Genomic DNA, 56,696 nt, shown 5'->3' with positions numbered 1-56,696 from the left:
CTAAGCGCTGGAACGATGCGCACGAGTCGTTTTTCGCGTTGCACGGGCGGCGCCAGCGGGTATTCTGCGCGTCTCTGGCCGACGTGTTCGATAACGCGGTGGATCCGACATGGCGCGTTGACCTGTTGCAGTTGATCGCCGACACACCGAATCTCGATTGGCTGCTTCTGACCAAGAGAATCGGTAACGCGCACGCGATGCTTGATGATGCACTCGGCACGCTGTCCCACGGGCTCACGCGTTGGGCTGACGTGCCATGGCCGAACGTCTGGATCGGCGCAACGATCACCAGTCAGGAAGAAGCGGACCGCGACATCGGAAAGCTGCTGATGACACCCGCCCGGCGGCGATTCCTGTCAATGGAGCCACTGCTTGGCCCGGTCGATCTCCAGCCGTGGCTCGACCCCATCGGCATGTGCTGCGGTCAGGAGATGGAATCGTGCCCTGACTGCCCGGCCAGCGCTGAGTGGATCCATGGACCGACTACTGAATATGCCGAGGATGGCAGTGGCTTCAGCTCAGCGGAAATCGATTGGGTGATCGTCGGTGGCGAGAGTGGGCATGGCGCACGGCCGACGATGTTGGGATGGGAAGAAGATATCGTGCGGCAATGTCAGACAGCTGGCGTGCCCTTGTTCGTGAAGCAGCTCGGCGCGCGCCCGATGAACCATGAGGGCAAGCCGCACGCGATCAGCGACAGGAAAGGCGCGATCCAGACGGAATGGCCAGAGACCTTGCGCTTCAGGGAGTTCCCGAGGTAGTCGGCGAAAAAGCCGCAAGGCAAGGCACCCACTGGACGGTTGCCCACACAACGGATTCCGCGATTGGTAGCCATCCATCTGCGAGAAACAGGGTCGTCATAAACCTTGCTGCCCCGTGCGGCGCTTCGCGTCGCGCGAGCGTTCGCATGGCAGATATGCGAATCGTATGACGATTTCGTCGCCGGAATTGACACCGCAGCCGGGCGATGTTCGGGGTATCCGAAAGTCCCGGGAGCGGCAATAATGCGACTCCCTGCCTCACCCGCTCCGCTCCAACCCATGATTGAACAGCTTTACCCTTGCCCGCACTGCGGCGGCCGGCCGAAGATCGGCCGCTCACAACGTGTTGTCGCACGCTTCGGCGACGCGGAATACGACTACAGCGAGTTCGGCAAGGACGCGGGCCCGCCGCGGCTCGGCGATACGCTGCCGCGCCCGCTTACCGCGCCGCAAACCGAAAAGCTCGTGTCGATCTTTTGCACCGAGTGCAGCGTTACCACCGACTGGGAGCCGGTCGGCGACAACGAAAAAGCGGCAATGGACCGCTGCGCGGCGATATGGAACCGGCGGCTTGACCGCCCGGCAACCACCAGCGAGACCCTTCAGGAGCTGATCGAAAAGGAACTCGGCGCCTGCGACGTCCAGTATGTCCTGAACCTGCTGGCACGCAATGATGGAGACTGGGCCGAACGCGGGCCGATCTTCGCGCAGCTCGCGCAGCGCCTCGTTGATGCGACGGTGGTTACGATCGACTCGTGGCCCATCGACCCGGTCCTGCACGACGCAGCGCGTTACCGCAAGCTCATGCAACTTGCAAAGTGGGTCGATATCGATGGAGAACGACATATCCAGTTTCCAAAGATCCCGACACCGCGCGAACACAGCGACATGCTGTTCGAGGACCGCATCGCTGCCGCGATCGATGGCATGCCCGATCGCGATCGCTGGTAAAAAAAAGCCGGCGCGAAGCCGGCTTCAAGTGGTTCTAGCCAATTTCCGAGGGCCAACTAGAACCTGAGAGACAGGATCATTGTGACCGGCGGCGGTTGCGGACGTTCAACGCTATGAAGGTCGATTTTCACGGTCGTTTGGTCACGCCTCGCTGAGGGCCCGATACAACGCCTGCCGAGAGATGCCCAACGCCGCGGCCGCATGCGTCTTATTGCCGTTGGCCCGCTCGAGCGCTTCGCGAACCTGACCGGCCGTCACCGCCTCGCGCTTCTTTCTGTCCTGCATTGCGAATGTCGACAGATAGGCATTCGCCTTCGTCCGGCGGCTGTGCCCCGCCGCTTCCACTACCTGACGCATCGCTTCCAGATGCCGCTCGGTGTCGGGACGCTCGTCGGAGCCTTTGACCGGCGCCGGTACACCACTCACCCGCTCGTAGAGCGTCTGGAGGTATGCGTGCCTCAGCCCGTGGCTGGTAATGCCAAGTCCCGCCCTGGTGACGCCATGCTTTTCCAGCACGTAGTAGTACCAGTCGCGCCACTGCCGCAGTGTCCGGTCGGCCGGCACCGTTGAACCCGTCAAACCGTTTGTGAGCCGCGCGGCTTCCTGCAGTATTCCGATCTTCGCCTCGACCGGCACGTCGCGCGCCCGGCCACCCTTCGTGCCGCGCGTCACCGACAGCGTCCGCGGATCTCGCGCCGCTTCTGCTGGCCGCAGCATGAAACTCTCTTCGACACGCAGACCAAACGCCGCCTGCAGTTTCAATTGCACCGCGGTGTACGGACACGTCCGGGCGATTTCTTCGATCTTCGCCGCCGCGTCGACGCCGTGAGCCTCCCACGACCTGTCCTCCGTTGCGACGTACGAGCGGACCAGCCCGCTTTTCTCCCTGTCCACGTAGTCGGCGAGCGTGCCGACCAGATTGCGCTTGCCGATCCAGTCCGCCAGCGCCCGCAGATACGTGAGCTTGTTCTCGATGCGACCACCGCTCTGCCCTTTGCCGACCCACAGCTTCACCAGAAACTCGATGTGCTTCTGTTTCAGCGACCACGGCGTCTGCAGCGCGTAACCGTGCTCGCGCAATTCCACAAACGCCTTGCACAGGGCGCTTGCGCGCTGCTCCTGCGTCTTGATCGACAGCACCTTGCGGCTCACGCGGCTCCTGCTATGGATGTCCGCCACGTGTGTATCGAACAGCTTGATCAGCTCATCGGCGAACGCCGCCGGCAGCCGGTATGCGCGCACGGTTGCGCGCACATTCAGGATTGCAGCCATGCATTGCTCCATTATTCGTTGTCCGTCACGCTCCGCGAGGACCGGCATCCCTACCTGATGCCGCATTCGCCCTCGCCGTGCGTATCTCCGTTGCCGCATTTGCCTGCGGCTGCGCCGGTTTTCCCCCGGCGTAGTGTCCTGCGCTTCCTGAACCTTTAGCGATTCCATCCGATCAGCCAGCGACACGGGAAGTGCGTGCGCTTGGACTGTCCAACCTGCTGCCTCCATCACCACACCCGCGCTTCGCGCCTGGTGTTGCCAATGAATTTGCGCGGACCTGTGTCCGGCGCTGCGCGCAAACCGCTGCGCGCGTACAGCTTCGTGGCTACCCTGCCAGCCTGACGCTTTGCGCGTCCCGGCGCGTCATCCGCGTGGCGGTGACCGCACCGGGCTATGTGCCGGGCAATTCCTGTTGCGTGTTCGGGTACGGTACGCCCACCGTTATCTCTTCCGTCCAGGGAGTCGCGTTCGCCGGCGTTGCCGGCCCGCATGATCTCCCCCGCCCCCAAGCACACTCATGTCAGCCGCGGTGTATCGGGCTTCCTGAGTGCACCCAGCATCGTTCGCTGAAAGGGCGCGCTTAGACACACAGGGAGCGGCGCGAACTGTCCAACTGTCCGCCCCCACATTCCCTCATGCGTGTACACGGCGCAAAACAGCCGCCGATCGTATGGATATCGCAGGGTTCAGCCATCCTCACCTTGGATCGCTGTGTACTTGATGTGATTGAAAAAAAAGCCGCGTCACTGTGCGGCCGTGGTCACTTTGATGATTCAGGCGAATGAGAGCCTGATTGAAGACGAGCAGAGGCCTTGGCACTCCGTTTCGATGCGTCGATGACGCGGTAGGTGAACCCAGCATAGGGCATCGCTGGCGGCGTGAACCGACTGAAAGCGGGACTGATGCAGCACGCTTTGGCTGACTTGACTTCGTGCCGTGCTCGCTAGACTGGATCGAGGCCAAACTGACACTTAAGTGTCAGTTTGCGGGGCGATCCGCACACGCCGCGCACGAAGTGACACTTAAGTGTCAGTTATCTGTCACTTCGAGGCTCCGATAACCCGTCACCTAGGAGCGCTCTTGAAAACCCCCGTCTTCGCCATCGACGTCGGCTACGGCAACACCAAATACGCGTACCGCGCAGCCAGCGGCACCATCGCAACCGGCATGTTTCCTTCGCTCGCGCCGCTCGCCGCGAGCCGTATGCTGTCCAGCTACGGTGAGAATGTCCTCGCCTCGCGCAAGGTCGCCATCATCTGCGTCGAGGGCATTGAATACGAGGTCGGCCCGGACGTGTCGCTCACCGCGGCCTACGGCAATACCGGCCGTGCACTGTCGAACGACTTCGTGTTGTCCGATAACTATGCTGCGTTGCTTGCAGGCGCCATGCATTTCTCCGGCGTCACGCAGATCGAGCGACTGGTGCTCGGCCTGCCGGTGCACAACATGCAGCGGTTCTCCACGACGCTCAAGGAACGCTTCGCGGGCGAGATCGATGCCGGCGCACACCGAGTAAGCGTCGAAAAGGTCGTCGTGATTCCACAGCCGCTCGGCTCGCTCGTGTCCGCATCCAGCAACCGGCAGAACGAGTTTGGCCGCGACAGTGCGCACCTGGTGGTCGACGTCGGTTACTTCACCACCGACTGGGTGTACGCGAACGGTTTCACGATGGATGACAAGCGAAGCGGCGGTATCCCGGGTGGCGCGTCGCAGATCTACCAGCGTATCGCCGGCCTTGTTGCACGCGACGAAGGGGAAGCTGTCGAAGATCTCGAGCGGATCGACAAGGCACTGCGCGAGCGCACGCCTTTCTTCTTCTACGGCAAGGACATCGACCTCGACCCGTACCTCGAGAAGTCGCAGCCGCTCATTGCCGGCGTCGTCAAGGAAATGCAGAACAACGTCGGGCAGCTCACGAACGTGCGCTCGATCGTCCTGTCCGGCGGCGGCGCGGCGCTGTACTCGCACGCGATCCGGCGGGCGTTCCCGCGCGTGACGATCGAGGTCATCGATGCACCGTGTCTGGCGAACGCCAAGGGCTTCCTGATTGTGGGCGAGGCTGGCCTCGCGCGCGAACGTACGCGCGATACCACGAAGGCGTGATGGACAAGTTTCCGATGAAGCTGGTCATCGATGCGGTGACCACGCCATTGCTGCACGCGAAACTGAGCGAAGCGCGAACACCGCGCGAGCGTGCCGCCCTGCTGCGCTCGATCGCGGAGTCGGCACTGCGGTTCCACCACGCGGAGCCGTTCACGCCCGCTCCACAGAATGCCGGCGTGGCCACAGTCGTCACAGGCACGAAATCAGACACCGCCTTGCCGCTGCATCTGACCGCATCCGACGAGATGAGAACGAATCCGACCAACGAAGGCGACGCTGCGCGCTACGATTCCGCGGGTATCGCGGACCAGTTTTCTGCGTTCTTCTAGGTGAGCTTGACTTTGCGCCCAGCCTGCGAAGATGAGTTATCGCATTGGTGTACACGGCGCGTGGCGTCGTGCACCGGTGCAAGAGGAGATCGTATGGACATGCTGCACCAACTCATTCACGCGCTCGGCGAGCCGCGCACGTGGCTCTTCGTGGCAACCGCCGTCGCGTGCGGCGTTGCCGGCTGGTATTGCGCCGACTTTCTGTTCGACGCCCTTCATGGCAAGGAGAACGACTGATGGAACCGCTGCTGCGTTACTACCAGGCATTCGCCCGCCTGCCATTCGTTGCGCGCCGCGCGCTGCTGACCGTACTGTTCCTGGCAGTGCTGGTCTTCGGTGTGAAGATCCAGCCGGTGAGCGACGACCTTGCGGGCCTGGCATTGCTCATCGGCTGGATCGGCTTCGCCTGGGCGAGTGGCCTGTGGGTCGTCCTGCTCGGCGCGCTCGTCGTCCTCAAGTGGTTCCTGCGTTTGCGTTACTGGTAGGCGCGGATGCAACGGACGAAAAAAAAAGCGGCTCCCACGTGTGTGTGGGAGCCGCTTTTGTTTCAGGGGTGTCGTTCAGTGCGGTTTAGAAGCCGCCACAAGCGCAAGACGCCGCGTGCAGAAATCCCACGCATCGAAAAAGGACTGGTCGCGACAGGCGTACTGCGTGTTGCCGCTCGCCGTCCGATCCACGACGTCAAACGCCACAGCGTCGGACTTGCCCACAGGCTGGCGTCCGCCGGCGACGCCGTTGGTTGCGATGATTGCAAAGCCGCCTACAAGAACACGGAAAGCGCTCAATTCCGACTCCAGAAAAAAGCCCGTGGTTTTCTCCCGATGGGAGTTCCCATCGGGTGATTGAAAAGGTGGCCAGCGTTACCGGCCTCTATAGATCTCTCAGGCCGCAATTGCCGACAGTGGTCTCAAGTCCGTTGCCGGCGCATTCGGTACCGCCGGCACGTCGTTGCCAGCCTGCGCAAACCACTCGTCGGCGAAATCAGTGCCACGCGCCTTCGGTCGATGAATGATCGCGGTGTACCCGTCGGCACGAAGGCGTTTCGCCAGTTCGACACCGTCAGACACACCCGGTGACTTCAATGTCTTCGGGTCCACGTTGTCGAAGTCAACGAAGATGTGCACCACGCGAATACCGAGACCTTCAGGCACGACAAACTGCCGTAACAGCACGCGATTCAGGCAATACCAGACCGGCACGCCGAACTTCATGAACGCCGCGTACGCCGTTTCAAGACCCTCCGCGACGCCAATTTCTCCGTTAACCGGGTCCATCAGTCGCACCGCGCCGCCCGCGAGCGGGTTAAGCGTCATATCGTTCAGCTTCGGTTCAAGGATTTCGCCCTCGTGCGACACAATCGCTGCCTTGGCAGGCTTGATCCGGTCAAGGAACGTGCGATGCAGTGTGCCGAGCCGTCCGTCAGGCAGTTCGTAACGGGCGATGATGCCCGGCCAGCTGCCGATGATCTTCTTTTCGTGCCGGTATTCGAGCATGCCAAGCCGCAACGCCGGTGAAGGCGCCACGCACAATCGCGGGACACGTGTGCCGAGGTAGCGCATTGCCAGGTCGCCGCTCGCCAAAGGCTTCGCGGCCTCCCACATCGAGTTCAGACGCTTCGCAATGAATTCCGGACTTGCCTTGCGCTTCGGTTTCGGCACTTCAGCAGACCCAGCGGTGCGCATGGGTCGCGGCCCGGGTCCACCGTCGAGTTCGCGCATCAGCCGGTACAGACCGATCCGGTTCACCCGCGTGATCAGCTGAAGCCCATCACCTGCCATGACGTCGCCGTTGTTGCAGTGACGGCAAACCCAGTCGCCACGCCCACGCTTGTTGTCGTACGTGAAGCGATCGGTCCCGCCACAAACCGGACACTCGCATGCCTTGCCATTAAGACGGTCTGCAGGCACACCATAGCTCACGAGGAGCGCAATCCACTGCTCCGGGGAGAGCGTGAATTCCTTCAGCTTGCGCTGCAGCCATTCATACTTTTCGGGCGCGAGCCCTCCTCCATTCAAACTCATGGTCACTCTCCTTCAGGAAGTGGGTTGGTCGATGCCTGAGACAGGCGTGAAAACGCGTGCTCAAACAAGCGGCCTTAACCGGGCGGCTTGTTTCAGCAAACGTGGATCGGGGATGGATGAAATGCGTCTGACGACCCGCCGTGAAGGCGGTCGTCAGAACGGTGAGACAGTTCGGGAGGTGAAGAAGCGGAAGGTGAGAAGGTTCGGGATCAGCAGGCAGACCATGCGGCCCGCGCAATTCTGCGGTTAGACAATGAGCAGCTTACCGAACCGCCTCAGAACGGAATGTCGTCGTCCATCTCATCGAAGCCGCCGCCGGCCGGAGCGCGTGTCCCGCCGCCACCGCCGTGTGACGGCTGCGGCGGCTGAGCGCGTGTGCCAATGTCCGGTGCAGCAGCAGATCTCGCCGGCTGTCGCGTCGGTGCACGCCTGCCCTGCTCGAAATCGTCGTCGCCGCCGTTATCGATGCGGCGGCCGCCGAGCATCTGCATCTGGTCGGCGATGATTTCCGTCGAGTAACGGTCGGTACCGTCCTGCGCCTGCCACTTGCGCGTGCGGATACGGCCTTCGATATAGACCGACGAACCCTTCTTCAGATACTCGCTGACAATTTCAGCGAGGCGCCCGAAGAACGACACGCGGTGCCACTCGGTCATTTCCTTCATTTCGCCCGACGCCTTGTCCTTGTAGCGGTCGGTTGTCGCAAGGCGGATGTTGGCCACAGCGTCGCCGCTGGGCATGTAACGCACTTCGGGATCCGCGCCGAGGTTGCCGACGAGAATCACCTTGTTCACAGAGGCCATTCAGAAAACTCCCTTCATTTGGTGATTGACCATAACCACTTGTCCCAGAGAACCGGCTTGCCGTCGCGCATGCGTGGCTTGCCAGTCGCTTCATCAAACGCCTGCACCTTGATCTTTTCGAGACGACGGACTGACACAACGTCGCCCACCTCACAGCGGGCCGTCGCGATCGCATCCTTCAGGCCTTCGCCCTGCAGGACACGCTCGCCAGTCACGGTGTCGAGATGCATTGCAAATGACGTATAGAATCGCGGGCCCGTGCCCTTGCGGCGCGGAAACTTTTCTTCGCCCCACGATGTAATGCGCCCCACCACAACCGCCGAGTCGAACGTACCGCCCGTCTTGTGGCGTGGTGCCCGCGGCGTGCTCGGGGCGGAAGGCGCAGCAGCATCATCGTCTTCAGGTTCAGCGACGGGCTGCGGTACAGCCCGCCCATCACGTCGCGCCTCGGACGGGCCGGGAACAGGCTGGGCAGTTCCGCGGATCGCAGCGGCGATCGCATCCTTGATGATGCAGCGGTGGATGCGTGCCTGCGCCCAATGAGGAATGAGATCCGGCAGGATCTTCAGGCCGAATGCAGTTTCTTCGGTGTGTTCGTCAAACGCCGGCACGAACTGCACAATGTAGGCACCTTCGTCGACGAAGAGGTTCGGAACGCCAGCGATCATGACGTGCGTTTCGTTCGCAGCGCCCTGCCCGATTACCTTGGGCTGTTGCGTCGGCGCTGGCGTCGGTGACGGCTTTGCAGCTTGAGGTTGCTGCGCAGCAGGTGCCGGTTTGCCCGGGAAAATGTCCGCAAGGACACGCGTGAATATGCCTCGATTTGCCATCGCGTGGTCTCCTAAAGCAACGTGCCGAAGCACCGTGACCGAAGCGCGCGAAGGTCCTGCGCGAGCAGCGGTGTGGTGAGGATCACGTCCTGCATCGTCTCGGGGTCGATGCCGTTGACGCGGCACACGTACACGTACGGCAGCGCGCCGTACCAGTAACCCATGATCCAGCCGAGCGTTGCGTTGTAGTCGCCAACGTCGATCTTCGCGTTGCGCAGACGCTCGGAGAGCAGCGTTGCGCAGTCCATCAGCGACTCGGGCATGCGGTCGCCGCGGCGGCTGTCGCTCGCGAGCGAGATCAGCGCATCGATCATTTTTTCGCGAACGGCGGTGCTCCACAGATGTGGATCGGGGAGCGGGTCGGGCTTGTGAGTTTGAACCAGGACCGGCGATGCGTCGCCGAAGATATCCAGCTGCCAGGCAGCCACATGTGCTTCCATGGGATTGCTCCGGATGTTGCCGGCAATCCCATCGCCCGTGACCGGGAAAGGATTCCCGGCAAGGGTTGAGGCGTCACCAGCGCGCACGGATGCGCACCGGTGACGAAGAAAAAGGGCTGGCCCGTTATCAGGTGCCCGTTCTGAACGGAATGATCACAGCGGACTTCGCATATTGCGGGGCCGGTGTGGGTTCAACAGCTGCTTCGGGAGTCGCGGTCACTGCAGGTGAAACGGGCATGACCGGTATGGCGGCTTCTGCGCGTGCAGCATCAGCAGCTTCCGTTGCGATCGCCTTGGCCTTCTCCTTCATAAACTTCACGACGAAGCGGACCGCGAGAACCGCAACAAACAAACCAACGAAGAAGGATGTCGCCGCGAGGTAAACCGCCATGCACAAGGCAAGCAGCCTGAACGGTGACTTGATCGCGTCTTTCAACAGAAGCTTCAGCATTTTTCTCTCCAGAAAAATTGGCGCACAAGGGAATGTCCGGACAACCGTCCGGCTTTTTCGATGCTCGAATGAGCAGGGAAACCCGCGCGCGAAGCGCTTGCGTATTCGCCATTGGTGAACGACGAACACGCAAATGCTTGACGGGGGATGAGCTAAGGATGCGGTGCAGTTATCGCATGACTGGACAGCCGACTGCCGCTGTGCCATTTCGATGCGTCGCATGACGCGGGAGATGAACAGAGATTACTGCGTGCGCGTGACCGTGACGGGTCGAATGCTCGCGAAAGCGATGCGGCTTTCGGAATTGTACTTTTCTTTCCGTCCGCTTTCACACTACCCCGGAAAGCTCCACTTTTTGTGGAGCTTTTCAGCTTAAGGCCGTCAACTGGTTGACGGCACTGCAGCTCACTTGACTTCGAGATACCCGCGTCAGACTGGACATGTCATCACTCTGGATTGAGATCATGTCCACATTCGTCGTTTTTCTGATTCTTGGCTATATCGGTTACCGCGCGGCGCGCATGGGCCGCGGTTCGTTGCACCTGCGTCGCCCGCGAACTCGCGCCGAAGCGTCAGGCGACGCGGGCGAATCGCTTGTCGAGGCCGAGCTGCGACGTGTGCTCACGTGGCTGTGCGGCGACGACTTCTACCTGCATCATGGACCGGTACTCCTGCATCACGCACCCGGGACTGCCTTTCCAACGGCCGAGATCGATCACCTCGCCATCACGCCGTTCGGACTCTTTGTGTTCGAGACGAAGAACTGGATCGGCCATATCGAACCCGGCGTCAACGCGGAAACGCTGGTGCGCATCGCGCCGAGCGGCGCGCGCGAAACGCGGCGCTCGCCTCTGAAGCAGAACCGCGCGAAGGTCGCTTTCCTTCGCAGTGTGATGCCGGGCATGTGGCCCGTCGAAGGCTTCGGTGTGTTCGCTTCCGACCAGTCTTCACTATCCGCGTCACTGCCTGTGACGCTTATCGGCCGCAAGGATCTCGCTTACGCGATGCGCATCTGTAAAGCCGAATATGAAGCGCAGGGACATAAGCCAGTCAACGTATCCGCCGCATGGCATGCAGTCCTCGCGGTTGCTGATATCGACGCGGGGACCATCGATGCGCATCGCGCGCGTGTGCGATCGAACGAGATCGGCTAAGGCAAACGTTACTAAAGTTCTTTCCGTTTTTTGCCGATGCTCCACGCTTGCCTTAGGCAGAAACTTCGCCTTAAACCGAAAAGAGACCTTTTTTAGAGCGCCTTTTGGTCTCAACGAGGCGAAAACACCGCGTATCCTGACTGCACCGGGCATCCCCATGAACAGCAACGATGCGTTCTGCGCATTCGAATGCCTGTTGCCGTCGTACGCATATTCCACGCTAGAAAAAAATTGGAGTGTCAGCATGAGCAACAAGAATCCCAAAAAAGATCCTGCAGATTCCGGCGACGATTTTGATCCGACACGTCGCGACGATGATGACGGTGCACCCGCCGGTAAATCCGACGGTAACGGTGCGCTTGTGCCACGGGAGGAATCGACGCCACAGATGTTCGCCGCTTTCATTCCCTCTGGTCCGCAGTTGAGCATCGCCGCGCACGAGACCTTCAGCAAGGATCTGCCGGAAGACATTATCCGGACCATCGTCCATGAGAGCGAGGAAATCACCCATTCCTATCGCCGCATCATGGAAGAACACATGCGTATCGGCGGCAGTGTGATCCGCATCATGGCGAGAGTCCAGAACCACATGACCAGTATCCAGGGCGACACCCGCAACGTGCGGGATAGGGCTGCCAAACTCGTCTATGACTATGTCGAAAAGGTATTCCGCCGCAAGCGTACGACGATCAAGCTCTACATGTACTGCTACAGCAAGTTCGCGAACAACGCGGAGGCCATCCAGATTCTCGGATATAGCGACATGACGCTGCTTGTCAGCCCTGAAACGGGCGATGACGTCATCGACATGGTCATGGAGGCCCGCAAGGCAAAGCCTGATATGACCAAACTCGACATGAAAAAGCTGGTCGACGGGTTCAGGAAGGCGCAGGAGCAGTTGACGGAAAAGGACACGCGCATCGAAGCGGTTTCCGTCGAACTCGAGAACGTCGTTGGTCAGCTCGACCAGTCGCAGCTTGAAAACAAGCGGCTCATGGCCGCATACGACCAGCTGAAGGAGGATCTCGCGCGCAACAGGGAAAGTGCGCAGTCGACGCGGGTTTCGCTCGGCGAGGTCGGCCAGCAGGTCACCGCGCTACAACACCAGCTTGCCAACACGGAGCGGGAACTCGAGGCCAGAACGCGTGAACTCAGGGATGCAGCGACGAAAGTGCAGACGAAGGAAGTCCAGGTGCCAACCGTACCTAAGGGGTTCACCGACCTGCAGGAAGCGATCGAGGCATCGCTTGCGCAACTCAAGGAACTGAATGCCCAGCTTGAGGACAAGCAGAAAGAGCTAAGCGCGCTGCAGGAACAGCATGCGGCCGAGACAGCAGCGGTCGAGGAAGGCCAGGCACTCGAAAAAATGTTCAATGCGCTCGTGCAAAAGTTTGGCGCCTTTGTACAGGACTACCACACCACGCAGCTGCACGTGAGTGCGAACGGGCTGCCGGCGCGATTCACTTCCCTCCTCCAGGCGCTGTCCGACCTGGTGGGCAAATTCCATAGCGAATTGCAGACCGCAATACGCGCGGCATAACGGTTTTTTTTCGAAACACAAAAGCAGAGACTATTAGCGGGGCCAAAGAAATGCATAAGAAAGAAGACTACCAGGCCATTGAGCGGCTGTACGTGCCGGATTGGCTGATCTCGCAGATCCAGGGGACCAACTTCGACCTGGTCGATCACATGAAATCGCTGTTGCAGCAGGACGGCCGGTTTAACGAAGTATTCACGGTCGAACGTAAAGAAATCGACCATTTCAAGCATAACCAGACATCTTTGCGCAGCCTGTTGCGCACGCCGTTCCTGATGGTGTCGCCAACGTTGCAGACCGTGGAGGACTGGCGGTGCTTCGTCGATGACACGGCAACGACTGTTGCCGTCGACGAACTGCGTCGCAAGATTCCGCCGCTCGACTCCATGTCGGCACAGGCGATCCAGTTCACCAATCGCCGGTTTCTCGACCTGGTCACGGGACTCGTCAATATGAGCGTGCTCGCTGCTCCGCTGCTTGGCATCAGCACGGAACTTGCGATGTATCTGCAGAAGCTGCAACCGTACCGGCTACGTATGGCGCTCGGGCGCATGCAACGGCTGCCGCTGTTCCGCTGGCGTTTTAATAGCGCAACCTTCTGGTACGAGTTCACGGGCAATACGCTGACCGATGAAATGATCGCGCATCACATCATGCTGACATCGCCCGAAAGGACGGGACACCTTCCCAACCTTGCAGGATGGGCCGACTTGCGGCTCGAGCGCGCGAAGAACGAGACGTTTGCGGACGCGATGATGGCCTACGGCTGCCGTGCATCCACCGCAGCAACGCTCTTCCGGCTGAACCAGAATGCGTTGCGCCGGCGCTATGTCGTCATCAACGGCGAAAGCTCCAAATGCGGTAACTCCGTGAACTCCGTGTCGTGGTGCGTCGATAATCCGCACAACCGTCTGCACGCCACCACCTACACATGGCTGTACCGGTCGGCGATGGCGATGGGCGCGAACGCACCCGAGGCGCTGATCGCCACAAACGACATCTACGGCAAGCTCTTCGACACGCGGCCCCTGTCCGCGGATCGCGGTGTCCACATTACGCGCTCGATGGCCGCCGACACCCGCATGGCCGTCGCGCCCTGTCGTTCGTGCGGCACGCACTACGTGGTGTCGAATACCGAGACGAAGATCGAGATGCACAGCAGCTTCGTCTGTCCCGCGTGCACCCAGCAACTCGGGCCCAGACGGCGCAAAACGCGGCGCAACGCTGGAGGCAACGATGAATAGCCCATTTGTGGGTGTTCCGGCCAGTCTCATCGTGTTAACGACGGACGGCCGCGTGCAGTTCGGATGGATCGATCCGCAGACCGGCGACATTCGCTCCGAAGCGGATGGCCGCGCAATTCCGAACGTCGCCGGCTCGATGGAATGGGCCGCCGACCAGGCCCACTAATCCCAACGATGGAAGATTTCGACTACCTCGCCTCCGACAGTGCCGCTGCCTGGCTCGAAGGCCGCGGCGACGGCCGCTTCGAGCGCTACGAGCAGTTCTATCGGCTCGAGCGCGCAAGCCGCAAGGACTTCGATCTTGAGCGGACGAACCTCAGTTTCGCGGAACAACAGCCGCGCCGCTTGTCCGCAACGATAAGCGCACCGTGGTTCGGGCGCGTGGTAGTCGCTTTTTTTAGCTTCTATATGGCCGCGAAGACGGTGCCCATGCTTGCAGGCCACGCCCCGTTCGCCACTGGCGGCTTGCTGGTCGTCGCCTTCATTGGCCTGCGCATCTTTCACCGGAAGCGCCGCATTCGCGGTTAACGCAACCCATCCAACGAGAGCGAAGTCTTGTCCATGCGTGGCGGGTTACTGGCTTACACCTGCCATTCAGTTCCTTAAGTTTTGGTCCGGGCGTCCGATATCACGATGTCGGCGATCTTTATTGCGTTCGCAGTTTTAGAAAACGCGGACGCACGCGCCGCGCGCACTTGACTTCGCGTACCGCCTGGCAGAATGAAATCAAGGTCGCGCAAGGGGTGCGACCGTCACGAACGAAGGAAACACGAAAATGCAAAAAAAGACCTTAAATTTCACTGCTCTCGCGATCGCAGCATCGCTCGCTCTTGCCGCGTGTAGTGGTGGCGGCGGCGGTGGCTCAACGTCGACCGCACCGGCGACCGCGCCGGCCCAGACCTCGATCCCGCCGCAGACCAACGTGCCGCCGACGACTTTCCCGGCAACGACCATGCAGGCGGCAACGTTCACGCAGCTGAACGCCTATCGCCTCGCGATGGGCGTCGGCGAACTGCGGCAGGATCCGATCCTTGACACGGCGGCGCAAGCTCAGGCTTTGTATCAGGATTCGAATCTGGCCAATGGCAACATCACCGCGCTAGACCACAACCAGGTTTCGACTTTTCCGAACTTCTTTGCGACAACGCCGCTGGATCGCGCACGGAAGGCTGGTGCGCCAGCGACGGAGTATATCGCTGAGGACATCGCGGCCGGTTTGCCCCAAGATAACGCGGCGGACTATGCGGCCAATTGTCTGTCACGCCTGCTCAATACGGTTTATCACCAAGAGAGCCTGACCGACAACGCAGAGACAATCGGCATCGGCTTTCAGCAAACTTTTGCTTCTTTTCCGGATTACACATGCGCGCTTGTACTAGGGCAGACGACCGGCGTAAGTGGCAATCCGATTCCGAACGGGCTGCTCGTTTCAGGTGGTCAACAACTGCCGACCAATGCGATTGCGCACTCGCCGCTGGCAAACGAAAACGGCGTCGCGCTTGCGATGATTCCCGAGGGTACCAATCCGGCACCCGATGTCGTGAACCCTGGTCGACCCGTTATGGTACGGGTGAATGTGGCGAACGTCGGCGACGTGCTGACCGTCAGCAGTTTCACCCTGACAAAGGCAGACGGCTCGGTTGTACCTGCCCGCATCATTGTTCCCACCGGAGCAGTGGCTGGGTCCGTGAGCGGTGTAACTGCTGACCCGAATAATCTGCTGCCGCCGGGCGTTGCTTTCCTGCTGCCCCTTGAACCGCTTACCGCTAACACGACGTACACTGCTAACTTCAGCGGCCAGCGCGACGGCACGCCAATCAGCACGCAGCCATGGACTTTTACCACTGGTGCTAACTAAACTAACCAGCCTTATTTTTTTCCAATTGCGCGTGCCACCCGGCACGCGCTTTTTTTTTGCCCTCGTCGGCCTCACCCCCCGCCATCCGAGTTGGGATCGAGAGGAAATGCTCCGAGATTGGGTGACGGCACAGTCGAACCGTTCAGGAAGGTGCACACGATCATCCAGCTATTGCTTGCAACGACCAACGGGCCAGACACGGGTTGATATCGGAACTCCACCTGGTGGGCGTTTGGCGTGTCTAGAATGACCAGTTGCGTCTCCGGCGAGAACTGAAAAACTGAAAAGTCTGTCGTTGCCGCTATGAGGCTCCTGCATGCCTGATCCATTTGCTTCGGGTCCGGGTTTTGTGAGGGAGGAGGAAGCGGCGGCGCGCACCCAAGCCCGACCCACTGCGCGCCATTCCAGACTGGCGCGGCCGTCTGGACTTGCCCCGCCTGACACGACGGCGGCGGCTGTAAATTGCACTCCGGCTGCGACCACTGGAAGCCTTGCCACACTGAGGCCACGACAGTCGTCCATCCGGCCGCGGTCGGGCAGAGATTCGGAGGTATAGGGTCGTGCCGAATCGCGGTCAGGCAGGTATTGTCCTGGTTGCCGGGTATACAGCCGAAGGGCGGCGTAGCCATCGCAACATTGCCCGTCAGATACAGGCTAATCAGAACCATTAGCCTCAACAACATAGTTCGCAGAGTCATTTTTTTGGCCTCTAGTAATCGCAGTAAACGGAAGCAACCGCCTGCGCGCCGGGAATTCCAGAACTGGTCGTTCCATCAGTAATGCTAATTAGCCACGGCCCATTACCGGTCGAGGCTCCGAAGTTGACTGTTCCCGTGAAGTCGATCGAAAAGTTTTGCGCAGCGAGGAAGATTTTCGGCACGCCGCCCGCCGAACAGACCGGCGCGGCTACAAACGAACCATGGCTGACGACGATCTGCTGCATCAGTTGCCACTGCCCACCAACCGGCATCAGCTGGCCTCCCTGGCACGTCAGAACCTGCCCCGACCCGTCGCTGTTGCCGACCACGGCGGGCGGGGTACAGGGCGCGCGAGGCACCCCGGTATTCGCGAGTTGCAAGGGGCCATGTAATGTGGCTGTTCCCATATCGGCGGCTGCCGGTGCGGTTCCCGCTTCATTCTGGATAAACAATGTGCCAGGCGAGCGCACGGCATTGCTCACCGCCACGTTTGACGCTGCCACCGTCGGCGCAGCAATCGTGCCTTGCGCGTCGATATTGCCGACGTTATGCAGGTCGACGCCGTTGACGTTCTGACTACCGGTCCACGTGAGGTGGCCATCGCGTGCGATCCATACCGAGTCCCCATCCGAGCCCGGACCGTTCGTTGCGAGAATCACCGCGGGCAGGTTGCCAAGCGGATTGGTCGCGGTCCACGCGCCGTTCAGGCCGCTGATCACGCTCGCGTTCTGTACCTTCGAGAATCCGAACGAATTCCCCCCGGCAAGCGCGACCTGCGCAGCGCCGGCGACGTCTGCGACGCCACCTTTCGTAAGCGGCAACGACGGGTACAACACGTACGAAACGTGACAGTTGCCCGCTTCCTGCGTGCAGCCGGCCGGCACCATCGACATGTTGATCGTGTACTGGCCACCCCAGAACGGGCCATTGCGGTGCGGCTGCTTGAGGTTGCCTTTCGTGAACAATTCGTCCAGCGTCGGCGGCGTCAGATCGGGTGAACCGCTCTGCGTGAACTGGTCGAGCAGCGCCGCGAAGTTATCGGTCACCCACTGCGACAGCGCGTCGTTGATAACCTGCTCGTTCTGCCCTTCGACGGCGAGCAGTTGCGCGCGCTTGTGCGCGATATCCTCGCGGATGCCCTGCACCGTGAGCGCCGCGGCGGCCACCAGCACAATCACCATCTCGATAATGCTTGCCATGGTGGCCGTCCTAGCTCCGGGTCGTGAACATCTCGATACTGGCGGTGCTACCCGCCGAGGTGCACGCGGTCGCCGCCGTGCCGCTATCGAACGTCGTGGTCGGCCCCGAGACCGTCGTGCTGTTCACGACGATCTGGGTGTACGCATTGGCGAGCGCCGCGACGCTTAGCGAACAGACCGTGGCCGGTACCGGGTACGTCACGACCAGTGCGTCGTTGGTCGATTCGACCGTTCCCGCCGCTGCCGTGACGTCGCCACCGAACATGCCCCTAAGCGCCGTGCCGCCCGTTGCAACTCGCGAACCGGCCGCGTCGAACGCGTGATTCTGCGAGAGCGTCTGCAACGTCTCACCCGAGAAGTCGGTATCGTTCGCGGTCGCATCGAGAATGCCGGTATGAAACAGCTGCGCCTCGCTCTTGAACTGCGATGCGTGGATACGATCCATCACGAACTTGCCGCCGGCGTACGCAGCAAGCGCGAGCAACGCGGCACCGGCCATCACCGCGGCCGCCTCGATCATGGACAGCTCGCCCGTCTGGCGCCGGCGGCGGCCCAGATCGCGCAGCGTGGGCGAATTGAGTGGACGTTTGTATTGGGACATGGCGTTCCTAACGGGTAAGGGTTTGAACATCGGTAACTGACGACGTATCGAGGCTGGCCGCGCCGGTCATCACATACGAGCCAACGCCGAGCAGGAGAAACATCGCCGCGGCGATGCCCAGCAGCACGTAGTGCGTGATCTTCGCGCTGCGACGCACCGCTTCGACCACCCGCGACAGCGAATCCCGACCGAGATCCTTGATGGCCTGCACGAACTGGTCGCGACCGGCCGCATCCGCGATCGTGTCGACCACCATCTCGGAGAAGATGCCCGTGTCGAGTGCGCGCATCGGTTCGTGCGGCGTGAGCGTGAGACGGCGGCTCATGCGTGTGAGGTGCCAGCGCAACCATGGATCGGCCGAGCGCGTGAGGCGGTCGAGCGCCGCGCGCAAGGTCAGCCCGGAATCGAACAGGCCGGATAGCGACACAATCAGCAGCGCCGCGCGCAGATCGCGACGGTTGCGCCACATCAGCGGCGCACGATCGATCCGGTTGCGAAACTCGCCTGTCCAGCGGCGCAGCGTCCAGAAGTAGGACGAGACCGCGGCGATCAGCAGACTGCCGGTGAGCCACCAGTAGTCGTAGCAGAACGTGTCGATCGCATAGATGATCTGGCCCGACGTTGGCCACTGCGCGAGCGGCTTGACGTCGAGCACCTGCGGGAAAATCGCGCCGCCGAACAGCATGCAGAACGCGTACAGGTAGACGAGCAGGAACGCGGGGTACGCCATCTGGATCGACGTCGTGCCCGACAGGACGCGTTTCGCGTTCGCCGCCATCTCCGCCAGCTCGAGACCCCGCACGGCGGCGTCCGCGCGATTGGACGCGTCGGCAAGTTCAAACAGCGCATACTCGTCGCGCGGCACAAACGACCTGATCGCGGCCGAAAAGCTGTCGCCCGCCTGCATGCGCTTTGCGATGTCCTGGAACGCCGGCCATACGAGTGCCCGGCGCGAACGATGCCGGCGCTCAAGCGTCGTCAGCCGCTCAAGCAGCGTCTCGCGATTGCGTAGCCCCTTTGCGGCGACGTCCAGGCGCGTTTCGCGATAGAACGTCTCGCGCATTTTCTGGAAACGCCATGTCGCGATGCGCATGCGTTCGGCGCGCGGCAGCACCATGAAAATCCTGTACAGGATTGACCGGATCACGATGGCATCCTCCCGTCGCAATCGGCGAACACGCGATACTCCTCGAACGGCTTCATCGATTCGTCGATGAAGCGCGGATCGATGAGGCCGACCGACGCCTTGTAAAGCGCATGTTCGTAGATGGTCTTGCCGGTCATGTCCGGTTCGCCAAAGCCGGCAAGACGGCCTGCGCGCCACACCTTCTCCGCACCGCGCCAGTCCCGCACCGCGACCTGCTCGAGAAACTCGGGCGTTGGGCGGAACAGTTCCATGGCGAGCGTCTGCCCTTTCGTACCGGCGGCGACCTTGCCCGCGCGCGTAAGCAGGCCCGGCAGGCGGCAGTGGTCGCAGCCCTCTTCGTCGCGACACGCCATCTTCGATGTATCGAGGCCGAACTTCGAACGCAGCAGTTCAAGTTGCGCGGCAGGCATTACGTCATTCGCCGGACGTTTGCAGTGCGGACACAGCAGCGGAATCAGCTTCTGGTTGCCGACCGCATTGATGAACTTCCCGGATGACACCTCGTCCATCGGCAATTGCAGTCTGCCTCCCGCAAGGCGCATGAATGCGCCGATCGCACTGTCCGCGTGAAGCGAGGTGCGCACCGGGTGGCCCGTCAGCGCGAGTTCTGCAACGAGTGAGGCCACAACGCGATCGCGGATCTCCCCCACTGTGACGTCGTCGGGATCCATTCGCATGAGCGAGCGGATGACCTCGGCGCATTTGCGATTGGCCTCATCGTCTGACTCATCAGGTCGACGCGGGATCGAAATGTCCGATAACCACGGCATCGGGTATTCGGACGGTTCGTTGACCGCGAACTGTTTGCGCAGATCGCGTGAAGTCATCAGAAACGAGAACGCACGCAACAGCGTGGTCTTCGCGGAACCGGTCTCCCCCGTCAGGATCGTGACGCCACCGCTCACGTTACCCAGCGACTCGATGATGCGAAGCTGGCTTTGCTCCAGCCCCATCTCGCCGGGGAGCCGCACCTTGTAGTTCCTGAAATTGCCATCCAGCAGACGCAGTGCGACGTCAAACCCGCCAACGAGCGACGTGCTCTGCCAGCGCAGGTTGAGCAGATCCATCTGCGCGACGAGCGGGATCATCGCGGACTGCGGTGCGCTCGGCTGGAACGTCTCGCCTGAATTGGTGTTTCGCTGGACCAGGTCCTGGTATGCGGCCGACAGCGCGCGCCGCACCAGCGCCTTCGGCATGTTGCGGTAGGAGTACAGGTCGCCGTTCACACGGAAGCGCAGTTCCACCTCGTCGTTGAAGTCGCGGTACTCCCAGTGGACGTCGCTCGCGCCGTACGCGTGTGCGGCCTCCATCACATCGCGGAAGGTGCCGATCGCGCGCGACGATTCGGGCACGATCGCGGCCGACCGGTTCTTCTCGCTCGCATAAAGCGCCGCGATCACTTCTTCGGTCGCGATCATTTCCTCGCGCACCGCGATGTCGGCCCGCACGAGATCTTTCAGGTACGTCGAGTAGAACGCCGTCTCATGGAAGCGCTTCGTCGCGACAACGATGGCCACACCGGCCTGCAGGTCGACGGCGATGAACTCGCGGCGCGCAGCGTCGGTGATTTTTAGCGCGGCGTCGGCACTGCGCTCGCAGAGAATGCGCTTGAAGGTGATCGCGTCGGCGGACACCAGTTGTGGCAGACCGGTCGGCGTAATGGTCACTTCCGGTGCAATGAGATCCGTGCCCCGATCAGCCATATCCGGAGTGGTTGTCTGCGCAACAGGTTCCCGGTCTTCCGGCTGAGAGATGGTGCGAACAGGTTCGACGACGGATGCCGTCGCCGGCGCAACAATTTCCGCGTCTCCGTCAGAAGCAGGCGCCGCAAGTGGCGCTTCGGGCGCCGTGTCTCCCGTTGCTGTGGGCTCATCCGGCGTGCCGCGAGGCGCTCCACCGCGTTCCAGCGGATCGTGCACGTCAACGTCCGTGACGTCCGCCATGCGCAGGCGCATACCCAGCGTCATTGGTTGACCCGCGACCGGTTCGGCAGCCGTGCTACGCGGCGTGGCCGCGGGTTTCGCGCTCTCAAAGCGCGGTTCCACGCCGGCGATCGGCATCGACGCTGCGGGCGTCGATTCAGTGAAGCTCGTGCGCCAGCCTTTCAGCTTCGAGAACAGCCCGCGCGAGGCCGGCTCGTCGTTGTCCACATTTGAAAACATGCCCATGTGTTATCTCCCAAAAGGACTACCGCCGACCGCCCCGGGCATCATGCCGGGTGGCAAAGGCGCACCGAGTTCCGCGAGGGAACGCAGCGGCCCGCCACCCGAAACCGCAGGAGCCGGATCGCGCTGCGGCGAACCGCCCGTGATGGGTTCCGTCCATGTGCGTTTGCCGTTCGATACGCTCACCTGATAGCCGTCGACCTTCTTTACGCTCCAGCCGTTGAGCAGCTTCGCGCCGACATGTGCCGGGTAGACGGCCCCGCGGTATTCGTAGAGGACGTTCGAGCCGGTTGAATCACCGAACGCGCCAACGAAGCGGACCGGTTCAACGCGCTCTTCAACGCGCACGGGAGCGGGAACAGCGGCGGGTTCCGGCTTGGGCGGTGCAGCAGGAGGTGTCATCGCCGCCTGCGAAGGAGACACAGGCTGATCCCCGCCCTTGAGTTGGCGCACGACCTTGTCGCGCGCCAGCTGGTCGATATCGTCGATCGACAGGTGCGGGGTGGAGGAGTCGGCATACGCCGCGGCGCTCGCCAGCAGCGCCGCGCACATGAGAAGCCGTTTAGTCCGGAACATAGTATTTGCCCTTCGCAGTGAAATGAATGCCCACCTGATCCTTCAGCCATAGCTCGACCGTCAGGCTCTCGAGCGTCATGCTCGCGGGTAGCCGCGCAAGGAGCGGGGCCTGCCACCGGAAGCCCTCGGCCTTCCACGTGCCCTGCCGGATCATCGGTATCGGCTTTCCCTTCGCGGCGCGCGCGAGCGCCGGTGGCGCCGCGAGTAGCGGCTTCGCCGGGTCGAGCTTGACCGAGTACCCGTAGCTGTCGATCTCGTACGGCTTGACCGACAGCCGTTGCGGCGGCGTCTGGACCATGTCGATCAGCGCCTGCTCGCTGGGCCAGTCCTTCACGTCTTTGGCCGATACGGTCGCAACGGCAGGTACTGCTGGCCCCTGCGCGCTCAGATGACGGGCATCCGCATCAAAACGTAGCGGCCGCATCGAGGCCGGCGCGGCAAGGTTGAAGTCGTCGAAGTTGCCGCCTTCGCGACGGAACGTGATCACGCAATGCCCGACGGCACCGCACTCGGCCCTGTCAAACAGCCATCCCTTGAGCACCGTTTCGGCCGGGCCGAACTGCGTGAGCAGCATTGGCGCAAGCGCCGATGCGCGCGGCTCAGGATGCGCGAACGTCTGGGTGACGACTTTCGCGTACCGCTCCTGCAATGTCGGTTCGCGCTTCGGCGGCGGTGGCGGCGGTGCAAAGGCGTCCATGACCTTGCTGACGCCAAAGACGAGCGTCGCAACGATGACGATGAGCGGTACCGCGGCCGGTACGTGCATCGGCAGCTTTTCGATCCGCCCGCACTTGCGCTCGGCGAGCAGCGCCGCGGCGTTGAACGCCTCGTCGACGTCGCCAATCGACTGGCCTGCGCCCAGTGTCGTGAGGGCGAGGTTCAGGCGCAGGCATTCCTGCTCGATATCGAAGCGCCGCGTGTTCGCCGCCTCGAGTGTCAGCACCTCGTCGTGACGCACCGCGCCACGCACCACGAACACGAGATGTACCTTCTCGCCGTCCTGCAGCAACACGAGCGCGGCGATCTTCGACTTCACGCGCGCGTGCAGGGCAATGCGCGCAGCGCCCGAATACAGACGCGCGCCCTGCACGTCCCCCGTGTCCGGCGTCGCAAAGCCGCCGATCAGTTCCTCGCCAACCCTGTATTCGACGTAGTGCGTCGCGCCAAAGTCATCGGCGTAGCGCCGGCGCTCGGCGCGACCGCCCTTGACCGGATACGCGCGCCAGTCGAGACCAAAGGCCAGACGCGCGCGCCTGTCACCCGGCAGTGGTTCGGTGATGTGCATGGTCACGCTCACATCGAAGGAACAACGCTGGCCGTGAGCATGATCACCTGGAACATCTGTGACTTGTTCCACGTGCCCGTGATACCGGCAATACCACCGTTGGTCGTGCTGTCGGACTGATCGGTCACCGTGCCGTACAGCACGATCGTCTGCCCGTCCGAGAGCGCGATCGTCTGGTCGTTCTTGCTGCCAATCGTGTGCGCGAGCTGGATCTGCTGCAGCGTCTGGCCGGAGCCAACGGTTGCCGACGTGAATGGTCCGTTCAGTTTCGAACTGTCGGCCCAGTACGCCAGCACGATCTGGTTGTGATCGTTGACCGACGGCAGGATGTTCACGAAGTCACCCGTCGTCACGGTGCCCGGTGTCAGTCCAGGCACACCGCCTGAAGTGCCGCTGATGCTGCCCACCGATGGCGTGGTCGAGCGCAGATAGTCGTCGCTCTGGAAGGACGCTACCGAAACAGGGAGCCCGTTGAGCGTGAGCTTCGTCTGCGTGGTGTCGGTGATCGTCTTGCCATACAGGTTGAGCGCGTTGATCACCGCGTTCGTACCGGAGAAAGGCGTATTGGGCTTGAGCACCGAAAGGCCAACGGTACCGCCACCCGACGACAGCGAGGTCGGCGAGGTGAAGCTCACCGCATACTTCGCGAGACCACCCTGGATGGCATTGAATACGACATCCGCGTTCACCCCGGCCTGACTGCCGTTGTTCAGCTGCAGCTGCAACGTGCGCACACGGATCGACACCTGACGCGTCGAGATCGCGTTCTCACGCGTGAGCAGCTGGCCCATCCGGTCGGCCGCTTCCTTTGTGTCGTAGACAACGACGAGGCGGCTCTGCGGGTTCACGACTACGCGGCCCATCGGCGAGCGCAGCCGGTTGAGCTCGTCAGTAATCGACTGGATCTGGTCGAAGGCGCCGTCGCGGCCTGTCGACGTGATCGCCGAGAAGGAACCCGTGTCGCTACTGGTCGACCCGCCACCGTTGGCCTGATTGCCAGTCGACGTATTCATGCCCTTGGACATGGTGGACTTCACCGAGACCTTGCCCGGAATCGCCGCGATCTGGTACATCCGCGTCACGAAGCGCGAGATGTTGATGGTCGCGCCGTCGAAGGACCAGTCCAGCCCGAGGCTATCGGTCATGTCACGCAGGTACGACCCCACCTTGCCGGTGTACGCCTGGGTGAAGACCGGCTCCTCGTAGTTGTTGCGTGTCGCGCCGCCCGAAAAGCTGGTCGTCTTGCCATCCCCGGCCGATTCGCGCGGCACCAGCGACTCGCGCGGCACGAAGACGTCCGGGCTCAGGTGAACCGAGTAGCCGGTCGCGTTCGAGACGAGCGTCGCAATCTGTTTGATACCGACATTCGCCGGCATCGTCACCGCGCGCTCACGGAAAATCGCTGGCAGCGATGCGTCGTAAGCGACCGGCACCTGACGGTCGCCGAGGAACGCGGAGTCCACATCTTCAACCAGTGGGATCGGCCGCGGATCGGCGTTCATCGCGTCCGTCGCGGTCTGGTGACTCGCGTCATAGACAGTGTTGATGTCACCCTGCGTCACAGCGCAGCCCGCAATGATCGTAACGGCCGCCGCGGCGATCGCGGTCTTCAGGAAAAGCATGCGCATTGTCAGTCCTTGCAGTTGGCCGCGCGGGCAATCACGCGGATGACGTTATTGGTATGGCGGCAGATGCGCGTTGGCGTGCTCATGTGATTGGTCGCTCTCATGGCCTGCGTGAGCACCGAGGTGAAATCGCCCGTGAAGGTGGCGTTAAACGCGAGCGGCAGATCACTATCGACGCTCCAGGCCAGCTGCCAGCCCTGTGTTTGCAGCCACCGGTCGAGCGCGTTGCGCAGGTTGATGTCCTGCGGCGTGATGGTGAGCGTGAACGTCGCCGATGAGGCCGTACCGGGCAGCACGACAGGTGCGACCGCGAGTGAGGTACCAGTCGTCCCGGCAGGCAGCGACGTGGCGGTTGCTGACGGGGATGCGGACGGCACTGCGGCAGAACCCTGCGAGAGCAACTGCCAGCCGTCGCCGCCGGCGGCCTTTGCTTCGATCGCCGCGTGACTCCAGGGAGCAACAAGCAGCATGGCGAGTGCGGCCAGTACATGAATACGGCGATGGGATTGCATGATCGTTGTGGTTTGCATGGTTTAGTGCCCCTGCCGCTGCAGGCGTCGATAGATGGCGTTGGCATACACGAGCTGCTTCGAACTGGATGCGGCGTTGTATGCGCCCACTGCCTTCCAGGTCGGTCCGAACCGTTTGATGTTCGACGCGAGGATCCACGTGCCGATGTATGCGTTCACGCATGCGTCGAACAGGTGCTCCCGGCGCACGCCATACCGTGCGAGCGTCGGTAGCCAGGACGTGTTGATCTGCATCAGCCCGATGTCTTCGGTGCCATTGCTGTTCGCGTTGACGGCGTTCGCGCGCATGCCCGACTCGTGCTGCGCGATCGCGTGAACCAGCTGAGTGCTCACGTGCTGGAATGCAGCCGCATCGTCGAGACAATCCGCGCGACACGGCATGGCAATGACAAGTGCCGTGGCGGCGCCGAGTGACATTGTGCGCATCACGGCTTCACCATTGCGGTAGCGGTAGCGGTAGCGGTTGCCGTTGCGGTTGCCGTTGCCGTATCGGCGGCCGGCTGTTCCGTGTATTTCACATCGTGCCGGCGCGTTACGTTCAGCGTGTTGCCGTCAGCGGAGACGATGAACTGGTCGGCCGTTCCCCTGAACCGATAGTAGCGGCCCTTCTGCTCGCCCGATCCGAGATGGTGGACATCCGATACCGTCGCGTGAATGACCGATTCCGCGAACTTGAAATACGTCTGCCCGTCGTTGTCGAACACCGCTTCGAGGTGCACCGGGCTTGCCTGATCGAAGTCATAGACCGTGCCTGCCGCGCGGATCACGTTCACGCTGTTCGTGCCGTCGGAAACATCGAAGCGGTCGGCCCGATCAATCGTGACAACGTTCGCTGCGTCATCCCATGCCGGATGCAGCGATTTGCCTTCGGGGGTGCGGAACGTCAGTTTCTTCGCCAGCTTCTGCGCAAAGCGGATCTGCGTATGGGCGTCGTCGGCATCGCGGATCGCCTGCGCACCGAAGTACTGCGCGAGCATCGAAGGTTGTGACGGCGCGACCGGTTCAGCCGTCGCGGCGGCCGGCTTGCCCGTCTCTGTCGCAACCGTCACCGGGGTGCCCGGCCCGGTCGGCGGATCGCGATGCAGCCGCACGCGATGCGTATCAAAATCCACATCGGCGTAGAGCCCCATCTGCACCATTAGCCGGTCGAGTGCCTGCATCCAGTTTTCACCGGCGCGGGTTTCGAAGGTGCTCGTACCCGTCAGATCGACGTCCTTCTGCGCGGCTCCGCCCCATCCGGCCGGAACAAGCGCCTTTACGATTCCCGCGACCGGCAGCGTGGCGTTCAGCGAGCGCGCGGTGTCGAGCTTTCCGTGCGGGCCGATGAGCGTGAGCCGGTTCGAGACCGTTTCGGGTTGCACCGCGCCGTTAGCGGGGTGAGATGCGGCAGAACCGATGAACGTGTTCGCACGGTTCCAGCGCGCTGTCGCTTCGCGACCCGCAACGCGGTACGTAATCGCATCGGGCGTGCCGTCGACAACGACATACGGTCCTTCGCTGTGACCGCCATCCGCGGTGATGACCTGGCCCGCGCGCGGCTGGATGTAAGTCTTCGAGCCATCGTTGAAGATCAGTGCCGGGCGCTCGGTGATGCCGCCGATAATCTCGTAGTCGAAATCGAACGGATCGGTGTTGGCAGCACTGACCGTCACGGTCGCGAGCAGGCCTGCGAGCGCTACAGCCACCGTAGTTTTGTACATGACAAAGCGCTTCATGAGCCGTGGTTGATAAGGTTGAGGTTGCGCACGAAGCGCGCGAGGTAGGCCGAGCCCGGCGCGGGGTTCGCGCTGTGGTAGTACGCGATCGCCTTCGCCACCGAATGCGTTTTGCTGTAGTTCTCGTTGAGAATGTCTTCCGCGACATGGATGTTGGTCGCCGGCGCAAGGGCATCCCATGGCGACGCAAAGCGCTGCGCGTGATAGCACCAGTTGACCTGCATGAGGCCGACGTCGAAGTCGCAACGATGCTGTGCGAGCAGCGCGCGGATCGCGCCATACGCATCCTGACGCGAACGGAAGAAAAAGCCCTGCCCCGCCACGTTGAGCGTCCATGGCCACGCGCGGCCGTTCAGCCCCGACTCGTTCAGCGCGATGCCCGCGAGGACCTTCGCGTCGACGCTTGTGCGCATCAGCTCGAATGGCGTCGTCGGGCTCGCGCACGCCCAGCCGCCCCGCCCTTCCGTGATGGCCGCCTGCGCGTCATCGTCGAGCGTGGCGGGCTGCAGCCAGCCTTTATCGATGAGCAGACGCTCGAGCGAAACGTTGCGTGCGTCGATCGATACCGTTACGCCGGCGTCCGCCGTGCTGGCGACGTGCTGCCCGATGAGCGGCGCCGCCCAGGACGTGAACGCGCTCAGGCCGCAGTAATAGACGGGTGTGCCGTTCACCGGCAGGACTTCGCGTTCCTGCCCGCCAGCCAGCACGACGCGGGTCGGGCTGATCACCTGCGCAATGGTTGCGGCGGTAGCATCGGTCGCGGCCGCACACAGCAGGAGCGATAGAAGGCGCTTAGTCATCGCGATACGGTTCCATGTAGATATCGCGATTCACCTTGATCATGAAGTGGCGGTCGGCCGGGTCGTCGCTGATCGTCGGCGGGATGTTCTGATAGCGGTTGAGGACCGCCTGCGCGGTGTTCCCCGCCACCTGCCCTGCGGTGCTGCCCACCTGGGTGACGCCAAGCGGGCCGGTCGTCGTCGCCTGATCGCCGCCGTCGAAACGGTGAAGCAGGATCGCCGTCAGGAAGGAGGTGCCGTAGATCTTCCAGAAATGGTTGTTGACGTCACCCGAGAAGCCCGCCGTACCATCTGCGTCCGCACCCTGTCCGCCGTACAGCGGCACATGCCTGCCATTGGGCAGGCGCAGCTCGGTCGCCGCGACGAGGATCGACTCCTGGCCGGGCTGGATGTCCGCGCTGTAGGGCGCGACGATCGTTGAGCCCTTCGGGATCATCAGGCAGTCCCCATGCAGGCTGTCGTACACATCCTGTTCAACGAGCAGGGACGCCGTGCCGGGCCGGTCGGAGTTAAGTCCCTCGATCGACAGCACGGGAATGTGATGCGGCGGCGAAAGCACGCACCCGCGCGCCTGCCCGACGAACCCGGTGCGCGCGAAATCGCGCCCATTCTCCGACTGGTCCTGCACGTCCTTCATGAACCGGGTATCGCGCTCCTGGGTGGTCGATGAGCGTGCCGCCGGCTGGCCGAGGGCGGCCAGTGCACCGGCCGCCTGCGCGCCGAATGAACCCTGTGCGGCCTGTTGCGCGGCTGCCTGCTGGGCGGCCATCTGCTGCGGCGTGAGGATGCCGGGTGGTAGCGCGCTCTGCGCAACCACCGGTTCCTTGACCCGCATTCCCACCGGGAAAATCGGCGAGGCATAGACGTTGACCGCCTCGGCGCTCCTTGCGAGTTCACTTGTGTGCTGGTCCTGCATGAAGCTGTCAACCGTGAGGCCTGGCTTCCCACGCTCGCGCTCGCGCGTGGCTTCAGGCGCAGACGCCGCACGCTCCGCTGCTTCGCGGCGCGCCCTGGCCTGCTGGTCGGCAATTATCTTGTCGACGTCTTCGGTCGTAGGTGTTCTGTCGACGGCCTCGGCAGCCTTGTCTTTCTTGTGCTGGCGCGCTTCCTCCTGCGCCTGGTTGCTCGCCTTGATCTGGTAGTAGATGCCAATGCCTCCGATCAGCACGGCCGCAACGAAGCCCACGCCAATGAGCGCGTTGCGCGGCGACTTGCCCTTGACGATCGCGGCCTGATCGCCGCTCGGCTGGGATGCCTGTCTGGCCATGGCGGTCAGAACCCGAAGAGGCCAGTGCGGCCGCGGGTGATCGTCACTTCGTCATTCGCGGCGCGCAGCACGATCCGGTCGGCCATCTGCTGCACGACGATGTACGGTCCGCGGCGGATGAAATTCGGGCTGACGTTGTCGCCGTGATCCTTCACGATCGGCACGGCAAACGGCGCGCCTGCGGGAAGCCGCAGCCATATGAATTTACCGTCATCGAATACGACCTCCGGCCTGAACGGTGCCGAGCCGGATACGCTGTAGTCAAAATTAAGCTTGTCGGGCGAGACGCCGATCGGCCCCGAGTCGGTCGGGTTGGAGCGCACCGGGTCATCACTGCCCTCCCCCGCGTCCTCGCGCGCCCGCACCTTGGCCATCAGCGATTGCGGATAACTGAACCTCACCGTCTGGTAGAAAAGCCCACCCATCGGTGACGACACCAGCGTCATGTCGTACTCGCGCATGTTCGTGCTCAGGTGCAACGTGTTGACGAGACCCGGCTTCGTCGGCTTGATGAACACATGGTTCGCGCCGTCGGTGTCGGACACCCACTCGATCGAATCCCCAAAGGCCGGTTCGGCGACCAGCTTTTCGCCGCGCGCGAGCTCGATCGTCGTGGTCTTCATCGGTGCAGTCATGACGCGGAAGATCTGATCGCGGCTGTACGTGAATACCGCCATGCGCGCGTCGCCCGGCATCGTGACCGGATCGACACCGCTGTTAAACGGGTTGACCGGGCTCATCGGGTCAGCCAGCACACTGGTGATCTGTTGCGATGCTGCCGATGGCGCGGCGGTTCGGGGCGCTGCCAATACGAGGCCGTTGCCAACGATGCAGGCAACTGCGGTCAAAAACAGCGCGAAGGTTCGGAGCAGTGGCTTCATGACGTCTTGTTCAATGTGAAGAACGGAAAGAAGAAGCCAAACGGATTGGTACCGAGGGCGTCTTCAGCGGTCGGCGGCACAATCTGGTAGCGCATCGTCAGCGCGTATCGCTGCACGTCCGGCTTGTCGGTCGCGCTCTGGGTTGAAGTCGTCGTAAATTCGACGACCGCGGTCGAATCGGGAAGGAGCGACACGCTCGTCACCCGGACTTCGCGAACGAGCTTGGCGTTGGTGGTGATCGCCCGGAACGGTGCATCGCTCTTTAACCAGTCGCCGAACTGGTTGCGCGCGTTGCCTACCATCTGCGCCTTGACCGCGTTGATATTGCGGGCCATGCGCGAGGTCTGGATGCTGTCGGTCAGGACAGGTTCGATCGTGAACCAGCGCTGGACCGTCTCCTTGAGCGTGGTACGCGTCGCCTGGTCATCAGGCCTGTAGGCGACGAGCTGTGTGACGACCGGGTGACCGCTGGTATCGGAAGAGACGCCGTATGCCTTCACAACGGAAGGCGGAGGATTGCGCGTATAGACAGCGCCGACGGCAACGGCGGCGAGGATGAAGGAAAAGATCTTCCAGTGATTCGCCTCGACACGCAGGCGCGTGCCGTTATCGAAGATGATCTTCTCGGGATCTTCTACGGAGTATCCGCCGGGTGCCGGCGAAAGTGCGATCTGCTTCTTCGTTCGAAAAAAACGCATGACGGGCTATCCAATAGGGGCGACTCAATTGAATCAGCCCGTACGGGTAGCCAGTCATGCAAAAGAGCAGCGATTTTGAGGCGCTTTCGGGATGCGCTCTTTCGCGCGGCTTCTCCACGAGTGCCGTCAACCAGTTGACGGCCTTAACCCGGAAAGCTCGACGAAACGATATAGCTTTTAGGCTTTCTGAAAATAGCAGTACGCGATCCCAGCATGGCACAACGTCCGGACGTTGCATTATTTGCGCACCGGCGACTAGGTCTTGCTCGGGACGCGAGTACAGGAAAATCATAAAGTTAGCCACGCTCAACCGACGCAGACGTACCGTTTAGGCCGTCAACCAGTTGACGGCTGAGTTTCATTTTTCTCAACACTCGCGCATACATTAGGCAAAATTGCTTGCTTTGTTTTACCCATAGATACAATGTGCGGGCCGGTATCACCAATTTCCAGATCAACGTTTGCAAGTCGATATAAATATAGTTGCTAGGATTTTTACTTATAAATAGGTAAACTCCTTGCGGGCAGGGCAAATAGTCTACAACCCCGTACACTGCGCAAGAGGTCTAACTTGTCGAGAAAGCCATTTAAAGTCCAAGCTGCGGCCCAATTGCTAGGCACAACCAGCGACACTGTCAGACGCATGGTTGATGAATTCGGAATTGACGTAGCCCGACAGGAATCTGGCACCAAGACGCGCCTTTTCTCTGTCGAGAACATTTTCGAACTGGCCCACTATCGTGCCAATCGCCGAAAGGAGAAGCCCGCGCCCAAGAAGCAGGTGGTCGCAACGATGTACGCGCCGAACAGCGGCGTTGGAAAAACTACGCTCGCGTCCAACTTCGGCACCATCTTTTCCCTGAGAGGATTCAAGACGCTCGTCATCGACCTCGATTTTCAGGCGAACCTCACCCTTAGTTTCGGCTATGACCCAGCATTGACAGCTGCAGAAGCAATCGAGGCTGGCATTAGTCCATCAGAAATTGTCGAACACCATTTCGGAAACCTAACGCCAAATTATCCATTGGGTCGTGTAACCCTTCAGGAGGCGATCAAGAAACCGTTCGGTGAATATGGGCCGCACATCGTGCCAGCCGATCTGAATCTGGATCGGCTGGACGCGATGCTGATGCACGAAATGTTCGTAAACAGAAATGCGGATTTGACGCTTGCTCGTCTGATCAAGGAGGGACTCTCAAAGAAGGACCAGTACTTTGACATTTCTGAATACGACATCATACTTTTCGACGCTGCGCCGGCAAATAACCGCATTACCTATGGCGCGTTGCTAGCCTCGGACCATGTCATCTCGCCAGTATCGATGGAGAAATTTTCCCCGAAGGGCATGTTTTATCTCTCGAGCATTCTTGCGGAGATGCAGGACCAATTCGAGAGGAGTCCCGATCTAATTATTGTCGGAAACTTCTTTGATCCCAACCGCGTGCGCGCGATGGGCCAATTGATGGCGATCACGCAGGCATCATATAAGGACGCGTGGCTGGACAGTTCAATTCGCCGCAGCGAAGACTTTTCGAAAGCGCTGATTGGCGAATCCGAGTTACCTGTCGTCCTGTCAAAGCCCGGCAGTCAGACAGCAACAGAACTGTGCGCGAGCGCCAATGAGCTTCTCGAGCGAATGGAAATCTCGAAATCCTGCCCTAACAGGACCTAACGGGACGCGGGGTGAACAACTGAGTTGAATTCTCTGCCGAAATCTGCCCTAATCTATCCATATGGAAAAGAGACTTGTGAAGATTGGCGAGGCAGCAACGATGCTCGGCGTCGCGGTCTCCACCCTGCGCAAGTGGGAGGAGACCGGTGAACTGTTGCCCGCGCGCAAGACGGCGGGCGGAACGCGCTACTACGCAGTCTCGGACCTGCTCGGAATCGGCAATGAGGATGCGCCGACGGTCTGCTACGCCCGTGTTTCTTCGCATGACCAGAAGGCGGACCTTGAGCGTCAGCACGCGATGCTGGAAAGCTACTGCGCCGCAAAAGGCTGGCGCTGCGAGGTCATTAGAGACCTGGGCAGTGGCATGAACTACCACAAGAAAGGCTTGAACCGGCTGCTCGAAATGATTCTGCGCAAGCAGATGAAGCGGCTTGTAATCACTCACAAGGATCGCCTGCTGCGCTTCGGATCCGAGTTGGTGTTCGCCATGTGCGCGGCGCAGAACATCGAAATCGTCATCATCCACAAGGACGACCAGCCGTCGTTCGAGGAAGAACTCGCAAAGGACGTGCTCGAAATCATTACGGTATTCTCGGCCCGCTTGTACGGCTCGCGCAGCAAAAAGAACAGGCAGCTTCTCGAGGCCCTGAAGGAAGCCGCCGGGTGATTGTCCGCGTCCATAAAATCCGCCTCGATCCGACCGCAGAGCAGGCGAGGTATTTCGCTCGCGCATGCGGCGTGGCTCGGTTCGCCTATAACTGGGCGCTGGCGGAATGGAAGCGCCGACACGAGGCAGGCGGAAAACCGAACGAGGCTGCGATGCGTAAGCAACTGAACGCGATCAAGGCCGCCGAATTCCCGTGGATGGCCGAGGTAACGAAGTGCGCGCCGCAAGTCGCAATCAAGAACGTAGGGCTCGCGTTCGACCACTTCTTCCGGCGATTGAAGCTCGGCCAGAAGCCGGGCTACCCGCGCTTTAAGCGCAAGGGCATCCGCGATTCGTTCCGCGCTGACAATGGGCCTCAGAACGCGTCAAGCCATGCTGTACAGGTAGTCGGCTCAACCGTGAAGCTTCCGCGCTGCGGAGTCGTTCGCATGCGCGAGGAATTGCGCTTTGCTGGGCGCGTGCTGGGCGCGACCGTGAGCCGCATGGCCGATGGTTGGTATGTCGCGCTATCCGTCGAAACAGAGGAGCGCCTGAGGGCCGTGGAGGATCGCGGCGCGGTCGGCGTAGACCTTGGAATCAAGACGCTGGCGACATTCAGTGATGGCGGCGGCGCCCCCGCGCAAAAGCCGCACCGTGCCGAGCATAAGCGCATGGCGCGCCTGTCACGCTCGCTGTCGCGCAAACAGAAGGGAAGTGCAAACCGGGCCAAAGCGAAAGCCAAGCTGGCCCGGCTGCACCTGCGTATCGCAAACGTCCGCAAGGATGCTTTGCAAGCTGACGACGAAACTCGCAGCGAACTACTCGACCATCGGCATCGAGGATTTAAACGTCTCGGGCATGCTGAAGAACGGCAGACTCGCTCGTGCCATCGCCGATGCAGGATTCTTCGAGTTCCGCCGTCAACTGGAATATAAGGCCGCCATGACCGGCGCTCAGGTGATCGTGATCGACCGCTTCTTTCCGAGCAGCAAGACGTGCTCGGCGTGCGGCGCGATTCATGCAATCACGCTGGCCGACCGGGTTATCGAATGCGGCTGCGGCTTAAAGATGGACCGCGACCTTAACGCGGCCATCAACATTCGGCGTCAAGCTCTGGCGCAGCAGTCTGTGGAGAGGAAGGCTCTGGCGGATGCTTCGGCAACCGTGAAACCGGCCTCTGTGAAGCAGAAAAAGTCAGGTTTGCACAGCAATGTGCAGACTACTTAGAGCGGATTCCTACAGGTGGCGGAAGCACCTTCAGCGCGTTTCCTCACTTCGCCGGGTGGCCGGAATGCGCCATCCCACAGGCAATCGCAGCATATCCTGCAGTAGAAAATCCGGACAAGTTCGCCTGCCTCCCCGCGCGCGCGACGATGTACGGTCTGCGGCCGACGGAAGTCTGATCTGTAAAGTGACATTTTCCGACCCACAAAGGAAAAAGCTGGTGCTCTCGGGCAGTGTTTTCACTTTCAGCTATTCCAAAGCCCTTCCAAAGGTGACGCTTTCCGACCTGGAGGGGCGTCGTTGACTTGGTGCGCGATCGATTCGATCGCTTTGGCCCGCTTTGTGTCACTTTTGGCGCTAGCAACTGCTCACATCCTGTAACGCCGCGTCCCACCAGGCACTTCATCGATCGGTTACATAGTCTGGATGTGTCGCTTCGCATGGACTATGGCGCGTGGCGCCCCAGTGGGTCGAACCGCGTCACCTTTTGCTTCTGGGTCGGAATGCGTCACCTTTGCTTCCGGGTCGGAATGCGTCACCTTGTGTGTCTGTGTCCGTCGGAGCAGGTCGGAATACGTCACCGCTCGTTGACAATCGCTGGGTCGGAATATGTCACTTGGATGCACGAATGAACGACGGGTCGGACGTCACAGTTGCGTGTCGGGCCGTTGGGTCGGAATGTGTCACTGATGCTGGTTATCACACTGGGGTCGGTTTACGTCACCTTTCGTGGCACCGTTCCTTCGGAAAAATATCCTTGTCGGCACGCTAATCCAGCTGAGTTCAGCGGAAAGACAGCGGCAGCAGGTTAGAACGACGATGATCAACCTAACGGTTGTTGTTTTTTTGGCATCAGGCTGATCTTTTTTAAAGGTCTCTTTTATAAGATAGTTTGTATAACCCTTTGTAGAACCTTTTGTAAACGCATATCCGACTGGCTAGAAGCCTTGACACGCTTGGTTCTCCGGCCCTACCCCTTCAATCAAAAGTGACGTTTGGCGACCTGCCCGTGACTCAAACCGACCTGGTATGGACAAAAAGCGGGCCGGATGTGACTTTTAGCGACCGTTATCCACATCGGTGACTTGCGATGTTGTCATGTCACCTTATAATGGTGACGCCTTCTGCTAGGAGTCACCTTTGGACAAAAAAAGCGGTGCCCCTTCCGGGGAATCCCACGTCGAGATAGTAGAGATCGAGCCTCTGCACATAGAGGTGCTCGACGAACCAGCGCTTGATGGGGAGGGACGCGTCAAGGGCACCGTTGCAATGAGCAGGGCACTGGTGAATGCTCAGCAAGGCCTCACGTTGAACGAAAAGCGCGTGATGATGGCCGCGCTTCGATGTATCGACAGCAAAAAGTCTCCGTACCTTCATGGTCGCACGAACGGTTACGTCGCGGTGAGAGTCCGCGCTGATGAGTTTGCCGCACTTGCTGCTTTGGCGCCTCGTTCGGGCGAGAAACAAGCGACCGCAGCGTACGAGGGATTGAAAGAAGGTTGTGCAAGCCTCCAGAAGCGCACGTTGACCTACATGGACGGCCCGCGGAAAGTTACGCTCAACTGGGTCTGGAAGGCCGTATATCACGAACGCGAAGGTTGGGCGGAAATCTCGTTTTCGCCCGACCTTACGCCCCACATTTTTATGCTCCAGCGCAGGTTTGTGTCGTACCAACTGGAGTTTGCGAGAGGGTTGCAGTCCTTATATTCGTGGCGGTTGTTAGAGCTACTAATGAGAGAGCGTGATCGGGGACGACTGCTCATCACGCTCGAGGATTTCAGGTCAGTATTGGAAATTCCGGAAACATATCGCTTTGCCGATATCAAGCGCCGGGTGATCGAAACGGCCGTCAACGAACTGAATTCGAAGGCCGATCTAGTCGTGACCTGGAAGCCGATCAAGCTTGGCCGAGCGGTCAATTCACTCGACTTCCAGTTCATTCAGAATCCACAAAGCCGTCTAGCACTCGATGACGCCGCGTAGTCGCGGGGTAGCGTTGCGGTACAGCCGCGTCAACTATTCTCTGCTTTAGCAGGTGTGCTTCCGTGGCCGTCCTTTTCGAGTTGTTCCCTTAAGAGCGTGAGATAGCTTTGCGCTGTCTCCGCGTTTCCTAAGGCCAGATCCACAACGATGCGGCCGTTGTCCCACTCCTTTATCGTGCCCAAGGGGGTGCCGTCTGCCCGTGCGATCTTGTATTGGCGCGACATGTTTTTTCGGGCGCGCTTCCCTTGCTCGAGAGCCTCCCGTATCGACTTAACCTTCGCGAATGAAAGTTGCTCGTCGCGGATGCGTTCTGTGAACGCAATCGTCTTCGCATCGATGCCCATCGCCTTGTGGTACAGAGCAATCTCGTAGCTAATGTTGATCCCGAATGGCTCAGGTGTTTCGGCCATTATGTCGCGAACCGCGTCGGGCAGCTGCAGGAGCGATAGGAGCTTGCTGACCTTTGACTTGTTTTCCCCGATAAGCCGGGCTAGCTCGTCATCGCTCCGCGCAATCCCGTTATCCAGCAACTTTTGATAACCGTATGCAATATCGAGTGTGGTTTCAGCTTCGCGCTCACTGTTTGCAGCCCGAGCCAGCCGGTAAAAGTCGATAGGCTGCAGCCCTTCAAGTATGCAGACTTCGAGCTCGGTCTTGTTTAGCGAGGCGACACCGCGTTTTCGGTAATGGCCGTCGATAAGGACGATGCGAGAGGAATCCGTCGTGCTACGCGCAGCGAGTGCGGGCACCAACTGCCCTTCTTTCGCAATCGAGTTTGCGCGTGCAGCGATTTTCTCTTCGCTATAAATCGTCCTGCTGTTAAGGGGATTGTCATCGATTTTATCGATGGGCCACCTGGCAAAGGTGCGGGTGACCTTTCCTTCCTTTTCCAGTGTTTCTACATAGAAACTTGCACTGTCGGCACGTTGCACGTCTTGTGCGATGCCGACAAGCAGACTATCCCTGCCCTCCAACGCTGAGTCGATCCTGTCGAAACGCGAGCTGACCTGAGACTTCCGAATTTGTTGATCACGAGTCGAACCTGCGTTGATTTGCTGAGAAAAATCCTTGCGCGCCATCATTCTTCTCCGAGTACTTGCAGAATTTCGTCCACAAGCGCATTGATTTCTTTGTGCGCTGCTTTTGCCCCCGCGATCTGAAGGACGGTGGTTCCAGAGACCTCCGCCTCCTTGTAAGCACCGCGCAAGCCAAGCCGTGTCTTGAACATCTGTATTTCTTCGTCTTGTTCAGCTGCTTTAAATACTTGACGAACTATGGTGATGTTCTGATCCATGTTTGCGACTGCGCGGAGTTTTAGGTCGGGGTTCAGGCCTTGCGCGTATACGCCCAGTTTCTTTGCTTCCTCAATGGCCCATAGGTTCCCGCCAGAAGGTCCAACGGGGATAAGACCAAGATCCGAAATAAGCAACGCAACTGATGGCGCAGTAGATCGAATCGCAGGTGGGCAATCAATGACGATGAAATCAAAATCATCGACGAATTTTCTAATTTCACGTTCTGGCTTGTTCACCTGCGACAGATTTGCGAGCGACGCCGGAAACGGCCGGTGGTCCGGCGCATTACCAACGGAAATAGACGCCGTGGCTTGCGGATCTAGATCGACTAAGAGTGTTTTTCTTTCTCGGGAGCCCAAAGTGCCCGCGACATTGGTGGAGACGGTGGATTTGCCTGCTCCACCTTTTTGATTGAAAACAGTGATGATCTTTGCTGGCATTTGGGCTCCTGTTCCATGCCGAGTTTCTACGTAGAAACTCGTGACCGTGGCGTGGCGAGACTCCGCACGTGAGCCGGAGTTTAATGTCTGAAGACAAATAATTCAATAAATTGTCAGTTGTTTTGTTACGACGTAAGGCGTTCGCAGCGTGTGCGGGTCCGAGGCACTATGACGGGCCCCGCGACTTGAAAGAACCGAAGTTTCTACGTAGAAACTGTGAGCCCACGCCAATACGATCTCGACGTATTGAGGAATTGAGTGGGCGACGCGGCGCCCGTCGGCCTTGACCGAGGGAAGCGCAGTTTCTACGTAGAAACTGCGAACTCAGCCAAAGAGCATCTCGCCGTACAAGGAGCCGTTGAATTTTCTGTTCGGTTGCCGGCGCACGCGCAATCCGAAGAACGTGCTACGTGCGTCAAGCTCGCAAGTACGTACAAGACGTCGCGTGCGAGAGACGTTGCAGCACCAAGCGTGACTTCAAGGTACGATCCTTCGCGTTTGCTTGACATGCCCAAAAAATAGCCATCCTAAGACGGGCAAATTGATCAATCGGGGATATCGTGACACACGACTTTTCGGTACGTGAAATACCTAACCAGCGGACGGCGTTGGCCGTGTACAAGAAACTTGCGGCCGTTGGTGCACCTCCCGCAACTTTCGGTCGCTTCCATCTTTCGTTGCTTGAGCGTGGTCTGTGGACGTCTCAGACGCGCCTGGCAAGGGACTTGGGCGTGTCGACCGCAATGGTGTCCCGCGCGATCGCCGCTGCGAACCTTCCGGCCGAGATACATACGGCAATCGGAGATCCTGGCCGTCTTAGCTATAAGGCCGTTCGGCGAATTGCCCTCATTATCGAAAGCATCGGTCTCGATATCGCCCGCGAGCGCGCGGCGATCATTCCGAGTGGTACGCCTGTTTCTGACATCGAGTCAGCGTTGCTGACCGGTAAGTTGCCTCACCGTAGCATTGACGTACGCGTCAGAGTGGGGAAGGGCAACAAGCATCTTGTTGTGGAATCTGCATGTCTGGAAGACTTGATACTCCGTATTCCTCAATTGGAGCAACTCATTCAGGCGATGATTTCGCCGCCAATCGGCCGATGACCTCCGGCACTGCGGACAACAAAATGCACGACGAACAGAAACAGATGCGTGAAGAGCGACTCGCCGCGTTCAGATCCGCTTTTCTGTCTTTGTACGCGCGAACACCCGACTCGCCGGGCTTGGACACGATAATCGGTTATGGAATTGACGCTGGCGCGTTCAGGTCGCATAAGCAGGCAAAGCGGCTCCTTGCGACCGCACGCAAAAGAGCGGACAGAGCTGACCGCAAGAATCCCTATCTAAGCCCAGCGGAAGCTGCAAAGGCTGAAATTGATAATCTGGTGAACAGGTATCATGGAGTACAGAGCGCTTTATCGCTCATTGGTCCCGTTCTCTCGGCAGCCTTGGAAAAGGGCGTCTGGCCTACCCAAGCGCAAGCGGCCGTCGCAGTGGGGATATCGAGGACAGATGTACAAGCAGCCATCGCGATCTCCCGTCTCCCCAAACAGATCCGTGATTGCTTTGCCGCAGGTCAACTTGGAACATCCGAATTGAAGCATATCCGGGAGCTAGCGCGCCGTCACGGATGGCATGGCCTCGAAGAAAACGCGTCCCGGTTTCCGTCGAATGGCAGAAAGCGGTCTATCCGTACGGTAATGAGAATACTCGCCACTGGCAAAGTCGAACGTGACTGATTTAAGTCGCCTTATATACTGAAATTGTGCTTTCACACCCAGGGCGTGGACGAGCATGCTTAACACTCAAACACTGAAAGTGGGGCTGGCAGGCGAGAGGCACGCGGGGACCGCCGGCCGGGGACGAAGATCACCTTCACTCCGCAATTCATAGCGCCTAGTGACTGATGCGACCGCCGCTGGTTTCGGTCAGCCACGATTCGGGGTAACGGCCAAATACCGCACGATATGCCTTGGCGGTCTCGGTCAATAGTCGCGGCAGGCAGGTCGAACGGGTATCGGCCTGAAACAGCAACTTATCGGCGGCCGCCACCGGCCCGGCGATCGCAAGTACACGTACAAGCAGACGCCCCGACTCGGTATGAAACAGGTCACGCCCCCAGATGCGCGCTGTCGCCGCGACCAACGCCGCCGCCGGCGGCAACAAGGGTGGTGAGGCTTCGACGAGCCGCTGATGTGGTGTCGTGTGGTTGACGATGTCGAGCAGGGTGGTAGGCGCGATATCGCGCACGAGCCTCTCTACCGGGCGGTCGAACTCGTAGATTGTCTGTTTCAGGCGCTCGGCTAACGCATGCGCGTCATCGGTAAGGGCGTTATTACGCATAATGAACTCGTGAGGTCTCATTGCCGCTGCGGGGCGGTACAACCGGAATCAAACATCTTCTTTTTCGTTGGGCGATTCTGGAGCGGCGGCATTGCTGTTTAATGCTTTCGCGAAGTATTTCTGACTTTCCTTCATCATGCGCTCGCGCTCGGCCTGCACATAGATCGTCGTTGTCTGCAGCGAGGCGTGGCCCATGATGCGCTGGATCACGTCGAGGGGTACGTCGTTCGCGCCCGCCTGCGTGCCAAACGTGTGCCTGAACGCATGCGGGGAGGTCGACGCGAGCTGTGCCATCTCCGCCACCGTAAGGTCCGGCATGCCGGCGACGAGCCGTTTCATGGCCCAGCGCACCATCTTGTTGATGGCGTCGGGAACGTACGAGGTGTCCATGCCGTCGCCGTGCCTGGCCAGCGCCAGCGGCGTAGGGGGGATGAACACCGGCCGGAGCAGCGGCCCGTCCGTCGCCGTGTCGAAATCCAGCCCGCGGTCGGCCCAGTGCGCCCGCAGCGCACCGATCGCGGCCGGGCTGACCGGCACGGTGCGTTCCTTCTTCCGTTTGCCGACCACCGTCAGCTCCCACACCGGCATCGTCGGATCCCCATGCGGTGACGGACGGATTTTCTCGCGCCGCGCCACGGTCAGTTCCTCGCGCCGCAGACCGGAGTCGCCGCTCAGTAGCAGGGCGGTCCGGACGGTGCGCCAGTAGTGCGCCTCCACCGGCGCGCACTGCGTGTCGATGTAGCGCCGCGCGCGCTGCCAGAGGCCGGCGGGCAGGGCACGGCCGATGTCCATGTCCGTTTCCCGTTCGATCACCACCGGGTCCCTGACCGCCTGCCACGGATTGCCCGCGAGGTAGCGGACGTCGACCAGCCACGCGAAGGCGGCACGCAGCGCACGCACCGCGTATTTCTGGGTGTCGGCAGACGGTTGCGCCGACGCGAACGGCCGCCAGCGCGCGCTGCTGCGCGCGAAGCGCGGCCCAACGAAGGCGGGCGAGGGCGCCTTGAGGAAATCCTTGTACGCCTCGCAGTCGTCGGCGAGCACCGAACTGAGCGCCCTGCCGCGCACGCTGACGGTCCACAGCAGGAAGCGCTCGAGTTCCTTGGTGTAGGCGCGCAAGGTCTTCGGCTGGTCGCGGTACTGGTACAGATAGGCGCGCACCGCCTCGAGATCGTGGCGCGCGTGGATGTAGGCGAACGCGCGCGAGCGGTTGTCACCATCCGCGCCCGACAGCGCCGCGTGTAGCGCCATCCGCTCGAGCGGCACCAGCGTCGCATGGCGGCCGCCGATCTCGACGATCTCGCGATCGCTGGCCGTGAACGGTGGCCGCTCGTCGACGTCCGCCGCGACGCTGCCCAGCGTGGCCTCGTGCTGCCGCAGCCACGCAACGATGCGGCGCGCGCGGCCCGGGCCGATGCGCCGGATCGCGCGCCACCAGCTGCCGCCGCGGGCGTTGCAGAAGGCGGCCAGCTCGCCGAGCGTGGTGAGGCCCGCGTCCTTCAGGCGCAGCGCCACCAGCGGCCGGAACCACATGCCCACGCCGTGTTCCGGGGCGGGCCGCGCAACCGCGAGGCCTGCGGCCTGCTCGACCATTTTCAGGCTGACCGCCGTGAGGCGCGCGCTGCCGTGCCGGCGGGCCGACTGCTTGAGGTGATCGGCCAGCACCGGCGAGCCGTGCTCGATCGCCAGATCAACCAGCTCCGCCTGCATGCGCCGCAGGTACGACTCGACCCAGCCCGGCGTGGGTTCGTGACCGTCCTCGTCCGCGGTGAAATACAGCCGTGCAATGGTGGCGGCCGGTACGCGCTGCACGAATGCACGCAACGCGGTGAAGTCGCTGCGCGTATAAAGCCGGGTGCGCGCGACAGACTGGGGCTTATTGGCCACGAAGTTTCTCCAGGCGTACAGTGCTGGGCTATTGCTCCAGCCAGGTCTCGTCGGCTAGTGCGAGCGCCAGTTCGGGCGGCAGTCGCTTCAGGTTGAGCGGGTCGTCGGTTGGTGAATCGAACGCGTCACCGTTGCTATCACCGCGCAGCACGCTCCACAGGTCACGGCGCTTGACCGGCTGCGGGGCGCCACCCTCTTTTGCCAGAAAGACGTATCGAGCCGCGGGCGCTGCGCCGACCCGGATCAGCCATCCGAAGCCGTGCCGACCATAGGCGATGTCCTGCTGCCCGCGCGCGGCGGACGCCATGAGCATCACCGGGGCGGAATGGAGCGGCCGATATGTGACATGCGCCTGCCGGAGCATGGCGTCGGCACCATGCTTGGCGGAGAGCCAGCAGACGGCTGCAATCAGGCGATGTGCGCCGTTGTCGCTGAACACGGCGCCGCCCCAGGACACGAGTTGCAGCGTTGTGCCTGGCAGCGCATCGCATGGGAATGGCTGGTGGACGAGTTCCGATTCGATATAGGCGAGCGCCCGGTCATCCCACTTTTCCCCGGCCGTGTTTTCCCCCTTCAGGGCGGCCAGCGCATCCCGCCAGTTGCGCGCGTCGTCGAAGCCGTTCTTGTGTTGCGTGCCCATTACCGCGTGCACCGGCACGTCCCGGTACCCCGTGCTGGAGGCACTCGCGAGGAAATCCAGAAAATCGGAATGGTCTGCTGAGCAGAAAAACGGCCGGTCCAGCACCGCCGGATTCGCGATAACGGCCGCCCTGAGGATTTTCAGCAAGGCCGGTTCGTTGTGGCCGACGAAAGGGAAATGGCTGGTGGTGCCGGCGGCAAGGTCAACGGTGTGGTCTGTCATTTGAAGTTGTGTGATTGGACTGCGATAAGCAGTATGTGCAGCAGGTTTATATCCGCTGGCGCGGGCGCGCCGGGACAGGCTCAAAGCGCCCTGCCCCGATTTTAGCCCATTAAACGCAATCCTGATAATACGACTTATCAGGATTGGACAAACAGGGCAGGATGGTAGGAGTGGCGCCGTCCGGTAGACTTACGCGTCTGCTCGACCCCGCAAGCGGCGTTTCCACTCTCCGCAACGGCCTGAACCGAACGCCGCCCCATTCCAACGACAACTCCCCACGCCGGCTTAATGCTGAACCAACTTGACCAGATCGCGCACGCCTTCTGCATCGTCCTCACCGGCCAGACGCCGGGCACACCCGAAGCCGTCTACTGCTACGACCTGAAGGACGGCGCACCGCTTGGCCACGCCACCGGCACCTTCGACGGCGTAGGCCTGCCGCCGGAAGCGGTCGCGGCGGGGCGCGACCGGCTGCGCGATGTGAAGGTCACGCACACGCACCCCAACGACCGGCTCAATGTCAGTCTTAGCGATGCCGACCTGCGCGTGCTGTGGCTCTATCCGGGCGTCACCGAGGTGGACGCGGTCGCGCTCGATGGCAGCTGGTTCCGCGCCCGGCGTGTCGAGCGCGACGGGGATCACGCGCAGGCCGCCCGGTTTGCCTACCACGCGATCCGCCGCGCCGTGCTCGCCGAGGTCCAGCTGGTGCTCTGTCCGGAGGCCACCACGCCGGCCGAGATAAAGACTCTTCATGACGAGGTCCGGACCCATCTGATGTGCGCGGCGCTTGACAGGCTGGGCGTGATCCGGTACACGTTTTCGCTAGCGGCGGGCCGGGCGAAGCGCTGGAAACCACACGAAGCGCGGCTCGATGGCTGGATCAGCGCCGTCGTGCGAGAATACAGACGTTCCAACTGGTGAGGCATCCCATGGCAATCAATGTTCCAACTCCTCCGGCCCGCGCCACTGCGGCGGCGCGCGGCGAGTGGATCGGCTATGCCGCCCGCCTGCGCTCGCTGCTGGCCTGCGTGCCGCCGAACAGCCCCGAAGTGCGCCAGTCGATCGAACTCCAGCTCGACGTCACCGAGGGGGTGATCGAGCGCCTGTCCGCGCATCAGGAAGACACCGCCGCCGACGACGCGAGGGTGTTCGAGCATGGCTGAGCCCGCGTAGCGACCCCGGTGTCGACTGATAAGCCCGCTTGATGCGGGCTTTTTTACGCCCGAACCCACCGGGTTCTTCGAATTTGTCCAGCCTCAGGAAGAGGCCGCGAGAAAAATGAGAGCGCGCCTCGACACCGAGGACGCCCGTGTGGGCTCATGCCGCTCTCCTTTCTCTATGCATACCCAACTGGGTTGCGCCGTGGCCTATGTTACATTTGCCGCCGAATGAGTAAAAATTACTATGCAAATTGGGTAAAGGCTACCTATGCTGCTGCTCCACGTATCTGACATTCACTTCCGCTCTCCCGACTGTCTTGACCCCGGACTGGATCCTGAGCGGCCATATCGGACGATTCTGTTACAAGACGTCCGCGCGCGCGTTCGCGAACTTGGTCCGGTGAGCGCGGTACTCGTCGGGGGCGATATTGCATTCAAAGGGGCGACTGACGAATACGATGCTGCATGGACGTGGCTAAAAGAGTTGGCCGCCGCCGCAGGGTGCCCGTTGGAACGCGTATTCGTTGTGCCGGGAAACCATGACGTCGACCGCAACCTGAGTGCTCAATCTGTTCCTACTCGCAACGCGCAAGCTGCCATCATGCGGGCACCGGCCGACAGCAGGGAACGGGAGTTACGCAACCAGATCCGCGACCAGGACACCGGTCGCGCCTTGCTTGCGCCGATTGCCGCATACAACGAATTCGCCAAACTCCTTAACTGTCAGGTTTACCTTCCGGAACGCCTTTACTGGAAGCAGGATCTTGATCTTGGTCAGGGCGTTCTGCTGCGGGTTCACGGGCTAACATCGGTCATCCTCTCAGGTGCTGAGGGGCACAACGACACGCGCGAAAGCTTATATCTGAGTCCCCTTCAGACTGTGCTGGATCCGGTGGACGACGTCGTAAATCTGGTGCTGTGTCATCACCCGCCTGACTGGTTCATGGATCAGGACGACGCAAACGACGCAATTTGCGGTCGCGCCACAATTCATATGTTTGGGCATAAACACCGGCAACGGGTGCAACTGGATCGTCAGTACGTCCGATTCAGCGCCGGGGCAGTGAATCCGGACCGAAACGAAGTTGGCTGGAACCCGGGCTACAACCTCGTCGAGGTAGACGTCACAGGGACTGGCGTGGATCGCCAAATATTGATCGCCGCGCATTTACGGCAATGGCAATCTAATCCGGACATGTTCCGCGCTGTACAAACGCCGGAAGGTGAATCCGTCTTTCGTCACACCATCAGGTTTCCAGGGGAGGCGCACACGGCAGCGCTTTCTGTCGCCGCGTCCGCGCCTAATGCGAGCCGCGCCGCAAGTGTCGTTGAGCAGGCCCCTGCGGTGCGGGAGCTCAGCGGTTACGAGAGCGATACCGACGGAGAGGCAGCCATGGGAAACACTAGCGCTCGAAACCTGGTGTTCCGGTTCTGGAACCTGAGGGCAAGCGAACGTAGGGACATCGTTCAGCGCCTCGATCTGATTTCGGAAGCTGAGTTGAACCTGCCCGAGCCCGAGCGTTATGGTCGTGCACTGATCCGGGCCAGCGAGCGCGGGATTCTGGATCTGCTCGCACGTGAAATCGCACGCAAGGAGACCTAACAATGGCCGCTTCGGTAAAGCCGATGCATCAGGATTTTGCCCGCTGGTACAGTTCCGTAAGCATGGGGGATGACGCACAACGACGGCAAAACCGCTGGCAAGGAGTGCTTAGCGTTGTGAGTGGGGCTGGTCGCGATATCGTGGAAGCACTGCTTCGGCTGGCATATGACACGCGCGCGGAACCTGACGCGTCAGTCCTCCAGGCTATCCGGCAAGACTTTAAGAACGCGGACGATGCGTTCGAAATGAGTGGCAACAAGCGGGAGCTTCAGGTCCTCTCCGGGTCGTGCCTGGCAATATTGATGGAGGATCAGGATGAATACGAAGGCGCGGCGGCGGCGTTGGCAATAACGACTGCTGCGCTCGGGGGCGCGCGCTCACATGATCTGCCCATGGATCTTCTCGCGCTGGCTGAGGCAGCAATTGTCCAGCGCGCCAGCAAAAACCGGACTCGGCCGAGGCTGAGCGATGTCGTTACTCGCGCTGTTCCGAAATTCGACTTCGAACAAGCGAAAGCGAAGATCCGTGAACAGCAAAGTTGGGATGGCGTTGTCGAAGCCTTTTCGCTTGCCGCAGAGGCCACCAGTGCGACGATGAAAAATTTGGCAGCGCGTCAGGTGAGCTCCATTAACGCTGCCGAGAACTTCATCCAGATTCAGGACGAGGAACTCCAGATGCTATGGTGGATTACCGGTCAGCGAAGCGAAGAATACGCCGCGGCGTTTGACGCGGTACCGGCCGAAGTACAACCCCTAGTATTCGCGAGCGACCTAGCGAACGACACCGCGTTGCTCCCTGGGCCGCCTTCCGTTAAAGCCCTTCTGTCTCGTGCCGGTCTGAAGGAGCGCAAGAAGATAGCGGTCGTGACAGCAGTGAACGCACCGAAACAGGACTGGATGCGCCGCCTCATGGACGGCACCGATCTGTCGCCGGTATCGACACCGCTTCATTTCGCAATACAGCGACAGTTGGAGACCGGTGCCGGAGATGCATGGGTACCCGGATGGGCAGCGGTTACCGGCATCGACGCTGGGCACACGCTACCGGCACTTACGCTGGGAGAGCTCTTTTATAGAGAGCGCTTGCTTCTTCTATTCGAGTAAACCATGGCCGGCGAAGCGATTGAGACGATTATCTGCGCGAATCCGGTCTGTAAGGTGGCAGAGACCAGGCGATGCGTGGAGGGCCTGCAACTGGACGTCTGTCCCCACTACGGACGCGAACCCGAGGACGGGGACCAGGAATCGGACAGTGTGGATGCACAGGCCGGCGCCGAAAGCCTCGCGCTCCCGCCGGCGGTAACACTGACCCCGGCAGAGGCATCGGGGGTCCTACGGAAGGGCAAGTGCCGCGTAATTGCAATACTGGGGCCCAGCGACGCCGGGAAAACCAGCCTGATCGCTTGCCTGTACGATCTGTTTCAAGAAGGAAGCGTCGCTGAGAACGAGTTTGCGCATTCAAGAACGCTTCACGCCTTTGAGCTTACGTGTCATGACGCGCGCGCAGCGTCACGGCGCGGCGTGCCACATATAAACCGAACACCGATAGGCGAAGTGAGTTTTTATCACCTCGAGATCGGGGGTGTGTCAACCGGCAGACGCCTGGCACTATTGCTAGGTGATCGCGCAGGAGAGGAATATAGAGAAGCAGCAAACGACGTGAGCGTTGTTGCGACTTTTCCGGAAGTGAGTCGTGCCGACACGTTGACGGTTCTCGTCGACGGCGAGCGTTTGCTTGATGCGGGCGCTCGCCACAATGTCCGAGGCGATGTCGTGATGTTGCTGCAGGGCCTTCAGGACGGAGACGGACTCCGAGCGATGCCACGACTTGCTCTCGTCCTCACAAAGCTTGATGTGGTCACTGAATCGCACCAGGGGCAACGGGCCTTGCGCGACTTCGAAGCGCTGCTCGCCGACGTTAGACATCTGTTCGGGACTAGGTTCGAAGAAGTCGCACCGTTCCAGGTCGCTGCATCGCCAAAGACGAACGCCGCTCTGCGCGGAACAGGCGTGCCCGACCTCCTGGCATTCTGGCTCAAGCCGGCGGCGCCGCCAGTGGCGCCAGTACTTACTCCGTCAACATTGAAGCGTGCATTTGCTCGCCTTACGCGACTCGACGAGCCGGAGGAGGCAAACAATGGCTGAGCGCGCCGCAGTTATCATTGGGCTGCCATCTTCAGGTAAGACCACCTTCCTCGCCGCGCTTTGGCATCTGGTTACGGCGCGGGACGTCGACACGGCGCTTCGCTTTGGAGGGCTCCGTGCTGGCAATGCGTCGCACCTGAACCAGATTGCCCAGCGCTGGCGTGACGCCAAAGTCCAGGATCGGACGGCAATCACTGGGAATCGGCTCGTGAGCATTAATCTCATGGATCCGACTGGCGAGGCAGGGCGTGTCACCTTTCCGGACGTGCCGGGCGAAGCGTACCGCCGAATGTGGGAAGAGCGCGACTGTGAGATTGAAATCGGCGAGATACTGAAAACAGGGGGCGTGTTACTGTTCGTCCACGCTGACACCATTCGTGCTCCACAATGGGTTGTGAATGAGGCTGAATTGTCAAAGGCTCTGGGGCTTGAAGTGCCCGCCGGCAAACCTGTGCCCTGGCACCCGAGGTTAGCCCCGACTCAAGTCCAGCTTGTCGATTTGCTGCAAATGCTGCGAATGTCGCCTTTGGATGTTGGGCCACGGCGGCTCGCAATCATGTTGTCCGCCTGGGACAAGGCGCGCGGAGAAGGCCTCGCACCCGATGACTATCTGAAAACAAAACTGCCTTTGCTATCGCAGTATCTACGACGCAGTGCTGACGGATGGACCTACCGGGTCTACGGACTAAGCGCGCAGGGCGGCGACTACGATCCCACGGAAGAAGGCGCCAAGCGGGTGCCAGAAGCTGAGGAACTACGCGCACTTGATCGCGCGTCTACGCGGATTCAGCTCGTCGGACCGATCCCCGAGACACACGACCTGACGGAGCCCATTGCATGGCTCATGGGTTGAAAGAACCGTCCGGTGTCAGGGTTCATCAGGCGCTTCACGGGTATGCAGACGGGCATCGACAGATCGCCCTGTCCACGCCGTTACAACTTCGTGACCAGAAAACGCTGCTCGCATTGAGCGATATCTCGGGTCCCGGAGCGCAGATCGAGGAAGATGGCTACCTGACAGGTTACCCTTTGGCCGACTCGGGTTTCTATGCGCTGGCCCGCTCTTGGCCGGCCCCGGAGATGCCACGTCCAGGTTGTGTATGGACGCATACGCTCCTCATTGATTTCAATGATCTGGCCGCCTTGGAGTCCGCAGCGAGCCTCTTGACGCTTTTTGAACGTCCTTCGGGCCACGGCGGTTTTCAGAAGTACGCGAAGCCCAAGCCTCTGAACGTCGAATTCGACGGAGATTTTCCGCTCTTTGACCAGACCTGGGCAAAAGCAGTGCTGGGCGCTCTGTATGGAAGAGCGAGGAGTCGAATCATCGTTAGCCGATCATACCCGGAGGTGGATAATACGACGCTCGCCATATGGCTGCAGCAGTGGCCGCGGCTTCGACGGAGTTTCCGTTTTTGCACTCTCGCAGCTAGCGATCGGTCGGTCGACGGGGCGGGTTTCGATCTGCAGGTGATCTCGGGTAGCGATCGCAGTGTGCGAAGCCGCTTCGTAGATGTGGTAGATGCCGAATCTACTCAGCTAAAGATTGAACGTTGGCTAGAGGACGCGCTTCAGGATCTCACGCAGCCGGACAGCTCCGGGCTGCGCTCCTTTTTCCGTAGACTCGGTTCCGACATTCAGACCGGTCGTGAGGCGTTTCGGCCATTATGTCTCCTCCATCGGGCTTTGGCGAACCTCCCAATAAATTCAAGGGCGATCCATGAGGCCGTCGACATTGTGCGCGGTGAATTGGGATCGAAGTATGCGAGAACCGCGCGGGCAATCGTCGCCAACGCAGCACTTGGTGCGGTCGAGACACTCGACGACGTATCGTTTGAATTTCTCTGGGCGAACCTTGGTCTCATAGATCCGGCCGCTTTGCCTGATTCGGCCCCTGGCCTTGCTCGTGCGATCCTTCGCCGTGATCCTCGAAAACTAGTCGACCTTCTCGATAACGACAAGGTAAGCGGGATCGTCGCCGACCGCATTCTGGAAGCACTAACAGTAGATGAACTGATTAGTTATCTTAAGGTGTTGCCAGAATTGACGGCGGAAGCGCTCGCACGTCGCGCAGATATTGTTGGTGATGCCCGCTTCTGGGCCGAGGTTGAAGAACCTGATCTGGCTTTGCAGACCGCGCTAAATCAAGGTCTCCAGTCTGCCGCCGTCTTCGCAATGATCGATTGTCGACGTAACGAACTTGCAGCGGTGGCAGTTCGAGCTTTTGGAGCAAAGGTGACCCTGGATGCTTTAAACGGCATCTCCCATGCAAATAACGATAATCGGCTCGTTTGGGTACAGGAGGCTGCAAAAGATACGCAAGCGGTCGCACGTTTTTTCGCCGAGCAATCCGCTGTCCAACGGGACATCCTGTACGCGCTCGCGCGGACTCTGCCTCCTGACGCAGTACCGAATGACTACGGCATCGATCCATGGCTTTCCGCATGGCGCAACTCCGCTGGAATGATTGACGATACCGCGACGACGTACGTTATGGCCTATCTTCTGACTCGCGCCCTCGGACAGCGATCGCGGTCTCAGGCCGAACTTGCCCAGTTGACCTTTGAACCAACGCATGACGCGACCGGAGCAGGTCGTCTTCCAGAGGACGCGTGGCTTCTTCTTGAACCTCGCTTGCCTTGGTCAATATTCTGGCTGACATGGGACCGGTGCCAACGAATCCGCGCAGTGATGATCGATCTTTTTGTCGATCGCAACCTCCCACCGCGCGCTTTCTGCAGGCTTACACGGAATGGGCAGCTTTTTTCCTCCCTCGCGGAGGGCGCTGTCCAAAGTCTTCGTGGCAGGGAATATATGAGGCGCGCGCTAATTGATATGCAACGCGCGGGGTCCTCCGAGTTCAAGGAACACATCCAGACACTCAGGCGACTATTTGCAGTTTGATTTTTGATTCTTTGCACGCCGTAGGCCGAATTAATTCTGTCAACACCTTGGCGCAGCTGGGGCGTGGCTAAGCGCGAGCGCGTTGACACTTTTACGTTCCACCGGAACGCAATGAAAGCGTCAACTCGCGTATGTACGTATTAACTTTGTCAATCCGCATCGCGAAGGCTTAGTTTCGCGCCATGCCGTTGATCGGGCAGCAAAAAATCGCCGGTTGGCGGTCGAGCAGTCAGCAAAGCCGAGGCGCGAAATCGCCGGAAGCCGGTTACGGCTGAAAACACCGCTGTCGTGATAAGAAAAGTTATCTGTCCAGCCGTGTTTGCACGCAATATCGCGGCGGCTCGCGACGCTGAAATGGCCGGTGTCGATCGCTTCGAAAGGCCCAATACGACCCATTGCCGTCTCTCGGAGGAGGGTGGCGGCAACGGCAGCTTTGCGAGTCGCTGCGGACATCGGCGCGGGCTTCGAACGTAACGCGACAGGGCAGCGCACACGCGGGCCGGCGCCACAATGCCCCGTCGATGCCGATTAGCTTCTTAAGCCGCTGCGCCGCCCTGTCAAAGCCACGCTAAACCCCGGCCGGTGTTGTCCTTGAGCAAAGCGTGGCGTTATGTCGATCGGCGATGCACGATGCAATTGCCAGTCACAGACCACCGCCTTGCTCCTTCGTCCTCACGCTTCGAAAGAAGCGCTCGAAAACGCGGTCCAGTTCGGGCTCGCGAATTCCGGGACCGCCGTCGACAACCGTTACAGCGACAGTTAATTTGAACGGAATCCTGATCCACGGGGGGCATGTAGGTGTGCCCGGGCAAATCCCAGCACTACTATCCGAAGCGGCTGAAGAACATGGTATCCGGCGTCTGGCTTCCGCGTGGTATTCGGATGGCTATCAGTCTGCAGAGGCATCTATGGGTTCGCCTACTAGCCTTGCTGCCATCCCCCCTCCTGGCCAGTGCAGGTACGGAACTAGCGCCAAGCATCGAATTGACCTGTCGTTAGCCTATGCCATCCGGTTCATATGTGCTTGATCAAGCCGCTCGCCAGATCGCGCAGTTCGTCGAACTGCATGACAAGTTCGGCACAATGCGAAAGCCACCATCGCAGCAGGGGCCTCCTGCCGTTCGATCCATCGCAGGGCTGGAGATGCAACTCGCGCGCGGATCGCATCGCGCGTCGCGGTCATTGCATGATGGCTCGGGAGCGAGCTTCAGTCCATCAACCCACGCCCCCGTTGGCGCCATTCGCGAACTGAAGATGAAGGGAGCTTCAACAATGTTTGACCTGCGTCAAGTCTGCATTTTCGTTTTACACGAGCATTTGCAAAGTAACCATTTACCGCCCCCGTTCGCGGCATCTGCGAGCGGCTGCCCGGCCCTTGAGGAGATCCGGATGCTATCGCGTATACACTCGATCTTGCTCGTCTGGATGGTTCTGTTCGTCGGCACAGTTTCAGCCGCTTTCGCGGACGAGCTTACGCGCAGCGTGACGACGCGCCACCTCACGGTTCACTACGGAGTGGTCCCGGCGAGCCATGCCCCGAAGCTTGTCAGCGGCAGCAGCCCTGATGCTGCGCACAACGTCAACCTGTCAGTCCTCACGGTCGCGCTCGTTGACAGATCGAACGGTGAGCGCATCGGAAACGCGCATGTCATGGCTGTCGTCAAGGGACCACGCAGCGAGGCCAGCCATCTGCACGCGAAACCAACGACGAAGCCGCTCGATCCGGCATGGGCGGACGGCACGGTCACGTACAGCAATATGTTCGATATGCGCTGGGGGGGTATCTACCACATCGAACTTCTGATCACCCGAAAAGGCGAAACCCACCCGGAGCGCGTGCGGTTCAATATCGACCAGCAATTCTGATCCGATAACCTGGAGCCGCACGCGTGAGTCGCACTGCTGATCCGGCAGCGCGATGCCACTCCGTCCGATTTTATTACCAAGGCTCCTTTTTAGAATTCGCCATTTCTCAAATTTTCGACGCTCGCCTCAAAGCCATCCGGCATTCCTGATGCCGGCGAGCGTAAGGTAAGGCGTGCGCCCCCCGCCTGAGCGATTGCATTCGCGATTGCCAGCCCGAGGCCGCTTCCTTCAACTGTCGTCACGCCGCGCTCAAATGGCTGGTTCAGGCGGGAAAGTGTGTCCGCGGGCACGACGGACCCGCGGTTTATGACGCTTAGCCTGCCTTCGTCGGAAAGCAAGACGCGGATCGGCTGTGCGTCGGAACCGTGCCTGACCGCATTTTCGATGAGGTTGCGTGCGAGTATCGCGAATGCGTCAGGATCGATTCGCGAGAGAACTGCCTGCTCCGGCAACTTCAGGTGAAGTACATTCGATCGCTCGGCGCGCCTGATGTCTTCGACGACGATCTGAAGAACCGGTCGCACGTCCTGAGGTGTATCTGCAAGGATACGTCCGCCCTCTGCCCGGGCGAGTTGCATGAGCTTTTCGCTCAGGCGCACAAGTGTGCGCAACGACGTCTCGACGTTCCGCGCGCGTTTCTCGATGGGTGTGCCTTGTGCTTCCGAAATCAGGCGCTGCGTTTGCGCAAGGGCTGCGGCAATGGGCGTGCGAAGCTCGTGCGCACTGTTTGCAGTGAAACTGCGCTCGGCTGTCAAAGCCCGGTTGAGTCGTTGCATAAGATCATTCACCGAGTCCGCAATGGGCTCAATTTCTATGGCCAGCCCAGCCTTGCCCAGCGGGCTAAGGTCGTCGCGGCCTCTCGCCGCTATGCCGTCGCAAAATCGACGGATTGGGCGCAGTCCGGAGCGCACAATGAGCCAAGCGCCGATAAGACCCAGCGGAACCAGAAGCACGAGCGGCCGCACAACCGCAAGTGCCGCTTCGATGCCAGCGCGGTGACGTGCCGCCAACGGCTCTGCAATGGTGAGCGACACCGTCCCCTGAAGTACCGTCTCCGTGTAGAGCCGATGCGTGTCGGTGGAGGCAAATCCGGGTTTGAGAGCGGCTGGAAAGACGGCAGGGTTGGCATCGTGGGATTGGAGGATGGTCTCGCCTGTCTGATCACGGACGATATAGGTCAGTAGTTCCCCGTGCGTGCGCACGCCCGCGATACGCTCGGCACTGCTTTGCTGATCACGATCGAGGATATCCATCACAGCAAGCGGCACGAGGCGCTGCGCGGTCTCCTGCAAGGCACTGTCAGACATCCGATTGATTTCTTCGCGCAAGACGCGAAATGACGCTGTCGCGGCGAACAGCGACAGCACGGCCAGCCCAACGGCGAGCATGGCGGCCAGACGCGCCTGGAGGCTGCGCAGCATCACCTGGACTGCCTGAGTTTGTACCCAAGCCCGCGCACCGTCTCGATCAGATCGGCTCCAAGTTTCTTGCGCAACCGACTCATGTGCACCTCGATCGTATTGCTACCGATCTCGTCGTTAAACGAATAAAGACGCTCCTCGAGTTGCGCCTTGGAGAGAATCGCGTTAGGACGCTGAACGAACGCCTCGAGCAACGCCCATTCGCTGGCGGTGAGGGAAATGTGACGGCCGGCCCGTGTGACGCCGTGTGCGGCCAGGTCGATCTCGATATCGCCAAATGTCAAGAGCGGATTGGGATTGCCCGCATATCTTCGTGCCACGGCGTTGACACGCGCTGACAGTTCCGAGAGGTCAAACGGTTTGACAAGGTAATCGTCGGCACCGGCATTTAATCCGGTGATGCGATCTGCAATCTGATCAAGCGCAGTCAGGATGACGACGGGAACGGACGAGCGGCTCCCTCGCAATTCGCGCAGAAAGCCGATTCCCTTGCCGTCCGGCAGCAGCAGGTCTAGCAGAATCAGATCGTAGTTCGCGGCTTCAAAATAGCGTCGGGCATCGCGAAGCGTCGTGACATGGTCGGTCGAGTGTCCGTCCCGCGTGATCTGCTCTTTGACAGCCTGTCCGAGCAAATTGTCGTCTTCGACAAGCAGCACTCTCATGCTTTGGTCCCGGTGAAGTTAGCGCCAAGTCTGCGTCGCCAAGCTTACGCCAGAATGAAGAAAAATCCTCACCGTCGCAAGGTTGGCTTCAGGTTCCGGCTGCATCGTAGTGACTGTCACGATGAACCGGAGATCAGCCATGACACGTCGCTCGCTTCTCAACGGCCTTGCAATCATATCCCTGGTCGCAGTCGGCACAACCGGTGCCGGCGTGGTGCTGGCGGACGATGCCTGCAACGTACCGCTCTCGGGCTGGAAGCCGGTCAAGGAGATCGACGCATTTGCCAGGGAACAGGGTTGGAACGTTACCAGGATCAAGACGGAAGACGGGTGCTACGAAATTCGCGGGACCGATCGTCAAGGCCAACGCTTTAAGGCCAAAGTGAATCCCGCCACGCTCGCGATCGTCCGGATGAAGACCGATGACGACGGCAGCCCTGACGGGGGGCGTGGCGATCGCAAGGATCGTGACGCCGCTCGTGCAAGTCTCGCACGGCCCGCTGCACCTGACGGTGCGTCTGGCAATCAGGCAAGTGGTGCTGCGCCTTCCGGAGGAATTCTGACTCCAGGGACAAAGCCACAAGTTCAGATTCGCTAAGGGCGTGGTGCAGGTGCCCAAGGGATTCCGATATCGGAATCGGTGTTGTCGTTATCGAAAAGGTCAGATCATGAGCATCAAATTCGCACTACCCATTGCAGCGCTCGCCGGCGTACTCGCGATTCCCTCGATGGCTTCGGCGCGCCAGGTCACATTCGAGACCCAACTGAACAGTTATGGCGGCGACGGCGCATACGTGGTCATGTATGTCACCGATCGGGCCGGACGCTATCAAGGAACGCTGTGGATGGCCGGCGACAAGGCCAAGTACTACAGACACCTTCGTGACTGGTATCGGATGACGAGCGGTGGAATAGCCCTCGACGGCGTGACGGGGGCGAGCGTTGGCGCCGGCAAGACGTTGCGGGCGACGCTGGACATCGCCGACGCCCTGATCGACGCAGGCTACGAGGTCCACGTGGACACGGCGGTGGAAAAGATGAACGAGAACCCGTCCGAGGTCGTCGTCCCGTTGACGACGTCCGGAGCTGCGAAGCCGGTCAAAGGGCGTGGCTACGTGAAATTGTTCCGTTATACCTTGTGAGAACCGCAATGCTTCGCAAGCTTCATTCGCTGCCCGGGTTGATCGCGGCGATCGTACTCACCATCATGGCGCTCTCGGGCGCGGTGCTGTCGGTCAAACCTGCAGTCGAGCGCGCGGGGACAACCCGGCTCGCCCAGGGCACGCTGGATGTCGCAACGCTCGCTGCACGTGTGAAAGCCCAACACCCTGTGCTCGAGAAGATTGTGCGCAAACCTTCGGGCGAAGTCATCGCCTATTACAACTCCGATGGCGAGTCACGTGCTTCCCGAATCGATCCGTCGACCGGTGCGGCTATCGGGCTGTATGCGCCGTCACCTGCGATGCACTGGGTCACGAATCTGCATCGGAAGTTTCTGCTTGGCAATGCAGGCCGGATTGCGGCCGGTGTTGCTGCCGGTTTCATGCTGCTGCTGGGAGCATCGGGTCTCGCGCTGCTTGCGCGACGCATGGGGGGATGGCGGCATCTTCCTGACCGGGTTCGGGGTAGCGGCCTGCAACGGGTGCA

General features: G+C 60.7%; 55 protein-coding genes and 1 pseudogene (2 of these 56 cut by a window edge). 28 read left to right on the top strand and 28 right to left on the bottom strand.

Annotation, left to right across the window (positions count from 1 at the left end):
• Window positions 1-761: the 3' portion of a phage Gp37/Gp68 family protein gene (locus BX592_RS16680; protein WP_134192909.1), read on the top strand. It extends 190 nt beyond the left edge of the window; 761 of the gene's 951 nt are visible here — the last part of the coding sequence; its start codon lies off the left edge, out of view; its stop codon occupies window positions 759-761.
• 279 nt (window positions 762-1,040) lie between these two features.
• Window positions 1,041-1,712, top strand: coding sequence for a Lar family restriction alleviation protein (locus tag BX592_RS16675; RefSeq protein WP_134192908.1), 672 nt, complete (start codon window positions 1,041-1,043; stop codon window positions 1,710-1,712).
• Window positions 1,713-1,853: 141 nt separating this feature from the next.
• Here BX592_RS16675 and BX592_RS16670 read toward each other — a convergent pair whose 3' ends face one another.
• On the bottom strand, window positions 1,854-2,984 hold the full coding sequence (locus BX592_RS16670) for a helix-turn-helix domain-containing protein (protein WP_134192907.1): 1,131 nt from the start codon (window positions 2,982-2,984) through the stop codon (window positions 1,854-1,856).
• A gap of 1,080 nt (window positions 2,985-4,064) precedes the next feature.
• On the opposite strand from BX592_RS16670, the gene BX592_RS16665 reads away from it, so the two are divergent.
• The 4 genes from BX592_RS16665 (at window position 4,065) to BX592_RS16655 (ending at window position 5,901) form a co-directional block, all read left to right on the top strand.
• Window positions 4,065-5,087: a PRTRC system protein D gene (locus BX592_RS16665; protein ID WP_134192906.1), complete on the top strand. Its 1,023-nt coding sequence runs from the start codon at window positions 4,065-4,067 to the stop codon at window positions 5,085-5,087.
• Window positions 5,087-5,416: a hypothetical protein gene (locus tag BX592_RS16660; RefSeq protein ID WP_134192905.1), complete on the top strand. Its 330-nt coding sequence runs from the start codon at window positions 5,087-5,089 to the stop codon at window positions 5,414-5,416. The genes BX592_RS16665 and BX592_RS16660 overlap by 1 nt, the downstream gene beginning before the upstream one ends.
• 93 nt (window positions 5,417-5,509) lie before the next feature.
• Window positions 5,510-5,653: a hypothetical protein gene (locus BX592_RS33855; protein WP_166676377.1), complete on the top strand. Its 144-nt coding sequence runs from the start codon at window positions 5,510-5,512 to the stop codon at window positions 5,651-5,653.
• A complete protein-coding gene (locus BX592_RS16655; RefSeq protein WP_134192904.1) occupies window positions 5,653-5,901 on the top strand; it encodes a hypothetical protein in 249 nt (82 codons plus the stop codon). The genes BX592_RS33855 and BX592_RS16655 overlap by 1 nt, the downstream gene beginning before the upstream one ends.
• 75 nt (window positions 5,902-5,976) lie before the next feature.
• Here BX592_RS16655 and BX592_RS16650 read toward each other — a convergent pair whose 3' ends face one another.
• The 6 genes from BX592_RS16650 to BX592_RS16625 form a co-directional block, all read right to left on the bottom strand.
• Window positions 5,977-6,201, bottom strand: a complete 225-nt coding sequence (locus BX592_RS16650) for a hypothetical protein (protein ID WP_134192903.1) — start codon at window positions 6,199-6,201, stop codon at window positions 5,977-5,979.
• A gap of 96 nt (window positions 6,202-6,297) precedes the next feature.
• On the bottom strand, window positions 6,298-7,437 hold the full coding sequence (locus BX592_RS16645; RefSeq protein WP_134192902.1) for a primase-helicase zinc-binding domain-containing protein: 1,140 nt from the start codon (window positions 7,435-7,437) through the stop codon (window positions 6,298-6,300).
• A 275-nt stretch (window positions 7,438-7,712) separates the two neighbouring features.
• Window positions 7,713-8,240 carry a single-stranded DNA-binding protein gene (locus BX592_RS16640; RefSeq protein WP_134192901.1) on the bottom strand — a complete coding sequence of 176 codons (528 nt, stop codon included), beginning with the start codon at window positions 8,238-8,240 and terminating at the stop codon, window positions 7,713-7,715.
• A 14-nt stretch (window positions 8,241-8,254) separates the two neighbouring features.
• A complete protein-coding gene (locus BX592_RS16635) occupies window positions 8,255-9,070 on the bottom strand; it encodes a hypothetical protein (RefSeq protein WP_134192900.1) in 816 nt (271 codons plus the stop codon).
• 11 nt (window positions 9,071-9,081) lie between these two features.
• Window positions 9,082-9,510 (bottom strand): hypothetical protein, encoded by a 429-nt coding sequence (locus tag BX592_RS16630; protein ID WP_134192954.1) that lies wholly within the window; start codon window positions 9,508-9,510, stop codon window positions 9,082-9,084.
• Between the two features lie 127 nt (window positions 9,511-9,637).
• Window positions 9,638-9,961 (bottom strand): hypothetical protein, encoded by a 324-nt coding sequence (locus BX592_RS16625; protein ID WP_134192899.1) that lies wholly within the window; start codon window positions 9,959-9,961, stop codon window positions 9,638-9,640.
• Window positions 9,962-10,425: 464 nt separating this feature from the next.
• Here BX592_RS16625 and BX592_RS16620 point away from each other — a divergent pair, with 464 nt between their 5' ends.
• From BX592_RS16620 to BX592_RS16600, 6 genes are all read left to right on the top strand, one after another.
• The gene (locus BX592_RS16620) at window positions 10,426-11,115 is read left to right on the top strand and encodes a nuclease-related domain-containing protein (protein ID WP_134192898.1); all 690 of its coding nucleotides are present in this window, start codon (window positions 10,426-10,428) and stop codon (window positions 11,113-11,115) included.
• Between the two features lie 244 nt (window positions 11,116-11,359).
• Complete coding sequence (locus BX592_RS16615; RefSeq protein ID WP_134192897.1) at window positions 11,360-12,655, top strand: hypothetical protein; 1,296 nt, start codon at window positions 11,360-11,362, stop codon at window positions 12,653-12,655.
• Between the two features lie 50 nt (window positions 12,656-12,705).
• Window positions 12,706-13,896, top strand: coding sequence for a FlhC family transcriptional regulator (locus BX592_RS16610; protein ID WP_134192896.1), 1,191 nt, complete (start codon window positions 12,706-12,708; stop codon window positions 13,894-13,896).
• Window positions 13,889-14,062: a hypothetical protein gene (locus tag BX592_RS33850; protein ID WP_166676376.1), complete on the top strand. Its 174-nt coding sequence runs from the start codon at window positions 13,889-13,891 to the stop codon at window positions 14,060-14,062. The genes BX592_RS16610 and BX592_RS33850 overlap by 8 nt, the downstream gene beginning before the upstream one ends.
• An 8-nt stretch (window positions 14,063-14,070) precedes the next feature.
• Window positions 14,071-14,424 carry a hypothetical protein gene (locus BX592_RS16605; RefSeq protein WP_134192895.1) on the top strand — a complete coding sequence of 118 codons (354 nt, stop codon included), beginning with the start codon at window positions 14,071-14,073 and terminating at the stop codon, window positions 14,422-14,424.
• 247 nt (window positions 14,425-14,671) lie between these two features.
• Window positions 14,672-15,754, top strand: coding sequence for a CAP domain-containing protein (locus BX592_RS16600; protein WP_134192894.1), 1,083 nt, complete (start codon window positions 14,672-14,674; stop codon window positions 15,752-15,754).
• A 709-nt stretch (window positions 15,755-16,463) separates the two neighbouring features.
• Here BX592_RS16600 and BX592_RS16595 read toward each other — a convergent pair.
• The 14 genes from BX592_RS16595 to BX592_RS16530 are packed head-to-tail and all read right to left on the bottom strand — an operon-like array spanning window position 16,464 to window position 30,941.
• Entirely contained in the window at window positions 16,464-17,651 is a 1,188-nt protein-coding gene (locus BX592_RS16595; protein ID WP_134192893.1) for a hypothetical protein, read from the bottom strand.
• Window positions 17,652-17,661: 10 nt separating this feature from the next.
• Window positions 17,662-18,252 (bottom strand): type 4 pilus major pilin, encoded by a 591-nt coding sequence (locus BX592_RS16590; RefSeq protein ID WP_134192892.1) that lies wholly within the window; start codon window positions 18,250-18,252, stop codon window positions 17,662-17,664.
• A 7-nt stretch (window positions 18,253-18,259) separates the two neighbouring features.
• A complete protein-coding gene (locus tag BX592_RS16585; RefSeq protein ID WP_134192891.1) occupies window positions 18,260-19,399 on the bottom strand; it encodes a type II secretion system F family protein in 1,140 nt (379 codons plus the stop codon).
• Window positions 19,396-21,567 carry an ATPase, T2SS/T4P/T4SS family gene (locus BX592_RS16580; protein ID WP_134192890.1) on the bottom strand — a complete coding sequence of 724 codons (2,172 nt, stop codon included), beginning with the start codon at window positions 21,565-21,567 and terminating at the stop codon, window positions 19,396-19,398. The genes BX592_RS16585 and BX592_RS16580 overlap by 4 nt, the downstream gene beginning before the upstream one ends.
• 3 nt (window positions 21,568-21,570) lie before the next feature.
• Window positions 21,571-22,140, bottom strand: a complete 570-nt coding sequence (locus tag BX592_RS16575; RefSeq protein WP_134192889.1) for a hypothetical protein — start codon at window positions 22,138-22,140, stop codon at window positions 21,571-21,573.
• Window positions 22,127-23,425 (bottom strand): type IV pilus inner membrane component PilO, encoded by a 1,299-nt coding sequence (locus BX592_RS16570; RefSeq protein ID WP_134192888.1) that lies wholly within the window; start codon window positions 23,423-23,425, stop codon window positions 22,127-22,129. Before BX592_RS16570 ends, BX592_RS16575 begins: the two co-directional genes overlap by 14 nt.
• Before the next feature lie 8 nt (window positions 23,426-23,433).
• Window positions 23,434-25,053 (bottom strand): type II secretory pathway protein, encoded by a 1,620-nt coding sequence (locus BX592_RS16565; RefSeq protein WP_134192887.1) that lies wholly within the window; start codon window positions 25,051-25,053, stop codon window positions 23,434-23,436.
• A 2-nt stretch (window positions 25,054-25,055) separates the two neighbouring features.
• The gene (locus tag BX592_RS16560) at window positions 25,056-25,580 is read right to left on the bottom strand and encodes a toxin co-regulated pilus biosynthesis Q family protein (protein WP_134192886.1); all 525 of its coding nucleotides are present in this window, start codon (window positions 25,578-25,580) and stop codon (window positions 25,056-25,058) included.
• 3 nt (window positions 25,581-25,583) lie between these two features.
• Window positions 25,584-26,006 carry a lytic transglycosylase domain-containing protein gene (locus BX592_RS16555; protein ID WP_134192885.1) on the bottom strand — a complete coding sequence of 141 codons (423 nt, stop codon included), beginning with the start codon at window positions 26,004-26,006 and terminating at the stop codon, window positions 25,584-25,586.
• The gene (locus tag BX592_RS16550) at window positions 26,006-27,280 is read right to left on the bottom strand and encodes a TrbG/VirB9 family P-type conjugative transfer protein (RefSeq protein WP_243849581.1); all 1,275 of its coding nucleotides are present in this window, start codon (window positions 27,278-27,280) and stop codon (window positions 26,006-26,008) included. The genes BX592_RS16555 and BX592_RS16550 overlap by 1 nt, the downstream gene beginning before the upstream one ends.
• 11 nt (window positions 27,281-27,291) lie before the next feature.
• Window positions 27,292-28,095 (bottom strand): transglycosylase SLT domain-containing protein, encoded by an 804-nt coding sequence (locus tag BX592_RS16545; RefSeq protein ID WP_134192884.1) that lies wholly within the window; start codon window positions 28,093-28,095, stop codon window positions 27,292-27,294.
• Window positions 28,088-29,362, bottom strand: coding sequence for a TraB/TrbI/VirB10 family type IV secretion system protein (locus BX592_RS16540; protein ID WP_134192883.1), 1,275 nt, complete (start codon window positions 29,360-29,362; stop codon window positions 28,088-28,090). The genes BX592_RS16545 and BX592_RS16540 overlap by 8 nt, the downstream gene beginning before the upstream one ends.
• 5 nt (window positions 29,363-29,367) lie before the next feature.
• Window positions 29,368-30,243 carry a TrbG/VirB9 family P-type conjugative transfer protein gene (locus tag BX592_RS16535; protein ID WP_134192882.1) on the bottom strand — a complete coding sequence of 292 codons (876 nt, stop codon included), beginning with the start codon at window positions 30,241-30,243 and terminating at the stop codon, window positions 29,368-29,370.
• Window positions 30,240-30,941, bottom strand: coding sequence for a VirB8 family type IV secretion system protein (locus BX592_RS16530; protein ID WP_134192881.1), 702 nt, complete (start codon window positions 30,939-30,941; stop codon window positions 30,240-30,242). Before BX592_RS16530 ends, BX592_RS16535 begins: the two co-directional genes overlap by 4 nt.
• Window positions 30,942-31,584: 643 nt before the next feature.
• Between BX592_RS16530 and BX592_RS16525 the strand changes: the two genes are divergently transcribed.
• The 4 genes and pseudogenes from BX592_RS16525 (at window position 31,585) to BX592_RS16510 (ending at window position 36,466) form a co-directional block, all read left to right on the top strand.
• Entirely contained in the window at window positions 31,585-32,613 is a 1,029-nt protein-coding gene (locus BX592_RS16525) for a ParA family protein (protein ID WP_134192880.1), read from the top strand.
• A 61-nt stretch (window positions 32,614-32,674) separates the two neighbouring features.
• Window positions 32,675-33,280: an IS607 family transposase gene (locus BX592_RS16520; protein WP_134192879.1), complete on the top strand. Its 606-nt coding sequence runs from the start codon at window positions 32,675-32,677 to the stop codon at window positions 33,278-33,280.
• Window positions 33,277-34,486 (top strand): annotated as a pseudogene (locus BX592_RS16515) (RNA-guided endonuclease InsQ/TnpB family protein). Before BX592_RS16520 ends, BX592_RS16515 begins: the two are co-directional and overlap by 4 nt.
• A 1,137-nt stretch (window positions 34,487-35,623) precedes the next feature.
• A complete protein-coding gene (locus tag BX592_RS16510) occupies window positions 35,624-36,466 on the top strand; it encodes a replication initiation protein (RefSeq protein WP_134192878.1) in 843 nt (280 codons plus the stop codon).
• Window positions 36,467-36,495: 29 nt separating this feature from the next.
• On the opposite strand, the gene BX592_RS16505 is transcribed toward BX592_RS16510, so the two are convergent.
• Together BX592_RS16505 and BX592_RS16500 are read right to left on the bottom strand one after the other, a co-directional pair.
• Entirely contained in the window at window positions 36,496-37,548 is a 1,053-nt protein-coding gene (locus tag BX592_RS16505) for a ParB/RepB/Spo0J family partition protein (protein WP_243849579.1), read from the bottom strand.
• Window positions 37,545-38,201, bottom strand: a complete 657-nt coding sequence (locus BX592_RS16500) for a ParA family protein (protein ID WP_134192877.1) — start codon at window positions 38,199-38,201, stop codon at window positions 37,545-37,547. The genes BX592_RS16505 and BX592_RS16500 overlap by 4 nt, the downstream gene beginning before the upstream one ends.
• Window positions 38,202-38,815: 614 nt before the next feature.
• Between BX592_RS16500 and BX592_RS16495 the strand changes: the two genes are divergently transcribed.
• Window positions 38,816-39,304, top strand: coding sequence for a hypothetical protein (locus BX592_RS16495; protein ID WP_134192876.1), 489 nt, complete (start codon window positions 38,816-38,818; stop codon window positions 39,302-39,304).
• 792 nt (window positions 39,305-40,096) lie between these two features.
• Here BX592_RS16495 and BX592_RS16490 read toward each other — a convergent pair.
• The 3 genes from BX592_RS16490 to BX592_RS16480 are packed head-to-tail and all read right to left on the bottom strand — an operon-like array spanning window position 40,097 to window position 43,292.
• A complete protein-coding gene (locus BX592_RS16490) occupies window positions 40,097-40,543 on the bottom strand; it encodes a hypothetical protein (protein WP_134192875.1) in 447 nt (148 codons plus the stop codon).
• Between the two features lie 48 nt (window positions 40,544-40,591).
• The gene (locus BX592_RS16485; RefSeq protein ID WP_134192874.1) at window positions 40,592-42,430 is read right to left on the bottom strand and encodes a site-specific integrase; all 1,839 of its coding nucleotides are present in this window, start codon (window positions 42,428-42,430) and stop codon (window positions 40,592-40,594) included.
• Between the two features lie 28 nt (window positions 42,431-42,458).
• Window positions 42,459-43,292, bottom strand: a complete 834-nt coding sequence (locus tag BX592_RS16480) for a hypothetical protein (RefSeq protein ID WP_134192873.1) — start codon at window positions 43,290-43,292, stop codon at window positions 42,459-42,461.
• 288 nt (window positions 43,293-43,580) lie between these two features.
• On the opposite strand from BX592_RS16480, the gene BX592_RS16475 reads away from it, so the two are divergent.
• The 8 genes from BX592_RS16475 to BX592_RS16440 all read left to right on the top strand — a co-directional run bounded on the left by BX592_RS16475 (window position 43,581) and on the right by BX592_RS16440 (window position 52,966).
• A complete protein-coding gene (locus BX592_RS16475; protein ID WP_134192872.1) occupies window positions 43,581-44,213 on the top strand; it encodes a hypothetical protein in 633 nt (210 codons plus the stop codon).
• Window positions 44,214-44,221: 8 nt separating this feature from the next.
• On the top strand, window positions 44,222-44,455 hold the full coding sequence (locus BX592_RS16470; RefSeq protein WP_134192871.1) for a hypothetical protein: 234 nt from the start codon (window positions 44,222-44,224) through the stop codon (window positions 44,453-44,455).
• Between the two features lie 265 nt (window positions 44,456-44,720).
• A complete protein-coding gene (locus tag BX592_RS16465; RefSeq protein ID WP_134192870.1) occupies window positions 44,721-46,055 on the top strand; it encodes a metallophosphoesterase in 1,335 nt (444 codons plus the stop codon).
• 2 nt (window positions 46,056-46,057) lie between these two features.
• On the top strand, window positions 46,058-47,158 hold the full coding sequence (locus BX592_RS16460; protein ID WP_134192869.1) for a GTPase-associated system all-helical protein GASH: 1,101 nt from the start codon (window positions 46,058-46,060) through the stop codon (window positions 47,156-47,158).
• A gap of 3 nt (window positions 47,159-47,161) precedes the next feature.
• Window positions 47,162-48,199: a TRAFAC clade GTPase domain-containing protein gene (locus BX592_RS16455; protein WP_134192868.1), complete on the top strand. Its 1,038-nt coding sequence runs from the start codon at window positions 47,162-47,164 to the stop codon at window positions 48,197-48,199.
• Window positions 48,192-49,052 (top strand): TRAFAC clade GTPase domain-containing protein, encoded by an 861-nt coding sequence (locus BX592_RS16450; protein ID WP_208327907.1) that lies wholly within the window; start codon window positions 48,192-48,194, stop codon window positions 49,050-49,052. Before BX592_RS16455 ends, BX592_RS16450 begins: the two co-directional genes overlap by 8 nt.
• Window positions 49,037-51,100, top strand: a complete 2,064-nt coding sequence (locus BX592_RS16445) for a GAP1-N1 domain-containing protein (protein ID WP_134192867.1) — start codon at window positions 49,037-49,039, stop codon at window positions 51,098-51,100. Before BX592_RS16450 ends, BX592_RS16445 begins: the two co-directional genes overlap by 16 nt.
• A gap of 1,020 nt (window positions 51,101-52,120) precedes the next feature.
• Complete coding sequence (locus BX592_RS16440; protein WP_377681670.1) at window positions 52,121-52,966, top strand: hypothetical protein; 846 nt, start codon at window positions 52,121-52,123, stop codon at window positions 52,964-52,966.
• A gap of 89 nt (window positions 52,967-53,055) precedes the next feature.
• Here the strand turns inward: BX592_RS16440 and BX592_RS16435 are convergent, their stop codons facing one another.
• Window positions 53,056-54,387, bottom strand: coding sequence for a sensor histidine kinase (locus tag BX592_RS16435; protein WP_134192866.1), 1,332 nt, complete (start codon window positions 54,385-54,387; stop codon window positions 53,056-53,058).
• Complete coding sequence (locus BX592_RS16430; RefSeq protein WP_134192865.1) at window positions 54,387-55,049, bottom strand: response regulator; 663 nt, start codon at window positions 55,047-55,049, stop codon at window positions 54,387-54,389. Before BX592_RS16430 ends, BX592_RS16435 begins: the two co-directional genes overlap by 1 nt.
• A gap of 139 nt (window positions 55,050-55,188) precedes the next feature.
• Here BX592_RS16430 and BX592_RS16425 point away from each other — a divergent pair, with 139 nt between their 5' ends.
• From BX592_RS16425 to BX592_RS16415, 3 genes are all read left to right on the top strand, one after another.
• Window positions 55,189-55,647, top strand: coding sequence for a PepSY domain-containing protein (locus BX592_RS16425; RefSeq protein ID WP_134192864.1), 459 nt, complete (start codon window positions 55,189-55,191; stop codon window positions 55,645-55,647).
• Window positions 55,648-55,723: 76 nt separating this feature from the next.
• Window positions 55,724-56,191, top strand: a complete 468-nt coding sequence (locus BX592_RS16420; RefSeq protein WP_134192951.1) for a DUF2271 domain-containing protein — start codon at window positions 55,724-55,726, stop codon at window positions 56,189-56,191.
• Window positions 56,192-56,199: 8 nt separating this feature from the next.
• Window positions 56,200-56,696: the 5' end (the start) of a PepSY domain-containing protein gene (locus BX592_RS16415; protein WP_134192863.1), read on the top strand. It continues 1,720 nt past the right edge of the window; the window shows 497 of its 2,217 coding nt (coding positions 1-497); it begins with the start codon at window positions 56,200-56,202; the stop codon falls past the right edge of the window.

It is taken from the genome of Paraburkholderia rhizosphaerae, from assembly GCF_004366595.1.
Taxonomy (GTDB): Bacteria; Pseudomonadota; Gammaproteobacteria; order Burkholderiales; family Burkholderiaceae; genus Paraburkholderia; species Paraburkholderia rhizosphaerae.
This window is presented reverse-complemented; position numbering and strand designations above follow the sequence as displayed.

What these genes read in the sequence shown, in the direction of transcription:
- BX592_RS16675 (WP_134192908.1), top strand. Translation starts at nt 1,041, where the DNA reads ATGATTGAACAGCTTTACCCTTGCCCGCACTGCGGCGGCCGGCCGAAG.
- BX592_RS16670 (WP_134192907.1), bottom strand. Translation starts at nt 2,984, where the DNA reads ATGGCTGCAATCCTGAATGTGCGCGCAACCGTGCGCGCATACCGGCTG.
- BX592_RS16660 (WP_134192905.1), top strand. Translation starts at nt 5,087, where the DNA reads ATGGACAAGTTTCCGATGAAGCTGGTCATCGATGCGGTGACCACGCCA.
- BX592_RS33855 (WP_166676377.1), top strand. Translation starts at nt 5,510, where the DNA reads ATGGACATGCTGCACCAACTCATTCACGCGCTCGGCGAGCCGCGCACG.
- BX592_RS16655 (WP_134192904.1), top strand. Translation starts at nt 5,653, where the DNA reads ATGGAACCGCTGCTGCGTTACTACCAGGCATTCGCCCGCCTGCCATTC.
- BX592_RS16645 (WP_134192902.1), bottom strand. Translation starts at nt 7,437, where the DNA reads ATGAGTTTGAATGGAGGAGGGCTCGCGCCCGAAAAGTATGAATGGCTG.
- BX592_RS16640 (WP_134192901.1), bottom strand. Translation starts at nt 8,240, where the DNA reads ATGGCCTCTGTGAACAAGGTGATTCTCGTCGGCAACCTCGGCGCGGAT.
- BX592_RS16635 (WP_134192900.1), bottom strand. Translation starts at nt 9,070, where the DNA reads ATGGCAAATCGAGGCATATTCACGCGTGTCCTTGCGGACATTTTCCCG.
- BX592_RS16630 (WP_134192954.1), bottom strand. Translation starts at nt 9,510, where the DNA reads ATGGAAGCACATGTGGCTGCCTGGCAGCTGGATATCTTCGGCGACGCA.
- BX592_RS16625 (WP_134192899.1), bottom strand. Translation starts at nt 9,961, where the DNA reads ATGCTGAAGCTTCTGTTGAAAGACGCGATCAAGTCACCGTTCAGGCTG.
- BX592_RS16620 (WP_134192898.1), top strand. Translation starts at nt 10,426, where the DNA reads ATGTCCACATTCGTCGTTTTTCTGATTCTTGGCTATATCGGTTACCGC.
- BX592_RS16615 (WP_134192897.1), top strand. Translation starts at nt 11,360, where the DNA reads ATGAGCAACAAGAATCCCAAAAAAGATCCTGCAGATTCCGGCGACGAT.
- BX592_RS16610 (WP_134192896.1), top strand. Translation starts at nt 12,706, where the DNA reads ATGCATAAGAAAGAAGACTACCAGGCCATTGAGCGGCTGTACGTGCCG.
- BX592_RS33850 (WP_166676376.1), top strand. Translation starts at nt 13,889, where the DNA reads ATGAATAGCCCATTTGTGGGTGTTCCGGCCAGTCTCATCGTGTTAACG.
- BX592_RS16605 (WP_134192895.1), top strand. Translation starts at nt 14,071, where the DNA reads ATGGAAGATTTCGACTACCTCGCCTCCGACAGTGCCGCTGCCTGGCTC.
- BX592_RS16600 (WP_134192894.1), top strand. Translation starts at nt 14,672, where the DNA reads ATGCAAAAAAAGACCTTAAATTTCACTGCTCTCGCGATCGCAGCATCG.
- BX592_RS16595 (WP_134192893.1), bottom strand. Translation starts at nt 17,651, where the DNA reads ATGGCAAGCATTATCGAGATGGTGATTGTGCTGGTGGCCGCCGCGGCG.
- BX592_RS16590 (WP_134192892.1), bottom strand. Translation starts at nt 18,252, where the DNA reads ATGTCCCAATACAAACGTCCACTCAATTCGCCCACGCTGCGCGATCTG.
- BX592_RS16580 (WP_134192890.1), bottom strand. Translation starts at nt 21,567, where the DNA reads ATGGGCATGTTTTCAAATGTGGACAACGACGAGCCGGCCTCGCGCGGG.
- BX592_RS16575 (WP_134192889.1), bottom strand. Translation starts at nt 22,140, where the DNA reads ATGTTCCGGACTAAACGGCTTCTCATGTGCGCGGCGCTGCTGGCGAGC.
- BX592_RS16570 (WP_134192888.1), bottom strand. Translation starts at nt 23,425, where the DNA reads ATGCACATCACCGAACCACTGCCGGGTGACAGGCGCGCGCGTCTGGCC.
- BX592_RS16565 (WP_134192887.1), bottom strand. Translation starts at nt 25,053, where the DNA reads ATGCGCATGCTTTTCCTGAAGACCGCGATCGCCGCGGCGGCCGTTACG.
- BX592_RS16560 (WP_134192886.1), bottom strand. Translation starts at nt 25,580, where the DNA reads ATGCAAACCACAACGATCATGCAATCCCATCGCCGTATTCATGTACTG.
- BX592_RS16555 (WP_134192885.1), bottom strand. Translation starts at nt 26,006, where the DNA reads ATGCGCACAATGTCACTCGGCGCCGCCACGGCACTTGTCATTGCCATG.
- BX592_RS16550 (WP_243849581.1), bottom strand. Translation starts at nt 27,280, where the DNA reads ATGTACAAAACTACGGTGGCTGTAGCGCTCGCAGGCCTGCTCGCGACC.
- BX592_RS16545 (WP_134192884.1), bottom strand. Translation starts at nt 28,095, where the DNA reads ATGACTAAGCGCCTTCTATCGCTCCTGCTGTGTGCGGCCGCGACCGAT.
- BX592_RS16540 (WP_134192883.1), bottom strand. Translation starts at nt 29,362, where the DNA reads ATGGCCAGACAGGCATCCCAGCCGAGCGGCGATCAGGCCGCGATCGTC.
- BX592_RS16535 (WP_134192882.1), bottom strand. Translation starts at nt 30,243, where the DNA reads ATGAAGCCACTGCTCCGAACCTTCGCGCTGTTTTTGACCGCAGTTGCC.
- BX592_RS16530 (WP_134192881.1), bottom strand. Translation starts at nt 30,941, where the DNA reads ATGCGTTTTTTTCGAACGAAGAAGCAGATCGCACTTTCGCCGGCACCC.
- BX592_RS16525 (WP_134192880.1), top strand. Translation starts at nt 31,585, where the DNA reads ATGGTTGATGAATTCGGAATTGACGTAGCCCGACAGGAATCTGGCACC.
- BX592_RS16520 (WP_134192879.1), top strand. Translation starts at nt 32,675, where the DNA reads ATGGAAAAGAGACTTGTGAAGATTGGCGAGGCAGCAACGATGCTCGGC.
- BX592_RS16505 (WP_243849579.1), bottom strand. Translation starts at nt 37,548, where the DNA reads ATGATGGCGCGCAAGGATTTTTCTCAGCAAATCAACGCAGGTTCGACT.
- BX592_RS16500 (WP_134192877.1), bottom strand. Translation starts at nt 38,201, where the DNA reads ATGCCAGCAAAGATCATCACTGTTTTCAATCAAAAAGGTGGAGCAGGC.
- BX592_RS16490 (WP_134192875.1), bottom strand. Translation starts at nt 40,543, where the DNA reads ATGCGTAATAACGCCCTTACCGATGACGCGCATGCGTTAGCCGAGCGC.
- BX592_RS16480 (WP_134192873.1), bottom strand. Translation starts at nt 43,292, where the DNA reads ATGACAGACCACACCGTTGACCTTGCCGCCGGCACCACCAGCCATTTC.
- BX592_RS16475 (WP_134192872.1), top strand. Translation starts at nt 43,581, where the DNA reads ATGCTGAACCAACTTGACCAGATCGCGCACGCCTTCTGCATCGTCCTC.
- BX592_RS16470 (WP_134192871.1), top strand. Translation starts at nt 44,222, where the DNA reads ATGGCAATCAATGTTCCAACTCCTCCGGCCCGCGCCACTGCGGCGGCG.
- BX592_RS16465 (WP_134192870.1), top strand. Translation starts at nt 44,721, where the DNA reads ATGCTGCTGCTCCACGTATCTGACATTCACTTCCGCTCTCCCGACTGT.
- BX592_RS16460 (WP_134192869.1), top strand. Translation starts at nt 46,058, where the DNA reads ATGGCCGCTTCGGTAAAGCCGATGCATCAGGATTTTGCCCGCTGGTAC.
- BX592_RS16455 (WP_134192868.1), top strand. Translation starts at nt 47,162, where the DNA reads ATGGCCGGCGAAGCGATTGAGACGATTATCTGCGCGAATCCGGTCTGT.
- BX592_RS16450 (WP_208327907.1), top strand. Translation starts at nt 48,192, where the DNA reads ATGGCTGAGCGCGCCGCAGTTATCATTGGGCTGCCATCTTCAGGTAAG.
- BX592_RS16445 (WP_134192867.1), top strand. Translation starts at nt 49,037, where the DNA reads ATGGCTCATGGGTTGAAAGAACCGTCCGGTGTCAGGGTTCATCAGGCG.
- BX592_RS16435 (WP_134192866.1), bottom strand. Translation starts at nt 54,387, where the DNA reads ATGCTGCGCAGCCTCCAGGCGCGTCTGGCCGCCATGCTCGCCGTTGGG.
- BX592_RS16430 (WP_134192865.1), bottom strand. Translation starts at nt 55,049, where the DNA reads ATGAGAGTGCTGCTTGTCGAAGACGACAATTTGCTCGGACAGGCTGTC.
- BX592_RS16425 (WP_134192864.1), top strand. Translation starts at nt 55,189, where the DNA reads ATGACACGTCGCTCGCTTCTCAACGGCCTTGCAATCATATCCCTGGTC.